Origin of the sequence: Phocaeicola faecicola, assembly GCF_013618865.1 — a bacterium.
In the GTDB taxonomy this organism is placed as follows: domain Bacteria; phylum Bacteroidota; class Bacteroidia; order Bacteroidales; family Bacteroidaceae; genus Phocaeicola; species Phocaeicola faecicola.
In genome coordinates, this window is sequence record NZ_JABSOE010000029.1 from 1 (window position 1) to 55,581 (window position 55,581).

Consider the following 55,581-nt stretch of genomic DNA (forward strand, 5'->3'; position numbering starts at 1 on the left):
GAGCAGAACAGCTAAAGCGGCATGACATGAATTTACAGACAGGAGCAGAAGAGGTCATCAGACTTCTTCCGGAACATCATGTCCAACTGATAGGATTATATGAAAAAACACAGAAAAAGGGCAATAGAAATGGCATATAAAGTGATTATACTCTATCGACTTTATATGCCACCTTACTTTTTAGGGACATTTACTGAATATCCCTATTTAGCATAAATATGGAAAAAACAATATCAAAGCTGATTTCTGTTGGTTATCCAAAGAATAGGACAACAATAACAGCAAAAAAATTATCTCAGATTGATGCTTCATAGAATGATGCACTTGCTGCATGGTTAGAGAATAATATAGAAACAGATATGCCTGTAGGAGGATTCACATTAAGTGAACTAAAAGCAAAGCACAAGATGTTTTATCCTACTGCACTATTGACAATGGATTGGTTAATAAAAGAACCCAAAGTAGCTACAATAGCCATCACACGAGGTATAAAATAAAGTAATGATCTATGCTTACAATAATTATCGCAACAGTATGTGTAGCAGCAGGTGTAGGAACTGGTGTTTTCATTTCAAAGAAACGCTTCGACACCAACTTAGCAGATGCAGAAAACAAATCGACATCAACTGTGGGAGCAGAAGGTTCTCTTTCACACGAGATAGACAGGTATGAGCAACTTAAACTAAACCTTGTCAAAGTAAAAAAGAACATTGACAATCTAGACATCCCAACTCCAGAACCTTTGTCAAGCTGGGATGATGCTGACTCTTCATTGAACAAACTAAGTAAATTCTTTGAAAAGCATTCCAAGTCAACAGCAGGAACTGAAGCCTTTATTCTTAGCATTTTACCAGTATCACAAACAGGAGAAGCATTATGTGCTTTTGCCAGAGTAGCACCAGATCTTTTGCAAGGTGCGTTTTCTGATAGTGTTGCTGCATTGAAAGCAGGTGCAATGATTCCAGGTATCAACAACATTCATGACTGTTTATGCAAGTTCTGTGAAGGTATGGCGCATACAAGCCACCATGGCATTGCTAGTGCCCTTCAACATCATGATTACATGGGAGCGTTGCTTAAGCCTATTAAAAATGGTTTAGTTGAAATGACCGGACTGCACGATGCTGCTGGTAGTTTGACAGAGTCAATTCATAACATGGGTGATGTTCTTGGTACAGCATCTAAGTTAAGTATTGATCCAACGGACATGACTGATCTTGATTTTTCTGGTCACATTCCAGTCATGACTATAGCTATATCTTCATTCCGTGAGTTCAACCTTCTTATGGATGATAAGACAGATGCAATGACATCATTAAAGAATGTTAGCTTGGATGCTGTTGGTGCCGGTGGGGGCGGTTTGGCAGGAGCTAAAGCAGGAGCCTTTGCTGGCAGTCTATTTGGCCCTATAGGCACACTAATTGGTAGTATTGTTGGTGGCATCGGCGGAGCCATGGGTGGGCGAGCAATCACAAATGAAATTAAGAAAAGACCACTTAAAAAAGCAATCGAGGAATATCAGTCAAACGTTTCCAGGATGAAGGATGAAACGAGAGACAAGTCTCGCAACATGCTTCAATCAATCAATTCATTTACCACACATAAAAGATCTGCATTCAAAAACGACAAAATGCTTAAAGAAATTCCAGTTGTAGAAAGTGAAGGTACTGTTATTGGCATTACAATTATTATATATCAGTCAGTTACTGAACATATTACCTCTATGAAGGAAAAGGTTGAGAAGCTTAAGAGTTCATTTTGGTATTCCGAATCAAAGTATGGCGTTATTGTAGATAGCTACAATAAGCGCATTGCTGATTTAGAACGACAACTTCCTCTTGTAACAAGTATTGAAAAGAATCCAAAGCTAGCACTTGAAGCACTTCTTGCATTGCAAATGCCTATACAAAAGAGCGAACCTATATATAAGAAGAAATTCAAGGAATGCTCTAAAGAGTTGCAGGACATGAATGACAGGAATAATTCATCTGTGTTGGTTTGGAGTTATATGGTAAATGGTTTGTACCAGAAGACCATGAATGAAATTGCAGATTTTTCTAATAATCAAATGAATGAGTTCAACCAGTTTGTCGCTCTATGGAAGGAAACACTGTCATCTCTTGAAAGCAAAGTAAATATTGAGAAAGGTAAACTTGGAATTAAATAATAGAATCTATGCTAACATTTATATTAACAGCAGCTCACAATATTGTTCAGCCTCAGTCTAGCCGTCACATTGACCGAGGACAGGCATTTACTGTACATATAAACAAGATGAAAACTACACCTGTTAGCCTTTTAATAAATCTCGTTGACAAGCTACTTTAGTACAGCAGTTTCAGGTTAATATGGAATCAATGTTCCTAAAACTGATTACGGAGTGTATAACCACAATAGTTGGGATACGTTCACTTTCAGCCTCTTAACCTATGGCGATGCACATTTATTGATTTTCATCTGTAGTATTATAGTTTGAACGCCCTTTTTAACATAAATTGTTTTCCATATTATGTAAAGCTTTCCATAAAAAAGGTAAATACATGAGACAACATAAGAAAAAATAATATACATTTAATACAAAAATACAGTACCGTTTGCAATGTCATGACGGTACCGATTCAAGCGATACGATGGTATCGATTCAGTGCCATCGTCACAAAGGCCCCACTTATTCTATTTTTAGATACAACCGAACGAATAACTGAAACACATCCTAAAAGTAGATAAAAACAATAAAATTGTTATTATTTTTTTGAGATATAAAATATAATTGCTATTTTGCAAAAGTTTGAAAATCAACCGTCAATAATGTATGATAAATAACCACAATCATTTTTCCAGGAAAAAAGAAGCCTACAAACGAATTGCATCTATAGAAACACTTTTTAATGAGACTCAAGGTGTTTCTTTTTCAAGTTGCAGATATTCGGAGGTTAAGAAAGTTACTGTGAGGAATTTAGGTGGTGTATATCTTGCCCCGAAAGAAGAAACAGTTATATTACCAGATGAGGCAAAAGCAAATGTTAAGCGATTGGGATTAACTTCTGTTGCTATACTTAATGCTTGTAACAACTTTGAAGAAGAACATGCAAAAGAGCCTGTGATTGCACTGGGAGAGTTAAACATCATGCCACAAGGAAGAACTAGAGCCGCACAAATAAGAACGGCTAAAGTTATGCGACATGTAACAGAAAAGGACAAATAGTGTGAATGTAAGAAGAATCTTTCACTCATCATATAGACCATCTCTCTACCATAAGGGATGGTCTTTTAGTTTGGTTTTAGTCTTGAAATAATTTTAACAACCGGAATCTGCTATGGAAAACTGCTATGGAAATAAGATAAAGGAACTGGTTTCACAGAACCCGCTGAACGAGGGGTTCTACCAATATTTATTAAAACACAATACGAACGACAATTATGGGTATGTGCTACTAAAGAACTTGACACTTCAATATTTGGATGTTATCAATAATTATATCGAGAATTTTGCGAGTATTTCTATCCGTATCAGCTCTACAGAAGATCTGGAAGGCCAGAGGGTAAAGTTTTCGATATATTGCCCCGAAAAAGGAATTGGCTTGAAGCTTAACCCTGCGAAAGAGGATTTGGTTGAATTCCTGTCGGAATTAACTAAAGTTGTTCTGGATAATAGGTTCTATGTTCGTTTTTGTAAAAACGATATGCAGGAGGCATTTAAAAATTATATAGATGCCTTATGGAATTATTATGTAAATTATAGCAAGACGTTATTTGAATATAAGCTAGGAACAAAAGATGCGCAGCTTACAAGCTATATCAATCTGCTTTTGCAGGATACTGATTCGGGGTTACTTCTGATTGAACAAATAAATTTCTTAATCAGCCTGTTTAATAATATCTGCCAGTCTCTTCTCAAAGCAGAATATCTGATTTATGATACGTTTGCTAAAGATTATTTAACTGATGCCAAAGATTATTCTTCCATCGAAAAGGAAAGGATAAGAATTGCGAACTCCAGAAATATTGAGTCTCAGTATCATTTTCTTAATCTGTTGGGACAGGATGAGGACTACGGAATATCTGATGGAGAAGAGATAGGGTCTGTAGTGGTTGACGATATGTACAAAGAAGATGGTCAGAAATCAGGAATCATTGATGAGGATGCTCAAGAATTGATTTTTTTCAGCAACTATCTGTTATCTTTCTTCCGTTCCCAATGTGCTGTCTTCAAAATAGATAAGAAAGATAATAATTACGAGTTCTTAAGTAAAGGGTTATTGAGTTGTTTTATAATGCTGTATAGAGAGTCGAAAATTACTCCTCTCATTCATTATAATAATGTGAGTAACATGCTGGCAGATTATAGTATCTTTATTGAGAAGATTAAAAGGTATACGGAAATAAAACAGCGACAGCATTTCTTTAATGTGGAAGAGCATGAGCAGACAGGATATGAGAATAATGTTACTTTGTGTACCAATCTGCTCCCCTTGGCCAATACAGTGACAGCTCTGGGGAAAATCATGCAATATGTATTTCACCTGATACTGGATATGTGTCTGATTGATCATAATTATGTTTCGACTGATAAGAATTTAACGGTATTATTGCGGTTGCACTGTATTCTGCAGCTGAATTCTCACGAATCACCTAACAAATACAGTTTTTTTACTGTGCTCGATGCGCTGGAGAAGAGGCCTTTGATAAATACAGAGAACATTAAGGAACTGAAGAATACGATTAACCTTTTACGTATCAAAAATGACCTGTTGCTGCTGAAAATGAGGAAAAGGTCGGGGTATTCTCTGAAGGATATAGTGTACCATACCATAATACCGGAGCAGGTAGAGAATATTCATGAAAAGCCTTATTATCTGTTCTTACCGCTTTCTCAGTTTTTGCCTGATATTAAAAGGAATATGGTGTATGAACATTATAAGGCGCTGCTGGATAAGAACAGTGACAGCAACAAAGAGGATTTAAGGGAATATGAACAGATATTTACTGAAATCCTCTGTAAGAATGAACTGGATTATGAAATGAAATATGACCAACTGGCGCGGGCATTGGAAAGGCCTCTGCATGGGATTCTTGGCTCAAACAATGAAAAGATTTATGCTTACAATAATGTGATTTATTTTAATTTCATCAATCATTTTATAAAGTATGGCCGATACATAAAGAAATTAAAGGTTGAGGTAAAAGAGAAGAGAAATGATGACTATCTTAAAGAAATCAGTGATTTTATTGAAGCTAACAATGAGTCTGGAATGATTTCATGTGCTTTTATCCTAAAGCATCTAGAGTGGTTGGATAAGGTCATAAAAAATGACTTCCTTGTTGAGGGCCAAGAGTCGGATAAGTTGAAGAAAGGGTTTGACTACATCCAATTGGCGGAGATTTTACTAAGTGCGCTGAAAATGCTTATCAGGAAACTTGAATCGGATTCATACTGCATGAATTACAGTTCTTTTTTTCAGGATTGCTTCTTTAAAAAGAGGATAATGGAGATCTGGTCAGAATGAGTTTTAATGATCTTACTCAATTTGGGAATGATTTTGGTGGAAAAGAGTCTAAAAATGTATTTTTCCTTTCTTCAATCTGGCAACCTCCGGTAAGTTTAAATATCTTGAAAAGAAAGCATGAGTATTTTGCTGAAAGAACGCAATTGAACGCTACTAAATTCTACCAGCATTATATTACGACTAAGAGTAATCAACAGAATCAGGAGATTCAAAAATACACGGAAAAGACGGCAAAAAGCATGGAGGAGAATAAGAAGTCTATTACAGGAAAAATGCTTGAATTGCTTACGGAAAACAAGAAGGATACAGTTCAGATTTTAGGAATTTTTGCAGCGTTTCTGGCTATTGCAACAGTGGGTTTAGGAGATCTTTCCAGTGACAAGTCTAATCCTGTCAATATTGAGAAGAGAGTGATAAGTATTTGTGCTTGTATGGGGTATTTCGTTTTGCTTTTGCAACTGGTTATGGCCAGAAGAGTGAGAGATAATTTAACGGTATATGTGTTATTGATTCTCGCTATTGTTTATATAACCATTGTCTTCATTATGGGATTGAATTGAATGGTGCAGATAAGGAGTAAGCCTCCGGTAAAGTGCGTATTGCAAAATAGAAAAAATAGTTCCGACTCGGAAGCAAATCTGAATGAATCGTGCCGAGTCGGGACAACTCAGGCAGACTTGCAGATCCTGATAAGGGGAAACAGCCAGGAAACACTTCATCGGGCACTACGATTAAATGCTTTGATTACATATTGCCTCTCTGTCAAGTATATAATACAATAAATACAACAGACTCTTCCTCTCAACTTAATATTAGTTGAAAAGAAGAGCCTGTTACTTTTTGAAATTACAATGTGTACTTTATGGTTTACAAGCTTTACGGAGAGTGCTATAGAAATTACACATTAATCAATTTTCATCAAGCCAGCCTTCAAAATCCTCCAACGGACAAGGCAAATCCTCCGGAGTATGATATCCTACAGCTGGCTCTCCCTTAAACCACCAGCCTATACCTCTGTCTATTGCTTTAGAAACATACCACTGAGAAGTTCCTTCTTTTTGAACATATGCATATCCATATCGACAGTCATAAGAAGTTGGATAAATATCATTTTTCTCAAAGAAATCTTCAAGATTGCCCTTCATCATCGTATTTTTCAAATACAGCTCTGCAAGGTTTTCACATCCGCTTATATTCAGATTAGACAACAAAGAGTTCTGACAATTCAAATATGCCAGCTTTCGAAGTCCACTCAAATTAAGTTCTGACAATGAAGAATTCTGACAGTCCAGATGTATCAGATTTTCAGATCTGCTTACGTTTAAATCGGATAATGAAGAGTTTTGGCAATCCAAATGTGTCAGTCTGAGACAATTGGATGCATTGAGTTTTTGCAGGGGTATCACATTTTGCGGATCTCCAATTATATATGCAGATTCCAGTTCTTGACATGCTGACACATCCAGATAACGCAAGTGAGAGTCCTTACAAGAATAATCATCAATCATCTTCAAACCTGTATTGGATAAGTTCAAATATTCAAGTTGTTTTCCCTTTACCAATATTTTATTAAATGCTTTCACTCCGGAAAGATTGATTTCCTTTAATAATGTTTGTTCTGGAATATGTAGAGTGTACTCATACTCTAGCCCTGTTGAAGGATCAGCCCGACGGGTTTCAATATAGCAGATTCGTTCATAACCTTCTGTTTCCATTATTTCCGGGTCGTCTGTTGAATGTCCTCCAAAACAATCCATCAGGCTGGTACATTCGGACAGATTCAGATATTCCAAATTCTCTCCTCCGATGATTACCCTATGCAAGCTTGGTATATTTGAGATGAATTCAATTCGTGCCAGTCTGCCACATGCTGATGCGTCCAGATATTTCAAGGCATGATTTCCAGACAAATACAAATCTGTCAAGGAAGCACATTGGGTTACAATTAATTTTTCGGTTTCTACCACACTCAAATCAGTAAGATTTCTACATCCGCTGAAATCTACAAGTGCGCATTTCTTTCCAATTAAATTTACACTTCCCAAGCCATTACAGTTACGTGCAAGGATGTGCCGTGCATCAGTATCAAACTCTACTAACATCGGACAATTTGATACGTTTAATGTATCAATATTTCCGTAGATATTGACTGTATGCAGAGACTGGCACCCGCTGAAGTCAACATTGCCGGAAACTCCATTTTTTTCAAGTATGTAAAGTCCCTTGAGGCTGGGTGTGCGCTTACTCCGGCCCATTCTGTCAGAGGACGGCTGGTACACCAGTTCTTGCGTTCGCTCTCCGGCCAAGAAGGTCCGTTTGTTTCCTGATAGAATTTGATAAGGTAATTCCTTAAATCGCCTTCGCTGCGTGACGGAACGTCAATGCTTGCGGAAGCTGTTTCAAGTACATACTCCTTCAGTTCGGGGATGTCTTTCAGAATGGGGGATTTGATAATCGGGACCACGGTATAGTTATCGCCTTCGGGAACGTCCTCGAAGGTTTCTTTGATATTCATGCTCGGAAGGGTCCAGTTGTCGCCATCGGGACGGGCTACGCCCTCATAAGACTTGTCTTCGCTTGTCTGTACGGACTCGCCTTTGCTGTTACGCACGTCGATACTGATTTGCATGTCTTTCGAGAGGGTTTCCCGGGTGGTATTTGTCTGGGCTTCAATGCTGGTACCCTGACTGTCTGTAACTCTTGTTAATTTGAGTTTCTCCAACAATGGAAGTACGTAAAGGTCGGCGGAGCGCAAGCCTATTTCAAGAAAGTCTTTTTCAATTGCAAGGTCGGGAGCAAACACGGAGGCGTCAAATCCTAATTTGCCGGTGATGGAGGTGGTATAGGTCAGTTTGGCTTCTTCTACCTTTACCTTGGCATCCTGTTCCAGATCTTCCAGGTTGATGGACAACTGTCCGGACAGTTTGCCTCCGGCTTCTGCCTTGATATACATTTTGGCATCGTCACGGCCGTAGAACCTACCTGAGAGTTCGATTCCTGTTCCGAGGTATGCTTCTCCGCTGAAATCGATTTTTCCGTCCAAATTCCATGGGGAACCTCCACTGTTTCCGATGTCACGGCTGTTGGTCTTCCATTGGCCGTTTTTAAGTTCTGCCCCGAAGAGGTTGTGCTGCTGGGTATGGAAGGTTGCCTGGTATATCGCTTTGCCTTCTGCGGTAAATACGGCGTATGGATCGAGCGCCGGAATAATGACAATCAGACCGCCTGCCAGGGGGATAGGTGCTCCGGTAATGGGTTTGGGAAACAGTGAAACAGGGTCTTGGTTTTCAGTTTTGCCTTCATAGGAGATGAGGGCTTGTGCCTCTATTTCAAACAGGTTGTCTGCGGTCAGCGCTGCATAATCTTTGCCGGACTCCTTGCTTAATTCGATGTTGACTCTGAGTTTGGAGGTGAATCCCATCTTACCTGTAACCTGATGGGAGTCTGAACCCAATTTAATGCCTACTTCATACGAAAAATCGGTTCCTACGAAGCCGCGTGTCGGCATGCGTGTCTGTCCGTCTTGCGGGGTAATCTCTACGGTTTCATCGACGTAGAGTTCGTCGAATGCTTCGCTCAGAGGGGCAGTCACGGTTTTCACCTGGGCCGAACCGTCCTTTGACTTGGATACTTCGGAGACTTTTCCCAGGAAGCCGTAAGGGAAAGTATCGGATACGGGTGCCCACAGCACATTGCCGACTTTAGGAACGTTGTTGGACAGGTCGGCTGAATAGATCAATGTAGTAGGGTCTTCGGGAGAGGGAGACACATACTTCAACTGGTCGTCTGTAATCATCTGCGTGTTTTTGTTAAGCACATAGCTCTCTCCTGTCTCTCCGTTCAGGATAGGAACTTGCAGCATTTCGGCCCGTCTGATGGTTTGCTGCGACAAGGTACGGGTGAAATAGGGTTCGGTCTTCCCTTCTCCGTAAAGTGAGATTTCAAGCTGGGGGTAATCTCCTGCGGGAATGGGTACGAAGATGGTCTTGAATCCGGTAGCGGCGGCAGTCAGATTGCCTAAGTGATAGGTGATGGTACGTCCGCCGGTAGAGCTGATGGTCAATGCGGGGTTGGAGGAGGTCACATCCTCTACGGTTCCGATACCGGTAAGATACGGTGAGGCTTCTCCGGTAGAGGTGATGGTGAACCGGCTGGCATCTTCCGGAAGGCGGTTGGTAGTGATGCAAAGCAGTCCGCACAGGTGCTTGAAGGTCAGTGTCTGGCTTCCTCCTGTCGCTATCATGGGGACATTCAGGTTTCCGTCGTAAGTATAGGTGTCAGGCAGGTCAATCGTGAGTGAACGGCCGTCGGTAACAACATGGTTGTCGTAAGGGTAATAGGCCCATTTTACCTCTTCGTCGGGCTTGTCTGTCTTTCCCGAAAAGACAGCGGTGATTCCCTGGTCTTCACTGGAGGTGTAGGTAAACGGAGCGTTGACCGTTTGTGTGCCGAATACACCAATCTTGTCGTCTTCCGACCATTTGGTAATACCCGAGCTTTGTGGGGCTGTCCGTGAGATTGACTGTCCTTCGATGGATGCAGTCAGTCTAAGGGAACCGCCGCCGGAGGTAACAGTGTCGGTATCATCCTTACACCCTGAAAAAAGGAGTGTGCCGATGATGACTGAGTATAAGAAAACACGATGTCTTAAAAATGAACCGGATTTAATAAATGTTTTGTGTCTCATAGATAAATAGATTTAATTTGTATCAGTACAGTATTCAGTAATGGTAAAATTCCTTGAATCAGAAGTGAAGTTAGGCATAATCAGGAACAATAAAAAGGGGGCTTGTATGCAGGAAGGACTATATGTCTGGTATCGGATACCAAATGAAGTGAATTGGGGGTTATTCTGACAAAAAAAAGAAATTCATTTGCACGTCTATAAAATATTATATCATTACCTTAAAAACCTTGACGTATCATACCTCAGAATACACATTCCTTAATATTCAAAATATTTTTGTTTACTTTGTATTTCTGATTGTTTATTTTATCTTTGCTATATCTATAGATATTATCCAAAACAGACGATGAAGAAGTTTAGAATACATATCGAAGAACTTGGTCCGATCAAAAACGCTGATATCACATTGGCACCTGTCATGATTTTCACAGGTGCTTCTAACTTAGGGAAAAGTTATACAAACTTTCTGGCTTACTATATTTTCAATTTATTTTCAGGGGACAGATTAAAGGACTTTATCCGGACCAAAGTAACAGAAGATATGGAGGCACAAAAAGAATTTAATTTTTCTTTCACTATAGACGAGTTAAAATTGTGGATGGAGGAAGATGTCAAGAAGTTCTTTGTATATCTTCTGAACTATCCAGGCATCCCTTGCCGCATTCAGTTTTATCCGGAAGAGGACACGGAAAGCAAGTTCACCGTTAAATATTCTGAGAGAATTCCCGATTTTGTGACAGAGGCGCCCAAAGGTCTGGAACTGACAACAGTTAACATAAACAATGAAGCTCATTATATATATGTTCTCCAATCAATAGACAAAATACAAGGTATTTGTGATTCAACATCAAGATATTTATGCAATGAACTGCTGGGCAGGGATATCAGCCACGCTTATTTGCTGCCACCGGGACGAGCCTCGCTCCTGAATGAAAGTTATTCTACCCAGGCACAATCAAGCAAAATAGGCATGTATGATATCTTCCTGAAGGATTTTGACCTGATTAACAACCGAAGAATGAAGGACATCCAAAAGACGAACAGGCAGACAACAAATACCAAAACGGCAAAAATCAGGAAAATGATCAATGGAGAGGTGAACAACAAGAAGGAGGGGCTTACCCTTAAAATAAACGAACAGACGGAATTACCCTTGAGTGCAGCCGCTTCATCCATCAGAGAATTAAGCCCGGTAATCCTTTGGATGCAGACAGACAATCTAAGCAAAGATTCCATGTGTATCGAAGAACCGGAAGCACATGCACACCCGGAAATGCAATATAGTATTGCGGACTTATTGACCAGTTGTATCAACGAAGGAGCATTGATGCAAATCACAACGCACAGTGACTATTTCCTGGCCAGACTGAATCTGCTAATCAAACTGGATAAAGTAAAACGGAATAATCCGGAGGCTTTCGAAGATTTTTGCAAAAAAAACGGATGGGACAATAACCTGACATTGGATGGCTCACTGGTAGAGGCTTATTATTTTCATACCGATAATGTCGGATATGCTGTCAAGGTAGAAAGGATGAATGCAGAAAAAGGAATCCCTTTCTCAACTTTTGAAAAAGCTGTACAAGAACAAATTGAATGGAGTGATTTTTTAGAAGATATAGAAAATGATTTTGTATGACAAACTGACCAAGGTGTTCAATGCCCATTGGTTTCTATTAAAATATAATGGAGGAACTTTCTCTGTCAAGGAGGATGAGGGTGGTGCGTCTGTAAAAGAAATCGTATTTGAATATCACGGCCAGCTCATGAATATTCATAAAGACATATTCAACAAAACAGATTTTTTATACAAAAATGATGATGAGACAGAAAGAGGAATGCCTCAACTAAAACATAGTTGCGATGGAGTATTGGTCATCGAACGAAAAGAAGAGAGGTTTATTATATTCGTAGAACTGAAATCGAAGTACTCGGAAGAAAATATTTCAAAAGCAGAAAAGCAATTGTCTGCAGGTTATTTTCGTATGATGTCTCTACTTTCCATTCTGGACGGAGTAGAGTATAACCGATATAAAAAATGTGGTATCATTGTATCACATCCCATTGAGACTGAAAGACTAACACGTATTCTGAAAAAGAAAAATACAAAAGTGGGAACATTGTCCAGATTTGAAAGGCAATGTCTGCAATTCTCAAAGAAGGAACCGGTTAGTTTTCCCATCAATAGAATATATTCCCAATTACCCAAATTACCGGTTAAAGGGAATCTCTGTTTTAATGAGCTCCCTACATTTCATGTAAAAGTGAACCGTGATGAAGAGCAAGGAAGATTTAATTTAGATTCTATTCTGAAACAGTTGTAATACGGCGGACTTGCGGCTTACTCTTCCATCACATAACAGGATACAAATCCGTTGAAGTCGCTGGGCGGACATTCATAATCCTCGTTGTGCGCACCGTCTTTGATGATTCTGGCAAAGTCTTCTTTCATTTTATTTATTTCTGAAGGACTTACCGGTTTTTTGACAGGATTTCCGTAAGTGTCGTCTTCGTAATCGGCATAAAAAACGGCTTTACTGTCCTCTATTTCCTTGATTTTATGGGTATAAAGTCGGGCAACGAGGTCAGCCGGCAACTGATTGACATAACGGTTTTCATCATTCTGCAGACTTTGTTCCTGATACTGATGGCTGCTTGCAACCCCTAATGAGATACCGAAATATTTATAGTCCTTGTCAATGGGCTTGATATCTATAGTATTTTTCCAGGTGGTACTTCCCATACGGATGCTGGAAGATCCTTCCTCCAGGCCAAACGATGTGCTTGTGGAGTCTCCTTCAACTAAAGCGGATCTGGAGAATTTCACAGAGGATACTCCATTCTTCAGCTTCCCGGATGCGGAAAGCTGCCCATCGGCGGATACGGAGACGCTGCCCTGAACATGAGGAGTAAGATTGGCACTGAGCTTCGCTTTGCTCTTATCGAGCGGGGCTTTCAGCGTCCCTGAAGCGGTCAGTTTACTGCCATTTTGGGAGGAATAAAGTCTGGCATCGTAGTTCAGGGATAAAGACCATTCGCTTTCATTCTCCATCAGATCGTATTTCGTTTCAAGAGAGGCATTCAGGACACTGAGTTTCAACGTCAGGTCTGTGGTATACTGATGATCGAATTGGGTATTCTCACTATAGGAGTTCTGGAGTACGGCACCGCCGTGATGATAGAATTTTATTTCAGGCTTTTCTATCTTGTACTTGCGTACTTCTCCGGAAGATGAGATGTGTTTCTCTGTGGCGCTGCCGTCTTCTTTCAGGGCGTATTTCCGGATACGGGGATGCTGCTGGAAAGCGGCCCGGTAGGCGGTAAGCGGTTCTGCCTGCCCGCGGAAGAATTCCTTGAAACTTTTGCCGGAAACATGGCGCAGATCGGTATCGATAATCTCCATACTCCCCTTCTCTTTCTGTGAAATTCGTGCAAGTTCTCCGCTTACGGGAAGCAGGTAATAATAATAGTCGGCATCTGAGGCCATCGGAGTGGGAAGTTCTCCTCCATTGGAGGTAGAAAGGATATTGAGGGTGGAAATCAACTGATTGTCATTCAGCGTTTCTGCCAGTTTCTGCCACTTCGGGGCGTTTTTCTGCCGGTTCCACTGGTCAAAGGTGGAGCGGAGAAGTTCATTGGCCTTATCGGTACTCCGGTTTATCTCATCGGCAATCTTCCGGCGGGTATCCATATCGCACTGCCCGTTGAAAAAGGCGAGTTTATTTACCTGGTAACGGTCGCAGATTTTTTCGGTGATATAGTTGCAGAAAAGGGAGTTGTCAAGACTGCCGTCAAAAAGATTATCCAAGTAAGTAAGCAGGAAATCACGGACGTCGCGGGTAATGTATGCATCTACTATTTCGGGATTGGAAGTACGGAGTTTCTGCATCAGTCCGGACAGGTTTTTGGGGGAGCCTGAAGAGGGACTTCCGGAGGGCTGTGCCTGTAAAGGGGTCAGTCCGGCACTGCGCCCGGCTACGTAGGAGGTAACATCACGGGTAACACGCTCCTGATCCTGGGCATGGGCATCGATGTAGTTATGGTTCCGGATATTGGCTCCGGCACTTTTATTCATATAGTCGCGATATGCCGCTTCTCCGCGGGCTTCACGGATAGCGCGTTGTTCGGCCTCCCAGCGGGCTCTTTCTTCTGCAGCACGGCGTGCCTGCTCGCGGCGACGCTCTTCGGCAAGGGCACGCTGTTCGGCTTCCCGCTGCGCCTGTTCTCTGGCTTTCTGCTGCTCCAGGCGCTGCTGTTCCTGCTGTTTTTTCTTTTTCTGGGCTTCTCTGACTTTTTCTTCGAGCGCACGCTGTAATTCGGCTTCACGACGCAGGCGTTCGGCTTCCTGCTGGCGTAAATATTCAATGGTTTTTTGCTTGATAACCAGACTGTGTTCCAGAGTCTGGATATAATAGGCCAGCCGTTCGATATCGCCTTCGTTACGGGAGTTATTGCGCATCATCTGCAGATTGGCGTTCTCACGGCTGATAAGCTGGCGCAGTTCGGATATTTCCCTTTCCAGGCGCTGTATTTCTCCGGTAGTCTGAGGAAAAAGGCACAGGGAAAAGCCGGTGAAAAGGATACACATTGCAAGGCGATAAAGAAAATTCATTTTCCTTTTGTTTTTGAGTGAGTGACTGTTTGTTTTTGGGTTTTATTGATCCAATCGTTCATCCAGGTGTCTACACCGTTTACCCAGTTGAAATCATGTACTTCTTCCTGATACCGGACGCCGTTGTATTCAAAGGTCAGCACGCCCGACAGGCAGACCTGATTATCAAAATTACCTTTCAGGATTTTTCCGTCATGATAATACAGGGTTCCTTCACCGCTGGCTACACACTTTATGGCCTCTCCTACATAGCGGTTACCATTACTTAGTAATATTTGAAAATAACCTTGCTGAGAACCATTTACAACTTCTGCAAACAGATGGCTTCCGTCATCGTAATAAACTGACTGATAACAGGTTCCCTGCAACAGATTTTGAGGCAAACCGGTAAAGACAAGTGCCTGATTAACCTGCATGGCATAGAAATCGACCAAACTGCTTTTATAAACTTTTCCGAGACAGAGGCCTCTGGTGGATTCTCCTTCGTCCACATAAACACTTTCCAGTTCGGCAAAGGGGGGAATGTACTTGGCGATGGTGTCGGTATGCATATCGGCAAACAGGGTATAATATTCAAAGACTTTGTACATGATTCCGTTGATGTCTTTTCTCTTATGGAGTTTTTCAATCCGTGATGGTTGGGTAATGCCGAAGCTTTCCTGTACGGAGGGGTTGAAAAAGACCGGTGAGAAGCGGAAGAAACGATCATAGTCTGACCAGGTGGGCATAATACGGCCATTGCAGGTAATCAGGGAGTTGTCTTCATAATCGAAAAAGAAAATTTGATGATGGGGATAGAGTTTATAGAGGTTGAAACGGACCTCATCATTCTGTACCCGTATGTCTTGTCCGGTGTATCCTGTCACTTTTCCACGATTGAAGAGTACCCCCAGGGAGCCGTCACTGTTGCGATGCCAGGTCATCTCATGGAAATACTGGGTGGTCTTGCCCCTGGCCATGGCGCTACCCAGACCGTTGAAAAGGGCGCCGACAAATTCGGTGGCGATGGTACCGGTCACGACATCACTGGTACTGTAGTTTCCTGCTGCCATTTCCTGATACATGGAGGCTTTGAATTCTCTGGACTGGTCAGCCATCGAATGGGCCAGATCAGTCTGTGGCAGCCGTTGCTTGACGTGTCCGTTCCAGACAGCTACCAGTTGGTTGTCTTCGGTATAATTGATGTCGGCAGCACAAAAGATATTTCCTTTCTTCCGGTTGACCGGATCGTTTATAATGCCACATCCATAGCAAAGAGAAACGGTCCAGCGGTCGGAAGTGCGCTCTATCCGTGCCAGCATGGTCGGGACATGACGGTCATCGTGACTGTCGGAGAAATAGAATCCGGGGGTAATGCCCTGGCTCATATCAACCTGCAGGAGGCTGTCATAACGGTGTTTCAGCTGCCGGGTCAGGTCTCCGTAACGATGATGAGGGTCCTGGGTCTGGTGAAGGCAGTTGAAGTAGGCATAGCTTTCATATATTTTCTCCATGTCGGTTCCCATCAGACTGAGTTCGGCCAACACCAGGCGGCTTTGTATGGCGGGTTCATCGAAAAGGCCGGTACTCATGACTATTTTTTCAAGGTTGGCCACAGCAGCATATTCCTCGTTGGCTTCCAAAGCGGCTTCAGCCTTTTTCCAAAGTTCGTCTATGGAGTTCTGAGCAAAGAGGGACGAGTAACCCAAAAGGAAAAGGAAGAAGATACCATAACGTATTAATGCGTTTTTTTTCATAATCGGTAAGTTTTATAAATCTGGTTCTTTTATTGTGCATGAGTGAAAAAGCGAACAGCAGCGGGTGCGGTTCATAGCTGTTTTATAAAGTTAAGGGTTTTCACGGGTTTGTATACATGATTAAGGAAGAGAAAAAGGCGTGTAGGGAATTTTAGTTTTGATTTGTAACAACTGAGCAGGACATTTGGAATGTTTTTGAGGTTAAGTAGTGTTTCAGAAAATAATTGCTTACATTTGTCGGTCAGAAACAACTATATAAGATGGAGATATGAAAAGATATTGTCAGACATTGGATTTATACGATGATAAGGAGCTGATTGAGGCTTATGTGGCTGAGCATGCGCACGTATGGGAAGAAGTGAAAGCAGGTATCCGTGAGGTAGGTATCGTAGATATGCAGATTTATATTTACGGTAACCGGCTGTTCATGATCATGGATACGACGGATGAATTCGATATGGAGCGCGACTATGCCCGGCTGGCTACCCTGCCGAGACAGGCTGAATGGGAGGCGCACATGGCGAAATTCCAGAAAGCGGCTCCGGGGGCTACCTCTCAGGAGAAGTGGAAGCTGATGGAGCGGATTTTTAAACTTTAAACCGGAAAAGAACAGATATGAAGAAATTATTGTCGCTGCCACCGAACCTGGTGGGGTGTTTTCACGATATTACACATACGGATAAGAAAGAGTGGTTTTGTACCTCCGACCCGGTAGGAAGGAAACTGGGTTCGGGAGGAGGTACGGCATGGCTGCTGGAGGCGTGCCGGAAAGAAGAAGCCGGCAACGTGAGCCTGACGGAATGGCTGGCGCAGGAGAAACGTATCCTGCTGCATGCGGGAGGACAGAGCCGGCGCTTGCCGGGGTATGCGCCTTCAGGAAAGATTCTGACGCCGATTCCGGTGTTCCGCTGGGCACGGGGACAGAGGCTGACACAGAACCTGCTGTCGCTGCAGGTGCCGCTGTATGAGGATATCATGGAGAAGGCACCGGAAGGGCTGCATACGCTGATTGCCAGCGGGGATGTGTATATCCGGGCAACGGAGCCGCTGCAGGAGATTCCGGATGTGGATGTGGTGTGTTACGGACTGTGGGTAGATCCGGAACTGGCCAAGAACCACGGGGTGTTTGTGTCATCGAGAAAGCGGCCGGAGGAACTGGATTTCATGCTGCAGAAACCGAGCGTGGAGGAAATGGGGCAGCTGATGCAGGACTATCTGTTCCTGATGGATATCGGTATCTGGCTGCTGAGTGACCGTGCCGTGGAGCTGATGGTGAAACACTCGACGGACAAGGGAGGTAATGTATCGTTCTATGATATGTATTCGGAATTCGGACTGGCACTGGGTAATCATCCGAGAATTGTGGATGAGGAACTGAACCGTCTGAAGGTGGCGATTCTGCCGCTGCCGGGCGGGGAGTTTCATCATTATGGAACGAGCCGGGAAATGATTTCATCGACTCTGGCGGTGCAGAACTGCGTGACCGACCAGCGGGCCATCATGCATCATAAGGTGAAGCCGCATCCGGCGGTGTTTGTGCAGAATGCGCGGATGGAGGCGGCGCTGACGGCTGAGAATGCGGAAATCTGGATAGAGAACAGTCATCTGGGAAGCGGATGGAAACTGCATAGCCGGAACATTGTGACGGGTGTGCCGCAGAATGACTGGAGCATGGATTTGCCGGAAGGGGCTTGTGTGGATGTGGTGCCCATGGGCGAAAAGGGCTATGTGGCCCGGCCGTATGGGTTCAATGATAAATTCAAGGGGAAACTGACGGAGGCGGATACGATGTACCTGGGTATGCCGGTGGGAAAATGGCTGGAATGCCATGGACTGAAGGCGGAAGAAATCCGGGGACAGGAGGATCTGCAGAGTGCGGCAATCTTCCCGGTAGTTGAATCGGTGGAAGAACTGGGACAGGTATTGCGGTGGATGCTGGATGCTGGAAGTGAAGCGAAGGGCAAGGAGATCTGGCAGCAAGCGGAGAAGGTTTCGGCAGATGAGATCTCGGCATTCGGAAATCTGAGACGGCTGCAGGCTCAGCGGGAGGCTTTCCGCAAGGAGGACTGGTCGCTGCTGGCACGGAACCAGGAAAGAAGTGTGTTCTATCAGCTGGATTTGCTGGAGGCGGCAGAGGAGTTTGTCAAGGAAGGTATCGGTCTGCCGGAGGAATTGCCGGAGGGTACTCCCCTGTTGAAACGCATCGGGGATGTGATGTTCCGCTCGAAGGTGATGGACCTGAGAGGGTGTGCGGAAGCGAAGGGCCTGGAGGAACGGGCCTTCGGTCTGATGCGGAAAGGACTGGTGGGCACGATGGATTATCGTCAGCAGCCTCGTCTGTCGGTATATGCGGATCAGATTGTATGGGGACGAAGCCCGGTGCGGATTGACCTGGCGGGAGGATGGACGGATACCCCACCCTACAGTTTGATGGAGGGAGGTAATGTGGTGAACCTGGCCATTGAACTGAACGGTCAGCCGCCGCTGCAGGTGTATGTAAAGCCTTCGAAGGAGTTCCGCATTGTACTGCGTTCCATCGACCTGGGTGCCATGGAGGTGGTGACTACCTACGAGGAGTTGCAGGATTTCTGTAAAATCGGTTCGCCGTTCTCGATTCCGAAGGCGGCATTGACGCTGGCGGGATTTCATCCGGAGTTTTCTACGGAGCGGTTTGCTTCGCTGGAGGAACAGCTGAAGGCGTTCGGTGCGGGCATTGAGGTAACCTTGCTGTCGGCCATTCCGGCGGGTTCGGGACTGGGTACGAGTTCCATTCTGGCGGCTACGGTGCTGGATGCGGTGAATGACTTCTGCGGACTGAACTGGGACAAGCAGGATATCGGCAGCCGGACACTGGTGCTGGAACAGTTGCTTACTACCGGAGGGGGCTGGCAGGATCAGTACGGCGGGGTGCTGCACGGAATCAAGATGCTGCAGACACAGCCGGGATGGAACCAGGAGCCGATGGTGAGATGGTTGCCGGACTTCCTGTTTACGAGTGATGAGTACCGGAAGTGTCACCTGCTGTATTATACGGGCATTACACGGACGGCGAAGGGTATCTTGGGGGAAATCGTGAAGGGAATGTTCCTGAACTCGAACCGCCACCTGCATTTGCTGGAGCAGATGAAGGGGCATGCCATGGATATGTATGACGCGATTCTGAGAAATGATTTTGAGGCTACGGGAAGACTGGTAAGAAAGACCTGGCAGCAGAACCAGCGGCTGGATGCGGGAACGAATCCGCCGGAGGTGCAGGCATTGACGGAACGGATTGATGATTTGTGTCTGGGATATAAGTTGCCGGGAGCCGGAGGAGGTGGCTATCTGTACATGATGGCGAAGGATCCGGAGGCGGCAATGAGAATCCGCCGGATTCTGACGGAGCACCGGATGAATGACCGGGCGCGCTTTGTGGAAATGGATTTGTCGAATAAAGGACTGGAAGTCAGCAGAAGTTAGAAATGGAAAAAATCGGATTGGTAAGGACCAGGGATGGAAGGAATTTCCTGGTCCCCTTTATATTGATTACGTCGCTTTTCTTCTTGTGGGGAGTGGCACACAGTATTCTGGATGTGCTGAACAAGCATTTTCAGGATACGCTGGAGATTACGCGTACACGGTCGGCACTGATTCAGGCGGTGGTGTACGGAGGGTATTTTGTGATGGCACTGCCGGCCGGGAAAATTATCCGGCGGTATGGATACCGGACGGGGGTACTGACGGGACTGGTGCTGTATGGCATCGGGGCGCTGCTCTTTATTCCGGGTGGACGGATTCAGTCGTTTGAGTTTTTCCTGACGGCGCTGTTTGTCATCGGGTGCGGACTGACCTGTCTGGAAACGGCAGCCAACCCGTATGTAACGGTACTGGGTGAGCCGGAAGGTAGCGAAAGGCGCATCAACCTGGCACAGGCATTCAATGGACTGGGATGGATTTGCGGACCGCTGGCAGGGGGATTTTTCCTGTTTGCGGGAGGTGGAGATGTCACTACGCCGTATGCGGTGCTGGGATCGGTGGTGTTGCTGATTGCCCTGTGCTTCTCGAGGGTGAAGCTGCCGGAGGTGGACCGGGAAGAGGAAAGCAAGGCTCCGGAGACGGGCGGCAAGGAAAGGTCGCTCTGGAAAACGGTTTCGTTTACGGCGGGACTGTTTTCGCTGTTCCTGTACGTGGCGGCACAGACGGGCATCAACAGTTTCTTCATCAATTATGCCACGGAGCATGCGGGCATATCGGCCAGAGAGGCATCGGTATGGCTTTCGTTCGGAGGTATGGGTCTGTTCATGGCAGGACGCATGGGTGGCAGCTGGCTGATGCGCTTCGTGCGCAGTGAGAAGGTGCTGGCAGGCTGTGCGGTCGGTGCGGTGGCAAGCATGCTGGGAGTCATCTTTCTGCCGGGAGAAGTGGGCTGGTATTGCTTCATGCTTTGCTTTTTCTGTGAGTCGGTGATGTTCCCGACTATTTTCTCGCTGGCCATCCGTAAGGTGGGCAGTGATACGAAGCGGGCTTCGTCGTTCCTGATCATGTCGATTGTAGGGGGTGCGATTGCTCCGATATTGATGGGAATGATTGCTGACAGCTATTCGATGGCGGTGGCTTTCGTGGTGCCGCTGGTGTGTTTCGTAGAAATTCTGTGGTTTGCGGTAAGGAACAGGAAGTTACAAAATGTTTGTTAAAATCACGATATAAATGCCTGCTTGCCTATCATATCGGAAGAATTTACACATAAAATTTTGAAGTTTCATTATTTTCATGTATGTTTGCAGCCGTATCATCATTTTTATGCGCCGGTTTCTGGTGCATAGAATATGAATTGACACAATAGGTATTAACCCAAAAACAAAACAAGATATAATTATGACTAAAAGATTTTGCACTTTATTTTGTACAGTAGCTATCAGTTTGGCAGCATTTGCACAACAGGACTTTTCAGCAGCTGAAAAAGTTGAAAAGTATTCGGTACAGACAAACCGTTTTAAAGACAACTGGTTTATCGGTGCCAACGTAGGAGGCCAGATGTATCTGGGTGATTACAGAAGCCTGGATTCAAAAGGCAAACTGATTACTCCGGCATTTGAGATAAATGCAGGTAAATGGTTTACTCCGGGAATCGGTTTGAGAGTGGGATTCGGCGGCTATCAGGCTAAAGGATTCTCTAACGAGAACGGAGGATTTGCATACAAGCAGGTGAAAAATGGAGTGTATCAGACAAAATGGGGCATGCTGAATCTGCATGCAGACGTAATGCTGAACCTGACGAATATGTTCTGCGGATATCGTGAAGACCGTGTGTATAACGCGATTCCGTATGCAAGCATCGGTTACTTGAGAAAGTTGAAGAGTGACGATAATGAGTTGGGTGTAGGTGTAGGTCTGGTGAACCGTTTCCGTGTGAGCGAGGCTTGGGACGTGAACCTGGAACTGAAGGCAATGTTGAACAATGATGTGGTAGACGGTATCCGTGCTGCCAAGAACATCGAGGGTTCGGCTGCAATCATGGCAGGTGTAACTTACCGTTTCAAGAACAGAGGCTGGCAGAAGGGATCGGGTATCTCGGTAGCTGAAATGCAGGAAGTGCAGAGAAAGTTGCAGGAGATGAACCAGGAAAATGAACAATTGAACCGTAAGGTGGATGCATTGAACAACAGCTTGCAGCAGAAAAACAACGAACTGCAGGCAGCACAGCAGGCTGCGGTGAAGAGCGGCAGACTGGAAGATGCAATGGAGTACACTGCATTCTTTGACATAAACAAGGCTTACTTGAGCAAGAAGGAAGCGGTTAATTTGGAGGCGATGGCTAACCTGATCAAGAAGTATCCGAACGAAAAGTTCGTGATTACAGGTTACGCGGACAAACAGACAGGAAGTGCTGAATTCAACAACAAGTTGAGCAAGCTTAGAGCGGAAGCGGTATACAATACGCTGGTAGACAAATTCGGCGTAGACGGCAACCAGTTGACCATTGATTATAAGGGAGGCGTGGATACTATGTACCAGAATGACTCTAAGTTGAGTAGAGCGGCCGTGGTTAAATTGGTGAAGTAATATCAGTTCGCCAAGGTTTTTTATAAGTGATTTGAAGTATGAAAGCGCCTCTACGGAGAAGGTATGGTTCCTGATTCGGAAGAGGCGCTTGTTTTTTAACGGGGGTCGGGTATGGATAGTAACAAAGAGGAAGGGAAAATGGTCTGGATTCCTGTACGGACTGTTTACCACAAGGAATTGGAAATAGCAGATTTTCTGAAAGAGGAAGGTCTGGAGGTGTTCATACCGATGAAGTATGAACTGAGGGAGAAAGGAACTGCTGACGGTGAATGTGAGCGGATTCTGGTACCGGCCATACATAATTTGCTGTTTGTCAGACGGGAATACTGTTATGACTGGTGTATAGAGCTGATGAGAAGGATGCCGGTGCCGGTTTTCTTTTTCAAGAAACTGCGGACCGGGAAGGATTTCTGTGTCATCGGCGAGAAGGAAATGAAGAACTTCATGGATGCGACGAATCCGGATATCACCGGAACCCGGTTCATTGATCCGGAAGTGCTGAAGAACAAGAAATATGTACCGGTAAGGGTCATCAAGGAAGGACCGCTCTTCGGACTGGAAGGAAAGTTCATGAGGTATGGCGGAAAGCATTATATCGCAGTGGAACTGGCCAACAGTACGGCGTTGCTCAAGGTGAGCTATACGTGGTGTGAGGTGATCGATACGGTAGAAACTGAATAATGGATTTAAACGAGAAATAACGAGAATATGGAAAAAGTGGCTTTAATTACCGGGGTAACCGGACAGGATGGTTCTTTTCTGGCGGAACTGCTGCTGGAAAAGGGTTATGATGTGCATGGGGTAATCCGACGCTCATCAGTGGACTTCCGTGAGCGGATTGCGCATCTGGAAGGACGTCCGAATTTTCACTTGCACTATGGCGACCTGACGGACTCTATGAGTATCCTGCAGGTGGTAAGCAAGGTAAGACCCACGGAAATATATAATCTGGCTGCACAGAGCCATGTGCAGGTTAGTTTCGACTCGCCGGAGTTTACGGCAAACGTGGATGCGACCGGAGTACTGAGGGTACTGGAAGCGGTGCGTCTGTGCGGACTGACCAAGACTTGCCGTATTTATCAGGCTTCGACATCGGAACTGTACGGCAAGGTGGAAGAGGTGCCGCAGAATGAGAATACGCCGTTCCATCCGTATAGTCCGTATGCGGTGGCCAAGCTGTATGGTTTCTGGATTGTGAAGGAGTACCGGGAGGCGTATAACATGTTCTGCTGCTCGGGTATCCTGTTCAACCATGAGTCGGAACGCAGAGGTGAAACGTTTGTGACACGTAAGATTACGCTGGCTGCGGCACGTATCGCGCAGGGCAAGCAGGAGAAGCTGTATCTGGGAAATCTCTCGTCGCTGAGAGACTGGGGATATGCCAAGGATTACGTGGAATGTATGTGGCTGATCCTGCAGAACGAGCAGCCGGAGGATTTTGTCATCGCTACGGGTGAACAGCATTCGGTGAGAGAGTTCTGCTACCTGGCATTCAAGTATGCGGGTATCGAACTGGAATTCAAGGGAGAGGGCATCGACGAGAAGGGTTACGACAAGGCTACCGGCAAGGTGCTGGTGGAGGTGTCGGAAGACTTCTACCGGCCTACGGATGTGGTGAACTTGTGGGGTGACCCGACCAAGGCGAAGGCGAAGCTGAAATGGAATCCGTCGAAGACTTCGTTTGAGGAACTGGTGAAGATCATGGTGAACCACGACATGGCGAAGGTGGCTGTGGAAAAGGCGGGAGAGAAAATCCGCACGAACCTGGCCGAATATCTGGAAAAAGGTATTGTAAAATAATGGATATGCTGGACAAATCGACGAAGATATATGTGGCAGGCCATCACGGACTGGTGGGATCTGCCATCTGGAACAACCTGAAAGCAAGGGGGTATGAGAATCTGGTGGGACGCTCGCACAAGGAGCTGGACTTGCTGGACCCGGTAGCGGTAAGGGAGTTCTTCGATAAGGAACAGCCGGAAGCGGTGGTGCTGGCGGCTGCGCACGTGGGAGGCATCATGGCGAACCTGAAGTATCGTGCGGATTTTATTTACCAGAACCTGCAGATTCAGCAGAATGTGATTGGTGAGAGTTTCCGGCATGGGGTGAAGAAGCTGCTCTTTCTGGGAAGTACGTGTATTTATCCGAAGGAGGCACCGCAGCCGATGAAGGAAGAGGTGCTGCTGACGTCTCCGCTGGAGTATACGAATGAGCCGTATGCAATTGCAAAGATTGCGGGGCTGAAGATGTGTGAGAGTTTTAACCTGCAGTATGGTACGAATTACATTGCGGTAATGCCGACCAATCTGTATGGTCCGAATGATAATTTCCACCTGGAGAACAGTCACGTGCTGCCGGCGATGATGCGGAAGGTGTATCTGGCGAAATGCCTGAACGAGGGCGACTGGCAGGCGGTGAGAAAGGACATTAACCTGCGCCCGGTGGAGGGTGTGAACGGGGATTGCACGGAAGAGGTAATCCTGGAGAAACTGGCCAAATTCGGTATTACGCCGGAGGCGGTGACGCTATGGGGCACGGGAGCGCCGATGAGGGAGTTTCTGTGGAGCGAGGAAATGGCGGATGCGAGTGTGCACGTGTTGCTGAATGTGGATTTCAGGGATACGTACCGGGAGGGTGACAGGGAAATCAGGAACTGTCATATCAATGTGGGTACGGGAAAAGAAGTGAGTATCCGGCAGGCGGCAGAGATGATTATCCGGGAAATCGGCTTCAAGGGAGAGCTGAAATGGGATGCCTCGAAACCGGACGGTACGCTGAGAAAACTGACGGATGTGACGAAGCTGCATGAGCTGGGATGGCATCACCGGATAGAGATTGAGGAGGGAATTCACAGGCTGTACGAGTGGTACAGACTGGGAATCTGCATCAATCACAGGACTGACTGATTTACAGACCGGCGGGAGAAGCCGGAATTTCATACAAAGGAGTTTTATACAAAGGAGTTTTAAGTTTCAAGAGCTTTAGGAGTTTCAGGAGTTTTAAGTGTTGTATTGTTTATTTCAAAAGGAGTTTTTTTTAATAACAAGAATAATAAGCTAATGAAAATCAAAACCAAATGGAGACGGACATGCCTGACTGTGGCACTGACGGGAGCGACTGCTGCCGGATTTGCACAGAAGGGAATGGAGGTCTTGCCTGCAAACGAGAAGTGGTTTGTGGGCGCAGGGGCCGGAGTACACTTTTACGTAGGTGAAAGTGACGGAAAGGCGCTTTTCGGTGACAGGGTGTCGCCAGGAGGTGAACTGAGTGTGGGTAAATGGATTACACCGGCGCTGGCGGTCAGATTGCAACTGAATGGTGAGCATGTGACAGGGGCGTATGAAAAGGGTGACAGGGAGTCGTGGAACTTCATGCATGTGCATGTGGATGCAATGCTGGATGTCATCTCGTGGTGGAAAGGTGTAGACGAGGAAAGAAAATACCGCGCAATACCGCTGGCGGGTATCGGAGTGGCTTCGGCCCTGCATAGGGGACGGACAGTGCCTACGTTTACACTGGGATTGCTGAACAGTTTCCGCATTCATGAATCGCTGGACTTGAATGTGGAGGCGAAAGGAGCTATTGTAGGTGATAAACTGAATGGTATTTCACAGGGAGGAGGTGAAGGAAGTGCTTCACTGACTGCGGGATTTACCTATTATTTCTAAATCTCATTCAAAGAAGTTTTATTTATTTTATTGTTTCTGAAGGTTACAGGGGGCCGTAATTACGGCTAAAAGACACACAAAAACTTAAAAAACTAAAAATTAATTGAAACTAAGTGACGGGTATCGTCACTTAAACTTGAAGATCAATGAGAAAAATACTATCTGTGCTTGTCTGTCTGCTGGCATATAGTGGCTGGCAGGGTGAATTGTACGGACAGCAGACGCAATCCGCAAATGCGGAGAAAGAGAAAACTTACTCCAGCTTCAGGGAAAGACTGGCGTTTAAAACAAATGTGGTAAACTGGATAGGACTGATGCCTAACATCGGAGTAGAAATGGATGTCTCGAACTCGGTGTACAACAAATGGGTGGTGGGAGTCCAGGCTACATGGAACGGAACAGTAAACGAAGTGCCCAGCCAGCGGATGCAGCTGGAGGTGAATGACTACCGGGCTGAGGTAAAACGGTATGTGAAACCGTCGATGACAATGAAGCCGGGAAAGAAAAAAACACCTAAGTTCTGGAGAACGTATTATTATGGTGTGTATGCCGGATATACGCAGTTTAATCTGATGTGGAACCGCGGTATGGCCGGAAGTATGTGGCAGGCAGGAGCTACCGGAGGATGGCAGGTGCCGATGTACCGCTGTAAGAACGGGGGAGGACTGGACCTGGATCTGGGACTCAGCCTGGGATTCATGATGTTGGAATATAATAAATTCAAATTTGAAAATGATCTGCCGGTCATGACGGAGGAGAAACAGAAGAAGTGGCTCCCCTACCCTGTCCCTACGGAACTGAGGGTCGGACTGGTATATCGCTTTAAATCAATCAAGGATAAATATAACAAGACTAAACCTAAACATTGATTCTAGTATGTGGACTTTTTTCAGAAATCGGAATATAATGAAGCGGGGAGCATTAGTAATAGTGGCGGTGTGTGCGGCAACTGCGGCACAGGCACAGTTACTGGCGGGAAAGACAAACTTGCTGTTGTGGGGAAACCTGACGCCGAATGTGTCACTGGAACTGGTGACCTCGGAACGGACAAGTGTGAACGGAGGGGTGTTCTATTCTATAGACAGCAACCCGATGGACTGCAGTCTCAAGGGGGCGGATGTGCAGCTGAGATATTGGCTGAGCGGACGGCCTATGGCACGGAGCTTCGTGGCACTGGGACTGCAGGGAATGAGGTATCATGCGGTATTCTCGGATAAGGTGCATCATGGGGATGCGGCGGGACCGGGTATCGTGTACGGATATGCGTTGCCGCTGGGAAAACGGTTCAATCTGGAACTGAGCGCGGGGGTGTCTGTAATGTGGTTCAGGGAAGCGAAGTATGCGCAGGGTACTGAGATGCCGAAGGAGTATAATGTGACGGGCAGAAAGGTGATGCCGATGGGACTCGGCATTTCGTGCTCGTATATTTTTAAATGATGTGCGTTATGAAAATAGATAAACTGAAATTAGGTGTGGCGCTGATGGCGGTCGTGACCGGAGGGGGAATGACGGCAGAAGCTCAGAAAATGGTAAAGGTGTCGGGCGTGGTTTATAACGTGAGTGGACACAAGAAGGTGCCGTTTTCGGATATCTCGGTGGAGGTATATGCCATCAAGACGGTAGCGGAAGCAAAGGATATCAAGAAGTTGCTGGACAGTAATGACCCGGAGAAGATGTTGATGCTCGACAGAGAGTCGATAGCAAAGACGGATGGAAACGGATATTATGAGATTCTGGTTCCGGATAATGGAGCGCTGATTTTCAAGGCGGGAATGAATGAGGCAGTACTGGAGAAAGTGAGTCACCGGATGAAAATCGATGTGGGTATCGAAGATGGTGAACGGCTGGACGAGGTATTGGTAGTGGGAGTAAGAACGGAACTGAAGCCAGAGCCGAAGGCGCCGAGGCTGATGGGAAATCTGTTCATGCCGTATAATACGTTTGATATTCCGTCGCATACGGGAAACAGTTATTCGAGACTGATTATTCAGCCGTATGTAATGGACTGTGCGACAGATGATACTGTAGCTTTTGCCAAACCGCTGGTATACGACGGAAAAGAGTATGCGAGAACGCAGGAACGGAAGATGGGATATGATATGGAACGAGATCCGCTGAAGCGGTTTATCGCGGAAAGAAGACTGACAGCTGCTCCGATGCGGATTGAATGGAGCGACACAATAAGAATTCCTGACCCGAACCATAATTATAGTTGTTTTGCCAGTATCAGCATAGAGGATTATCAGGGAAATGAGGTGAAGACTTTTCAGGTGAGCACGTGTGAAGCGAAAAGACCGATGAAGTTCCTGGAGTATGACTTGGCTTTCGAGGAAATGGCTCCGGAGGATTATAAGGAGAGACCGCAGATTGAGAAGAGAAATACATCGGACCGGATTTCACTGAATTTCGTAATCAACTCGGATGAACTGACGGACACGGAGGAGAACCGGAAGAACATTGATATGCTGAGAAGCAAGCTGAAGGGAATCGCGGATTCGCCGGGTACGGTGGTGAAGGAGTTTCACGTGACCGGTACGGCTTCGCCGGATGGTAGCTATTATGCGAATCTGGCGCTGGCGGAAAGGCGTATGAAGCGGGTGGAACGGGAGATTACTTCTATCTTGCCGCCGTACTCGCTGGAAAGAGTGTACCGGAATCCGCAGGCGAATGTGGCGCCATGGGAAGAGGTCATCAAGTTACTGGAACGTGACGGAAAGATGGCTGAGGCGGAGGAAATGAAAAAGATTACAGAAAAGTATAAGGGGATTCAGGAACAGGGAGCACACCTGAGAAACCTGGATTTCTATAAATCGCTGGTGACAAAGTATCTGGAGGAGCTGCGCACGGTGAGCTATAACTGTGTGTATGAGATTTACCGGGAACCGAATGATGAGGAGATTATGGAACTGTACCGGAAGAATGGACTGAAGGGAAGTTATACAAGGTATGAGTACTGGAGACTGTTCAAGCTGGTAAAGGATGAGAAGGAACTGGAGGGTATTTACCGCAAGGCGTACGAGGAATCGCTGGAAGAGAAGCGGCCTTGGGTATTGCCGGGAAATAATCTGGCGGTATTGTACTTGAAACAGGGAAGGATTGACACGGATATCCTGGACCCGCTGATTGACAAGACGATTTATCTGACCGACTATAAGCGCTCGAACATGGATAATACGCGCACGGAGGTGGTGAACCCGGTACAGGTGGTGAGCAACCAGTTGTGTATGCTGATCCGGAAGGGGGATTTCCAGGAAGCAAGTATCATGGCGAAGATTTTGCCGGATGAGGAACGCTTCGACTTGCTGAAGGCGTATGCCTGGGCTATGGGAGGATATTTCCATGGAGGAAGTACTCCGGAAGAGCAGGAACGGTCCAGAAAGACGTTTGAGACAATCAAGAATTCGTCGCCGAGAAATGCAGTGGTAATGTATCTGGCGCTGGAAACACGTGAGGGAGACAGCACTGCAGAGAAACTGGTGGAGGCATTACCGCAAAATGAGGCGCTGACCTGGTACTTCAAGGCGGTACTGGCGGCCCGGCAGGGAGACGCGGGATTTACGAATGCTACCATTTTCCTGTCTGAGTGTTTCAAACGGGATAAGGGGATGATTCCTACGGCACAGAATGACGGTGAATTTAATGCGGAAATCATTAATGTGGCTCAGGAGATGTCGGAGTTTTAATTTTTTGAAAGAAGAACGGTTATGAAATTGACTTATATTATTTCGGCCTTATGTGCCTGTGTGTATGGTGTGGCGGTTCCGGCGCAAGGAATGGCGCAGGAAGCGAACGCGGAACAGGGTGATTCGGTCAAGAGGTTTTTTAATGCACTGGATTATACGCTGCAAAAGAGGTATGTACCGAAAGGACGGGAAATCAGTGCGGAAAATCCAGGAAAGAATGTGTTTGTAAGTGCGGTGGCCGGGGGGCTGCAGCTGAGAGGAGCACAAGATATGCTTTTCCTGGGAGGATTCAGTATCGGAAAGGAGGTTTCACCCTTTAATGCGTACCGGGCTACTTTCCTGGGAGGGAAGAACAAAATGCTCAAAATGGCCGGCGCAGAAGTTGACCATATGTTTAACTTATCGGATTATCTGGGAGGTTACCGCGAAGGGGCGCATATGAACTTGCTGACGGTAGTGGGACTGGGAGTTTATACTTCACAACGCTCGGGAGGCGAGAAAAATGTGTCGGCTTCACTCCATGGAGGACTGCAGCTGAGGTATCACATGGGAAGTCACTGGGACTGGTTTGTAGAACCGAAGATGTATGTGTTTACAGACGAGATAGACGGATTGCAGTGTAACAAACGGTATAACCTGGCGTATGGAGTAACCGGTGGACTGACTTACCGTTTCAAGGGATTGCCGATACAGGATAAGTCGGAAGATGCGGGAGATAATCTGTTCCTGGAAGCTGCCATGGGGGTACAGGGAGACTACTCAAGTCACGTGAGAAACTTACTGGGAAAGATACGGCCACTGGGACCGACTGCTTCACTTTCGCTGGGTAAGTGGTTCATGCCACTGGGAGTGCGGGCCACGGCTTTCGGAGGTTTCCATTTTACGGATAACCCGGAACGGAAAAAGGGTAAGGAAGTATACGCAGGGGGACGCGTGGAGGCGCTGCTGAACCTGAATACACTGCTGAAACCGTCGGTAACGGATCCGAGAATGGAAGTGAACCTGGCGGCAGGATATGAACTGGGAGCTGTAGCGCACCGGAGTCCGCAGTATGCAAAGCAGTTGCGATGGACCAACGGACCGACGGGAGCTGTGCAGCTGGTGTACTTCGTTACGGAACAGATTGGTCTGTTCGGAGAAGGACGGTATAGCATGAGTGATTATACGCAGCCGTATGAGAACGGACAGGTGTATGACAGACGGATGAATAACCTGAGTGCGGTGTTTGGTGTGCAGTATCGGAGAAGGAAGGCACGCTTTGACGAGAGACGTGGGGTATTTGAGCCACATAACTTTGTATATGGATCGCTGGGAGGTAATTTCCCGGTACGCACATCGGGACTTTCAATGAAGAACCTGCGGAATGTGCTGGGACAGCAGGCTTCATTGGGAATAGGAAGACAGTACTCTGCATTCTCGGGAGTGAGAGCCGGTATTGAGGTGGCCCGCTGGGCGGATTCGAAGCGGCCGGCTTATCCGCTGACGCTGTCGGCTGATTATTTGCTGAATGTGACGAACCTGATCGGGAATTATAATCCGGAACGTATCTTCGACCTGAATGCGTTTGTGGGTGTGGCGTATACGCATCATGACCTGGAAAAGAAGCATTACGGTGCGCTGGAAGGGGGACTGCTGCAGGAGTTCAGGGTTTCGGACTCGTGGAGTATTTATGCGGAAGAGTATGCGCGGATGTATAAGGGAAAGATTGCTCCGAGTGTGAGGGTATATACTTCAAATGAGGTATCACTGCTGCTGGGAGGTAACCTGGGACTGAAATACCGGTTCTGACGGTAGGATAGCGTAATAATGACAACGGTGCATCGTCTGTCTCTGAAAGGGAACAGACGGTGCACCGTTTTTTATCAGGAACAGCCGACAGGGCTAACCGGGAATATTCAGATAGCGTTCCCTGAAGAGCTGGAAGGCGTCTTTGTAGAAATCGGGAGCATAAAGGATTAATGATTCTACAAAGTCCTCAAGGGTGATGGAACGGAGCTTGTACTGCTGCTCGTCCTTCAGCCAGGAACGCAGGGAAGCGATTTCGGAAGCAGTGGTGGGATGAGAACGGGGAGCAAGCAGAACGGTGCGGGAGTCGCTCAGGCCATTGACCTCACGGTAGCGCTCTGCCAGCAGAAAGTTGCGGTAGAGACGGGTAATACGAACACTCCCCTCTCCTACGGACCGACTGAAACCGGGAGTGAAAAGATCGCTGCCGATGAGGAGCTTTTTCTGCATCTCGGTGTTGCCGGACTCTTCCAGACTAAGGGGATCGGCGTACTTGAGAGTAACGGCGGTAAGTCGTCTGCCTCCCCGACGGTCGGACCATAGGATATAGGCATTCAGAGCTGTATGAGCTCCGATGTATTTCCCGGCCAGATCAGGAACATACTCTACTCCTATCTCGCTGATGGCATTGATGGAGAAATTACCCAGGGCATTGCAGAGTACTTGAGTAACTGAACGGGGATCTTCATTCAGCATCAGCATGAGGGGGAAAAAGAGGTTGAAAGTCATGGCTGTCTCTGAAAGCAGGTCATTGAACAGCAGGAAGGAATCGATGTGTTCATCCTGTCTTTTGGTGCAGATACGTTCCTTCGCATAATTGAAGGTCTGACGGAGGAGAAAATTGGCTCCGCTACCCTCGCCTCCGGCAAGCAGAGTGGTGAAAGGAAGGGAGGTTCCGTCTTCGGAGATTACCGTATACTGGGGTTCGCCTTTTTTTGTCCGGTAAGCAGCCTGCTGGTGCTCGAGGGTCTGCCTGAAAGCAGACACCGAACGGCAAAGTTCTTCGTACTGATCGTTTGTTTCCATATTTTACTGTGATGCTTATGTAGTGGCGATTTTACGCTACCCGTAAAATGCGACTTGCAAAGATACATAAAGGTAAGCGCAGAGACAAATTGGAAAGAAAGTTTTCAGAATTGACTTTGGGGAAATGGGATTTCCGGAGGGAAAAGACGGGGAATTTCATGGTATCCGGACAGACAGACCGGAAAGGGATGGTAATGAAAACCGGCATTTTGCCTTTTTTATTTGGGAGATTGGAGGGGCTTGAATAACTTTGTGACCGGGCTTCCTCTCGAAAGGGAGAAAAAAGAGTTGAATGTTTTACAATCAGTAAGAATAACAATATGGAACAGCAGCCACATCTTTTAATATATAAGGCTTCGGCAGGGTCAGGAAAGACTTTTACGTTGGCAATTCAGTACATCCGGCAGTTGATAGAGGATCCGCGGGCATACCGGAGGATTCTGGCAGTGACTTTCACGAACAAGGCGACCACAGAGATGAAGGAACGTATCCTGGAGCAGTTGCTGGGTATCGCTCGTAACCTGAAGGGATCGGAAGGGTATCTGCAGGAATTGATAAGACTGACAGGAAGGACAGTGGAGGATATCCGGAAGAGAGCACAGGAGGCGTTGTTCTTTATCCTGCACGACTACAGCCGTTTCCGGATTGAGACGATTGACTCGTTCTTCCAGTCGGTGATGCGGAACCTGGCAAGGGAACTGGAGCTGGGGGCGAACCTGTCGGTTGAACTGAACAATGCGGAGGTGCTGTCGGAGGCGGTGGACGTGATGCTGGAAAAGCTGGACCGGAAATCACCGGTACTGTACTGGCTGCTGGAATATATTGAGGAACGGATTTCGGACGACAAGCGCTGGGATGTATCAGATGAAATCAAGGGGTTCGGAAGAAACATCTTCGACGAGGAATATGTGGAACGGGGCGAGGAGTTGAGAAAAAAACTGGCCGACCCGAAGTTTATCCCGCAGTTCCGAAAGGAGCTGAAAGAACTGAAAGAGATGGTGCTGGAACAGATGAAGGGATTCAGCGAACAGTTTCTGGGGGTACTGGAGATGCATAAATTGTCGCCTGCCGACCTGAAAAACGGCAGCCGGGGCATTGGCAGTTATTTCAATAAGATTGCCCGGGGAGAATTGCTCAACAAGGTGTCGAACGCGACGGTACAGAAGTGTCTGGAAAGTGAGGAGAACTGGACGACCAAGTCGTCTCCGAACCGGCAGAAGATTCTGGCTCTGGCCAGCAGTGACCTGATGGGAATCCTGGAGGAGGCGGAGAAGATGAGGCCGAAGAACAACTGGATTCTGAATTCGTGCGACCTGGCGCTGAAGTACCTGAACAACCTGCGGCTGCTGACGCACATGGATGCGGAGGTGAGGCTGCAGAATCAGTTGCACAACCGTTTCCTGCTGTCGGACACGAATGCGTTGTTGCACGGGCTGATCAGCCGGGGGGATGCTTCGTTCGTGTACGAAAAAATCGGTACGCAGATTGATACGGTGATGATTGATGAGTTCCAGGATACGTCGCGGATGCAGTGGGAGAACTTTCACCTGTTGCTGGAAGAGAGTCTGGCGCAGAAAGAAGGCAGCCTGATTGTGGGAGACATCAAACAGAGTATCTACCGGTGGCGGAACGGGGACTGGAAGATTCTGGCGGGACTGGGGAAAGACCCGGTGCTGAGGGTGAAGGAATGTACACTGGATACAAACTGGAGAAGCGAGAAGCGCATCATCGGATTCAACAATGCGTTTTTCCCAACTGCCTGCCAGTTGCTGAGCGACCGCCAGGAGAGTGAACTGGGCAAGCCGTGCGAGGAGTTGCTGGAGGCTTACAGTGACGTTAGGCAGAAACCGGCCAGGACGGAGGAAAAGGGATATGTGAAGGTGAGCCTGCTGCCGGACTGTGAGGAGAATGCATATCCGGAAGCAATGCTGGAGGCACTGGCGGAGGAAGTGGACCGGCTGATGGAAGCGGGGGTACGCTCGCAGGACATCGCCATCCTGGTCAGAAAGAACAAGATTATTCCGACGGTAGCAGCGTATTTTGACGAGCATACGCCGTACCGGATTGTGTCGGACGAGGCGTTCCGCCTGGATGCGTCGCTGGCGGTGTGTATCCTGATGGACGGGCTGCGGTTTCTGACGGCTCCGGAAAACCGGATTGCCATGGCGAGACTGGCGGTGACGTTCCAGAAGGAGGTGCTGCACAAGAACATCGACCTGAATACGATTCTGCTGAACCGGATAGAGGATTTTCTGCCGACAGGTTTCATACTGCAACTGGCGGAACTGCGACTGATGCCGCTGTATGAGTTGCTGGAAAAACTATACGTGCTGTTCGACCTGAAGGAAATCGGACAGCAGGATGCGTACCTGTGTGCGTTCTACGATGCGGTGACGGAGTACATGCAGAATCATTCTTCGGAACTGACGGCGTTCATCGCTTACTGGGACGAGAAGTTGCATGAGAAGACAATTCCGTCGGGAGAAATAGAAGGTATCCGCATCCTGTCCATTCATAAGTCGAAAGGACTGGAGTATCATACGGTACTGGTGCCGTTCTGCGACTGGAAGATGGAGAATGAGACAAACAATCACCTGATATGGTGTGCACTGGAGGGACAGGGACCGGAGTACGACCAGCCGCCTTTCAATGAACTGAGCATTGCGCCGATCAATTACTCGACAGTCATGGCAGAGTCGGTATATTGCAAGAGTTATCTGGAAGAGCGGCTGCAGCTGTGGGTGGATAACATGAACCTGCTGTATGTGGCCTTTACGCGTGCCTGCAAGAACCTGATTGTCTGGGGTAAGAAGGGACAGACGGGTACGGTATCGGAGTTGCTGGGAAATACGATGGAGGCGATGGAACTGGAGGGAATGAGCTGTTCGGGCCTGGCAGAACCGACGGCAGATGCGAAAGGAAAAGGAAAGACGAAGGACAAAGAGAAGGAAGAGGAGTCGGAACCGGTGGTCTATGAATATGGCTGTCTCTGTCCGTCGGAGGAAGTCCGGAAAAAGGTGACGGGAAATCCGCTGTCGGAAATTCCGGAGGGAGTGCCGGTGTGCATCGAATCGCTGGAAACGGATATCGAGTTCAAGCAGTCGAACCGGTCGGCGGACTTTATCCGGGGCGACGAAGAGGAGGAGAACCGGGAACGGTACATCCGGCAGGGACAGTTGCTGCATCAGGTGTTTGCTTCCATCCGTACGGCGGCCGACCTGGAAAAGGCGGTGGCACGGCTGCGGTTTGAGGGTATCATCGAATCGGAAAAGCAGGAGAAGGAAATCATCCGGCTGGCGGAAAGGGCACTGGAGCATCCGGAGGTGCAGGAGTGGTACGACGGAAGCTGGAGACTGTATAACGAATGTGGAATCATCTATACCGACGACCAGGGAGGGCTGCAGACGAGAAGGCCCGACCGGGTGATGATGCGTGAGGATGAGGTGGTGATTGTCGACTTTAAGTTCGGACGGAAGAAGGCGGAATACCGGGAGCAGGTGAAGGAGTACATGCATCTGCTCACGGAAATGGGATACGGAAAGGTGAAGGGGTATCTCTGGTATGTCTTTGCCAACGAACTGGAGGCAATCGGGTAAATGAGGTATAGGGTTCAATTTAACGAGGAGGATTAAGCATGATGGATACTTTTCTGAAATTAGTAGCACACGATTTATATCAAAAAACGGGAGGTGATTTTACGAAGGTGGCAGTGGTCTTTCCGAACAAGCGTGCCAGCCTGTTCTTCAACGAGTACCTGGCCAGGGAAAGTCAGCGGCCGCTGTGGTCGCCGGCGTATGTGAGCATCAGTGAGCTGTTCAGGCAGTTCTCGCAGTGGGAGACGGGAGATCCGGTGAAACTGGTGTGCGACCTGTACAAGGTGTTTGTGGAGGCGACCGGAAGCAAGGAGACGCTGGATGAGTTTTATTTCTGGGGGGAAATGCTGATAGCGGACTTCGATGATGCCGACAAGAACATGGTGGATACGGATGCGCTGTTCGGCAACCTGAAGGACCTGAACGAGATGATGGACCACTATGAGTTTCTGGAAGAGGGACAGAAGGAGGCGCTGGGACAGTTCTTCCGCAATTTCTCCATGGACCAGGTGACGGAACTGAAGAGGAGGTTCATCGCGCTCTGGGATGTGCTGGGGGATATTTACAAGGAGTACCGGCGGGTGCTGAGTGAGCAGGGAATCGCGTACGAGGGTATGCTCTACCGGGAGGTGACCGAACGGATGCAGGTGGACGAACTGCCTTATGAGAAGTATGTGTTTGTGGGATTCAACGTGCTGAACAAGGTGGAGCATACGCTGTTCAGCAAACTGAGGGATGCGGGAAAGGCCTGGTTTTACTGGGACTACGATGTGTTCTATATGAAGCGCGACCATCCGCACGAGGCGGGTGAGTTTATCCGGAGAAACCTGAAGGATTTTCCTTCGGAACTGCCGGAGCGGTGGTTTGACCAGTTGGGCAAGCCGAAGGAGGTTACCTTCGTCGAATCGCCGACGGAGAACGGACAGGCGCGTTTTCTGCCGCAATGGATCAGGGAGAACCTGACAGAGGAGGAAAAGGAAACGGCGGTGGTGCTCTGTAACGAGGGCCTGCTGCAGCCGGTGCTGCATTCGCTGCCGGAGAACATCCGCCACATCAACATTACGATGGGATTTCCGCTGACACAGACGCCGGCCTACAGTTTTGTGAATGCACTGCTGGAACTGCATACGGCGGGATATAATGCCCAAAGCGGAAGGTTCCGCTTCGATGAGGTGATGAGTGTGCTGAAGCATCCGTATACGCGGGAACTGTCGGAACATGCGGAGGAATTGAAGGAACGGCTGGTGAAGGACAACCGCTTCTACCCTCTCCCGTCGGAACTGACGAAGGATGAGGTGCTGGAGCTGATTTTCACGCCGTGCGTGGGCAACCTGAAGTTGTGTGAGATGCTTTGCGAGAGCATGAAGCGGGTGGCGGAGTTTTACCAGCAGCGGGCAGCGGCACAAAACCGGGCCTTCGACCAGTTGTACAGGGAGGCGCTGTTTAATACGTATACGCTGGTCAACCGCTTCCATACGCTGACCGAAAGCGGGGACCTGCAGTTGCAGACCGACATGTTCAAGCGACTGCTGACTAGGGTGATGAGCAGTGCCAGCATTCCTTTCCATGGGGAACCGGCCATCGGCATGCAGGTGATGGGGGTTCTGGAAACGCGTAACCTGGATTTCCGGAACCTGATTCTGCTGTCGGTCAACGAGGGGCAGTTGCCTAAGGCGGGAGGAGATGCTTCGTTTGTCCCCTACCACCTGAGAAAGGCGTTCGGCATGACGACGATTGACCATAAGATTGCGGTGTATGCGTATTATTTCTACCGGCTGCTGCAGCGGGCGGAAAAGGTGACGCTGGTGTATAACACGGCCACCGACGGTATCAACCGGGGAGAGCTGTCGCGGTTCATGCTGCAGTTCCTGATTGAATGGGGACATCCGGTGAAACGGCAGGTACTGGAAACGGCACAGTCGCCCCAGAGTGCGGAGACGATTTCGATTGAGAAGAATCCGGAAATCATGAAGCGGATGCAGGATATCTTCGACATCCGGGCCAACAAAAAGGCGCTACTGTCGCCGTCGGCACTGAACTGCTACCTGGACTGTCCGCTGAAGTTCTATTATCAGTATGTGGCCCAGCTGACGGCCCCGGATGAGGTGAGCGCGGACATCGACTCGGCGAAGTTCGGAAGTATCTTCCATTATACGGCCGAACATATCTACAAGGAACTGACGGAGCGGAACAAGACGGTGACTCAGACGGATATCGAGGCGCTCCTGAAGGATGAGGTGAAGCTGCAGAATTATGTGGACAACGGTTTCAAGGAACTGTTCTTCAATGTCTCGCTCCAGGAAAAGCCGGAGTACAACGGTATCCAGCTGATTAATTCGGCGGTGATTCTGAAATATGCGAAGCAGTTGCTGGCGTACGACCTGAAGTATGCACCTTTTGCGTTTCTGGGTTCGGAGAAATGGGTATCGGAAGATGTCGAGATAGAAACACCGAAAGGGGTGCTGAAGTCGCGCATCGGAGGTATCATCGACCGGCTGGACTGTAAGGGAGATGTGATCCGCATCGTGGACTACAAGACGGGAGGTGACGCAAGTACGCCGGCAAGTGTAGAGGTGCTGTTCGAGCCCGACAAGAAACGGCCGAGTCACGTGTTCCAGACATTTCTGTATGCGTCCATCGTCTGCCGGAAACTGAGGGAACAGGGAGACGGCCGGAAGGTGGCACCTGCCCTGCTGTATATTCACCGGGCGGCTTCGGAAGATTATTCGGCTATCATCTGCATGAAAGAGCCCCGGAAGGAGAAGGTGGAGGTCAGCGATTTTGCAGAATATGAAGAAAGTTTCCGGGAACGGTTGAATTTATTGCTGAAAGAGATCTTCAATCCGGAAGTCGCTTTTAATCAGACAGATATAGAAGAAAAATGTCAATATTGCGACTTTAAATCGCTCTGCAAAAGAGCAAATTAATGTTAAAACGGGAATTTATTTGCTGTTTTCAAGAACAAAAATGGATTACCGAGCGTTATAATTATGTTTTTCATAGTAATAGATTTATAATTTGAAAGTGGTTGTTTGTGAAAATAGCTGCTTATTGACAAAAGCGTTTGTCCAGGAAAAGAGGCCGTACATTCCCCGACAGCCTCTTTTCTTCGTTTATAGCCACGACATATCACATTATAAAGGTAAATCCGGAGCAGAAAACCGGAGTTTCTACATTTTAAAAATCATAAAATAAATACGACAATGCAAGGTCAACTCATGCAATATTCGTATTTTTGATTAATTTTTCGACATGACTACAGCAATGAGCAAAAGTACTCCTATCAAACATATCGTACGGACCCTTATCATCACCCTGCTGGTGTGCTACTTCGGCATCATCGCTTTTCTGAATTTACCGTATGTTCAGAGGCAGTTGTCGGTGATTGTATCACGGGAGCTGGGGGAACTCATACACACGGAGGTGAGTGTGGGAAACATTGATCTGGGACTGCTGAACCGGATTATCATACAGAATGTGCATGTCAATGACCAGAAGGGAAAGGACTTGCTGAAGATTTCCCGTCTGTCGGCGAAATTTGACATTCCGGAACTGCTGCATGGCAGGATCCGGATTCACAGCGTGCAGTTGTTCGGACTGAATGCACGGCTGACACGGAACTCGCTGCAGGAGCAGACAAACTTCCAGTTTATTCTGGATGCCTTCGCTCCTAAGAAGGAAAAGACTTCGAAGGTGCCGCTGGACCTGCGTATCAACTCGGTACTGATACGACGGGGGGAGATTAATTATGACGTGTGGTCGGAACCGGAGACTCCGCAGAAATTCAATGCGAACCACATCGGTATTCAGGGACTTTCGGCAACCTTGTCGCTGAAGGCGCTGACGAATGACTCGCTGAATGTGCAGGTGAAGCGTATGAGTTTCGGAGAACAGAGCGGATTCAAGGTGAAGCGACTGGCGATGAAGGTGACCGGAAACCGGAAGGCGTTTCATGCAAACCAGGTGGAACTGGGACTGCCGGAGACGACACTGGTGATTGATACGCTGTCGGCACGGTACGATCAGTTTCCGAACCTGATTGCCCTGCAGCCGAAGGTGGAGTACATGACCCGACTGCATGCGCACATTGTGCCGCGTGACTTGAAGGCTTTTGTTCCGGCACTGGAGAATTTCCAGGAGGCCATCAACCTGAAGGTCGAGTTGAGAGGTAAAGGAGATTTCGTGGAATGCAGCCGACTGCATGTAAGCAACGAGGAGCAGTCGATTGTGGTGGAGGCCCGGGGATCGGCAGCACAATGGAACCAAAAGGAGAATGCGGTGCTGCAGGGGGATATCCTGCAGCTGAAGGCTACTCAGCAGGGAAATGCCTGGCTGATGCATAACCTGACGGGAAAAGAGGAGATGCCGGGTATCCTGGAACGGCTGGGCAATGTGTTTTTCAAGGGCAGCCTGTCGGGAGAATTGAGCCGGCTGAATACGCAGGGCACGCTGACTACGGCGGCGGGAACGGTGAATGCGAACATCACCATGCATGCCGACACTCTCCTGAAGCATCGCTCGTATTCGGGTAAGGTCAGCAGCGGAGAACTGGACATGGGTGTCCTGCTGGGACAGGAGCAGACCTGGGGAAAGACGGCATTTGACATCGAGCTGCAGGGATTCAGATACAGTGGCGCGCAAACGATGTCGTACGTAAAAGGAACGATTTATTCGCTGACATACAAGCAGTACGAATACAAGAATATCACACTGAACGGACATTATCAGCCGGGAGGATTCAACGGACAGATTGCGCTGGATGACCCGAACGGAAACATAAATATCAACGGAAGTTTTGCGACTCGTCAAGAGGTCCCAGAATATAATCTGACAGCCAGCATCAGGCATCTGCGGCCGCATGCGCTGGGGTTGTCATCGAGGTTTCAGGATGCTGACTTCTCGGTGGATGTGGCGGCTAATTTCCACGGTCATTCGATTGATGACATCCAGGGGAAAATCGGTATCAGGAACCTGTTGGTTCTCTCGTCGGTGGCAGAGGAGAATTTTTCGATGGACCATTTCGACATTGTGGCGGAAAACTTGTCGGCCGACCAGCAGCAGAAGCAGATTCGCATCCGCTCTCCGTTTATCAACGGACAGATTACGGGTAACTATTCTTACCGGACGGTGCCGACAAGCATGCTGAAGGTGGCACAGAAATATGTTCCGTCACTGGTGGACAAGGGACGGAAGCTGCCGGAGACGAAGAATAATTTCGAATTCGAACTGAAGGTGGAACAGAGCCGGCTGTACGAGGGTATTTTAGGTATTCCCCTGTCGCTGAACATGCCTGCCAGTGTGACGGGTTCTGTCAATGACATGGAGAACAAGATACAGCTCAGGGCGTATCTGCCGGAGTTTGTGTATGGTGGGGATTATTTTGAATCGGGTGTATTGCTTTGTGACAATACGGATGAGAAGGCACTGAAGACGCAGGTGAGAATCAACAAGCGGCTGAAGAAGGGGGCTATGCTGAACCTGGCGGCACAGGCGTATGTAAAGGGAGATACCCTGCACTCTACCGTAAACTGGGGCAATAATACGGATGCGACGTTCAGCGGAAAAGTGCAAACGACGACCATCTTCAAGTCGACGGAGAAAAAGGGAAAACTGGCTGCGGATATCATTATTCATCCGGGGGAAGTCATCCTGAATGACGTGCCCTGGAGGGTACATCCGGCCCGGATTGAGACGCGTCCGCACGGGATAAGAATACGTAATTTCCTGTTCGAGCACGAAGACCAGTACGTAAAGGCGAACGGTGTGATCGGCAAGGAGAAGGAGGATTCGTGCCTGGTGGATCTGAGCAATATCAACCTGCAGTATGTAATGGACCTGATTCAGTTCCATGCGGTGGATTTTGAAGGAATGGCCAGCGGAAAGGCGGTCTTGAAGCATGTAATGGAGGATCCGGAACTGCTGGCAGAACTGGATGTCGAGAATTTCAAGTTGAACGGTGCCTTGCTGGGAAAGGCGGATATCATCGGAAAATGGGATAATAAACTGGGAGGTATCCGGCTGGATGCCGACATTCATGAGAATGAGAATTATTTCACCAGGGTGAACGGATATATTTCTCCGAAGATGAAGGGGCTGGACCTGAATATTCAGGCTGGTGGCACGAACCTGGCTTTTCTGAAGCGTTTTGTCGATAATATCTTCGGGGATATTCAAGGCAGGGCTTTCGGTAATGTCCGGCTGTTCGGTCCTTTTGCAGCCCTCGACCTGGAGGGAAAGGCAAAGGCGGAGGCAAGTATAAAGGTAAGTATCCTGAATACGTATTTTCATGCGCAGACCGACTCGGTATTGATTGAGCCGGGGCACTTTGCCTTTCGTTCGGTCCGCATGTCCGACAATGAGGGACACAGCGGATGGTGTAACGGCAACTTGAATCATACGAAATTAAAGAATCTGAGTTATAACTTCCGTTTCCAGACGAACAATATGCTGGTATATCATACGGAAAAGGAGACGCCGGAGTTTCCTTTTTACGGAAAAATCTATACGACCGGACAGGTGCATCTGAATGGAGGCAACAATGCGTTGAACGTGGACGGAACCATGAGAACCGATCCGCAAACGACATTTACTTATGTGACTTCGACGGCGGCGGAAGCGACCAGCAACCAGTTTATTACTTTCGTCGATAAAACGCCTAGAAGGAAGCAGGAAGAGGTGGATACGGAGGTGTATCATTATATGAACCGCTTTGAGACGGAAGAAGAGGATGAGGGGCCGGAAACGGATATCCATATCAACCTGCAGATTGATGCGACGCCTACGGCGACCATGAGGATTGTCATGGACCCGGCAGCTGGCGACAATATATCGGCAAAAGGAAGTGGAAACCTGAGAATCAATTTCTATAATAAGGGAGATTTCCAGATTTTCGGTAATTATAACATTGAAGAGGGTATCTACAAGATGAGTATGCAGAATGTGATCCGTAAGGATTTCACCTTGCAACCGGGAGGTAGTGTTTCTTTCAATGGGGACCCGAAAAAGGCGAACCTGAATGTGCAGGCGGTGTATACGGTGAACTCGGCTTCGCTGAACGACCTGATACCGGATGCTGCATCCAACAAGAGCAATGTGAAGGTCAACTGCTTGCTGAACCTGAAGGGAAATCTGACGGCACCGGCACTGAGTTTCGACCTGGAGCTGCCGACGGTAAGCGACGAAGACAGGGAACTGGTCAAGAGTCTGACGAATACGGAGGAACAGATGAATACGCAGATTATCTACCTGCTGGGTATCGGAAAGTTCTATACGTACGATTATGCCAATAACGCCAACCAGTCGGATGCTACCAGTTCACTGGCGTTCAGTACCCTGTCGGGACAGTTGAACAACATTCTCTCGCAGGTAATCGACAGCCAGAACTGGAACTTCGGTACGAACCTCAGTACGGGAGACAAGGGATGGACGGACGTAGAAGCGGAAGCTATCCTGTCGGGAAGGTTGCTGAACAACCGGCTGATCATCAACGGTAATTTCGGCTACCGGGATAATCCGATGAGAAACACGAACTTCATCGGAGACTTCGAGGCGATTTGGCTGCTGACCAAGAACGGCGAGTTCCGGCTGAGGGGGTATAACCAGACCAACGACAGGTATTTCACCAAGTCGACCTTGACCACGCAGGGCATCGGTCTGATTTACAAGAAGGATTTTACCAACTGGCGGGAACTGATCGACTGGCTGATGCTGAAGAACCGAAGGAACCGGAAAAGAAGCAGCAAGGAGGAGAAAAGTGCATTGCCTGCTGGAGAAGCCATCCTCAATGAAGAGGGAGAAAAGGAATAAGTATAAACAGACAGTATTCAATTAATCATATCAATTTTCTATATAAATAAAAATGGATAGCAAAAACTATTTTTTACCTGCCGAATGGCATCCGCAGAGTTTTATACAACTGACATGGCCGCATCAGGGTACGGACTGGAGCTATATGCTTGATGAAGTGGAAGAGTGTTTTCTGAATCTGGCACGGGAAATAGCTTCCAGACAGCCGCTGTTGCTGGTGGCTCCGGAGTTTCCGAAGGCACTGGAAAACTTTGAGTTCAAGGAGAATGTGTTCTATGTGGAATGTCCGACCAATGACACCTGGGCCCGGGACCATGGTTTCATTTCATTGCTCAACGAACAGGAGGAGGTCAGACTCGTGGATTTCTGCTTCAACGGATGGGGTATGAAGTTTGCCGCATGCAAGGACAACCTGATCAACTCACAGTTGGTAAAGGGTTCACTGCTCAACGGTACTTATCAGAATTGCAGAAACTTTGTACTGGAAGGTGGTTCGATAGAAAGCGACGGTGAAGGTACGCTGCTGACTACGTCACTGTGTCTGCTCGCTCCCAACCGCAACGATACCCTCGACAAGCAGGAGATAGAAGATTACCTGAAAAAGAGCTTTAATCTGAAGCAGGTCTTGTGGCTGGATCATGGATACCTGGCCGGCGATGATACGGACAGTCATATCGATACGCTGGCACGTTTGTGTCCCGACCATACCATCTGTTACGTACAATGTACGGATACGGAGGATGAACACTATATGGAACTGAAAAAGATGGAAGAGCAGCTCAAGGAGTTCCGCACCCTGGACAACGAACCTTTCCGCTTGCTGGGACTTCCCATGCCGGAAGCCATCTTTGATGAGGATGGAGAAAGACTTCCCGCCACTTATGCCAACTTCCTCATCATGAACGATGCCGTATTATATCCGACGTATGACCAGCCGGAGAATGACCGCAAGGCAGCGTGTGTACTGCAGGAGGCATTCCCGGGAAAAGAAATCGTAGGTGTCGACTGCAGGGCATTGATCAAACAGCATGGCTCATTGCACTGTGTCACCATGCAGTATCCCCGAACCGCAAAGAAATAAAAAACCATATAAACAAAACGAATATGAAAAGAGTTATCCGTGTAGGTATTGTACAGCAATCATGTACAAACGACCTGAAACTTAACCTGGAGAAAATTCACCGCAACATTGCTTCAGTCGTACAGGCCGGAGCCAATCTGGTGGTGTTACAGGAATTGCATAATACGCCTTATTTCTGCCAGACAGAGGATACATCGCTGTTTGATCTGGCCGAACCGATTCCGGGCCCGTCAACCGGTTTCTTCAGTGAAATCGCTGCGGCTTACCACATCGTACTGGTGACTTCTCTGTTCGAACGGCGTGCTCCCGGATTGTATCATAACACGGCTGTAGTATTTGACAGCGACGGAAGCATCGCCGGCAAATACCGTAAGATGCATATTCCGGATGATCCGGCTTATTATGAGAAGTTCTATTTCACACCGGGAGACCTCGGATTCGAACCTATCCAGACTTCAATCGGTAAGCTGGGAGTGCAGGTATGCTGGGACCAGTGGTATCCGGAAGGAGCGCGACTGATGGCGCTCAAGGGGGCAGAACTCCTTATCTACCCTACTGCCATCGGATGGGAAAGTACGGATACACAGGATGAGAAAATGCGCCAGCTTGGAGCGTGGGTGACTGTACAGCGCGGACATGCCGTTGCCAACGGATTGCCTGTCATTGCCGTAAACCGTGTAGGTCACGAGCCCGATCCGTCCAGACAGACAAACGGTATCCAGTTCTGGGGCAACAGTTTTGTAGCAGGACCGCAAGGAGAAATCATCGCACAGGCCAGCAACATGAAAGAAGAAAATCTGGTAGTGGAAATCGATATGAACCGCAGCGAGAACGTCCGCAGATGGTGGCCCTTCCTGCGCGACCGCCGCATTGATGAGTTTGGCAACCTGACCAAAAGATTTATTGATTAAAAGATAGAATTCCGATTGGAAAGACAGTTCAGAATGCCTTTCCCGGAAAAAGTATCCCCGCTGCAACCCTCTCCTGCCGTCACTCCCTGAACTGGGTATCGGAAACGGCACATCATCCGGAGACAGAGTCAATACTCTTTGCAGCGGGGATTACCATATCCCGACTCCGGCTATTCATTCACATCTTTTTTCCTGCAGAGACAAAAAAAGAGGCCATGTCCACAGACACAGCCTCTCCTAAAATATACTTAAACAAGGAATTCTTTATTCCCACTCGATTGTGGCAGGTGGTTTTGAAGAGATGTCATAGCATACTCGGTTAACCCCCTTCACCTTGTTGATGATGTCGTTGGAAACCTTCGCCATAAAGTCATAAGGCAAGTGAGCCCAGTCGGCAGTCATCGCATCGGTACTTGTTACGGCACGCAGTGCAACTGCACGTTCATAAGTACGTTCGTCACCCATTACACCTACGCTCTGTACCGGCAGCAGAATCACACCTGCCTGCCATACCTGGTCATACAATCCCCAGTCGCGCAGACCCTGGATGAAGATATCGTCGGCATCCTGAAGGATACGTACCTTTTCACGTGTGATATCACCCAAAATACGAACAGCCAAGCCCGGACCCGGGAACGGATGACGGGTAATCAGATGTTCCGGCATACCCAGCGCACGTCCTACGTTACGGACTTCATCCTTGAAAAGGAGACGCAAAGGTTCGCACAGTTTCAGGTTCATCTTTTCCGGCAAACCACCCACATTGTGGTGACTCTTGATTACCGTACCTGTGATAGAAAGTGATTCGATGCAGTCAGGATAGATTGTTCCCTGAGCCAGCCATTTCACATCCTGTATCTTGTGAGCTTCTGCATCAAATACATCGATGAAGCCCTTACCGATAATCTTACGCTTGCGTTCCGGTTCTGTAACGCCTTCCAGTTCCTTGAAGAACTTTTCACTGGCATCCACGCCGATTACGTTCAGGCCCAGGCATTCATAGTCATGCAGCACGTTCTTGAACTCATTCTTACGCAGCATACCATGATCTACGAAGATACAAGTCAGATTCTTGCCGATAGCCTTGTTCAGCAGTACAGCCGCAACCGATGAGTCTACACCACCGCTCAATCCGAGTACCACCTTGTCATTGCCCAGCTGTGCTTTCAGTTCGGCAACCGTTGATTCGATAAAACTGTCGGCACTCCAGTCCTGCTTTCCGCCACAGATATCCACTACGAAGTTTTTCAGCAGCAAGGCTCCGTCTTCACTGTGGAACACTTCCGGATGGAACTGCACACCCCACAGCTTTTCATTCTTTGCCTGATAAGCCGCAATACTTACCTTGTCGGTAGAAGCGATGATCTCGAAGTTTTCCGGAATCGCAGTAATGGTATCACCGTGACTCATCCATACCTGAGAGTTTTCACGCACACCCTTCAAGAGAGGATTCTGATGATCAAATTTGGTCAGATGCGCACGGCCATACTCACGTGTATTTGCCGGTTCTACCTTACCTCCATTGATATACGACATGAACTGGGCACCATAACAGATACCTAAAATCGGATATTTACCCCGGATATCAGTCAAGTCTACCTTGAAAGCCTTCTCGTCATACACTGAGAAAGGACTTCCCGATAGGATGACACCAATCACAGAAGGATCATTGTGTGGAAACTTGTTGTAGGGTACAATCTCGCAATACATATTCAATTCACGTACACGGCGACCAATCAGCTGCGTGGTCTGTGAACCGAAGTCGAGAATAATAATTTTTTCCTGCATATTATGTATTCTGTAAAAATATAGATTCTATACTGGTGCAAATATACTGATAATTTTTCAGTATACAAAGAGCGGACCCACGAATACGGCAATATGAAGCACAGATAAAGCCTCCTCCCGGAAAATGTTTCATATAAGTAACACTTTGTTCACTACATTGTAACACTCATTCTCTTACTTTGTGGTGCGATTAAAGAAAGGATTTTATATGGAACTAAGACCACATTACCGGACAATTGTATTGTCAGACATTCATCTGGGTACCACACACTCAAAAGTAGATGAAGTAAGTGATTTTCTCAGTACAGTCAACTGCGACCGTCTGATTCTGAATGGAGACATCATCGACGGATGGCACCTGCGGAAATCCGGTATCAAGAAATGGAAGCCTCAGCATACCCGTTTTTTCAAGATCATCATGAAGATGATGGAAAACTGCGGAACTGAAATCATCTATGTCCGGGGGAACCACGACGACTTTCTCGACAGCCTCGTGTCGCTTCAGTTTGCCAACATACGCATCGTCAAGGATTATGTACTGGAAAGCAACGGAAAGCATTATTTCGTCACTCACGGTGACGTATTCGACAAAGTGACTACCGAGATGAAGTGGCTGGCCCAGCTAGGCGATGTGGGATATACGCTGCTGCTGTGGCTGAACGGCATGTACAACCGGTATTGTGCGAAGCGCGGCAAGCCCTACTACTCATTGTCACAGGCCATCAAGCAGAAAGTAAAGTCTGCCGTATCCTATATCTCCGACTTTGAGAATGTGCTGGTCGATTTTGCCCGCAAGCACGAATGCGACGGAGTCATCTGCGGCCACATCCACCATCCGGAAGACAAGATGATCAACGGCATTCATTACCTCAACTCAGGCGACTGGGTAGAAACCCTTTCGGCCCTGACCGAAGACGAGAACGGCACATGGAAAGTAATGAACTACACCGACATCAGTGAAGTAATCACCTACAATCAAAAAATGACCCTCATATCTGCAGCATCATGAAATTTTTATTTATCGTACAAGGAGAAGGAAGAGGACATCTGACACAGGCCATCACCCTGGAAAAGGCATTGATCCGAAGCGGACACGAAGTAGTAGAGGTGCTCGTCGGAAAGAGTGAGTCACGGCGCCTGCCCGGCTTTTTCATCCGCTGTATCCATGCCCCCATCAAAGAATTCATAAGTCCCAACTTCCTGCCCTCTCCCAGTACCAAACGGGTGAATATTCCAGGAAGTGTCCTTTACAACCTGCACCGGGTTCCGGAATACATGCGCAGCATCAAATACATCAACGAACGCATCCGAAAGACGCAGGCCGACATCGTGGTCAACTTTTACGAACTGCTGACCGGGCTGACCTACTTTTTCTATGCGCCTCCTGTGCCGCAGGCATGCATCGGACACCAGTACCTTTTCTTGCACAAAGACTTCAAACTGCCTCATAAAAAGCAGGCAGACCTCTTCCTGCTCAACCTGTTTACCCGCCTCACCGCCATCGGTGCCTGCAGACACCTGGCCCTCTCCTTCCGCAGCATGAAAGACGACAAGCGGCAGAAGATACGGGTTGTCCCTCCCCTGCTGCGGAGAAGTATTTTCCAGCAGGAACCCAAGGAAGGAGACTACATCCACGGATACATGGTCAACTCCGGATTCTCGGAATATGTACTCAAATGGCACAAAGCCAATCCCGCCACTCCTCTTCGTTTCTTCTGGGACAGATGGGACGAACCGGAAGTAAAGAAAATAGACGAAACCCTGTCGTTCTACCAGCTGGACGACACCGAATTTCTGAAACAGATGGCCGGATGCAAGGCCTATGCCAGTACCGCAGGATTTGAGTCAGTCTGCGAAGCCATGTACCTGGGCAAACCCCTCATGATGGTCCCGGCACACATCGAACAGGAATGCAATGCCTACGATGCCATGCAGAGCGGAGCCGGTATCAGCGACGACAGTTTCAACCTGGACAGACTGCTGCAGTTTGCCGAGACCTACCGTCCGGACCCCGACTTCAGGAACTGGGCCGAATCTGCCGAGAGCATCATCGTAAACGAACTGGAAAGTCTGGTTCCCGATCATTATGTTTCGAACATGTACCTGGTAGAAGAATTTGTGTGAGTCTTTTTTTCTATTATCCAACATTTTGCTTATTTTTGTATATACAATATAAATCATTACTATTCAACTAACATTATCAATTCTTTATATATATAAAGACTATTATGGCTCAGAAGAAAAACGATTACCCTTATCTGGAAAGAGATATCAGCTGGATGTATTTCAACAGACGCATACTGCAGGAGGCAACGCGTCCGCACGTCCCTTTGCTGGAACGTCTTACTTTTTTAGGTATTTATTCGAACAACCTGGATGAGTTTTTCCGTGTCCGCGTAGCCACCCAGAACCGCATCGCAGAATGCATCGACAAGTCGGCAGCCCGCGACAAGGAGAAAGCCCAGAAAATGATCAAAAAAATCGGCCGTCTGAACTCCAAGTACGCACAGGAGTATGAGCAGACTGTCAACAACGTCATTGCGGAACTTGAAAAGGAAAATATCTTCATCGTCAATGACCAGAACGTGACACCTGAGCAACTGGCATTTATCCAGTCGTACTATCGCAAGAAACTGAACGGGTTCATTGTTCCCATCTGGTTTTCGGCCGTAAAGACACTCGATTCTGAGACAGATGAAAACATTTACCTGGCAGTCAAATTGCAGCGTACGGCTCCCCGTGCGGCAACCGACTATGCTTTTCTGGAACTTCCGGTAAGCATCTGCGGCCGTTTCATACAATTGCCCGACAATGACGGAAAGAGCTACCTGATGTACCTCGACGATGTGGTACGATGCTGTCTTCCGCTGGTATTTGAAGGACTCGAATTCACTACATTCGAAGCCTACGCCTTCAAGTTTACCCGCGATGCGGAAATGGAAATCGACAATGACCTCCGGGCAGGTACCCTTCAGAAAATTGCCAAGGGAGTCAAGAGCCGTAAACGGGGAGAGCCTCTCCGCGTCATTTACGACAGTGCCATGCCTAAAGACCTCATGAAAAAAGTGCTGAAAAAGCTGGACCTCGATACCCTCGACACCATATTGGGCGGTGGCCGCTACCAGAACCACAAGGACTTCATGACCTTCCCCGATTGTGGAAGAAAAGACTTGAAATATCCGGAGTGGACTCCGATTCTGAAAAAAGAGCTGGACGGCCCCAAGAGCCTGCTGGGTAAAATCCAGGACAAAGACCGCTTCATCCACGTTCCCTACCATCACTTCGATTCGCTCATCCGCGTCCTGCAGGAGGCTGCCGTAAGCAAGCAGGTAGAAAGCATCAAGATCACGCTTTACCGCCTGGCCAAGGAATCCAAGGTTGTCAAAGCCCTTATCGGAGCAGCCCGCAACGGCAAGAAAGTGACCGTAGTCATCGAACTGCTGGCCCGTTTCGACGAGGCATCCAATATCAACTGGTCAAAGAAGATGCAGGATGCAGGCATCAAGGTGATTTTCGGAGTAGAAGGCCTGAAAGTACATTCCAAGATCATCCACATCGGAATGAAAAACAGTCCGGACATTGCCTGTATCAGTACCGGTAATTTCCACGAAGGAAACGCCCGGATGTATACCGACTGTGTCATGATGACGGCGGCCAAACGCATTGTCAACGATGTGAATGCCGTATTCAGTTTCATTGAACGTCCATACATGCCTGTCCGGTTCAAGGAGCTCCTGGTTTCTCCGAACGAGATGAAAAACAAGTTCGTCTCATTGATCAATACGGAAATCAAGAACCGGAAAGCCGGAAAGCCCGCCTACATCAAGATCAAGATCAATCACATCACCGACCCTGTCATGGTAGAGAAATTGTACGAAGCCTCACAGGCCGGAGTTGAAATCGACCTCCTTGTAAGAGGCAACTGCTCGCTGGTAACCGGCATCCCCGGCGTAAGCATCAACATCCGCATCACCGGAATCATCGACCGCTACCTGGAGCACGCACGCATATTCATATTTGCGGCCGGAGGAGAAGAAAAGATATTCATGGGGTCGGCCGACTGGATGCCGCGTAACCTGGACAACCGCGTAGAGGTAGTCACTCCGGTCTACGACCCGGCCCTCAAGGGTGAGCTGAAAAGGATTGTCGATTTCGGCCTCAAGGATACCTTGCAGGGACGCATCGTAGACGGCTTCGGCGAAAACGGATTTACCGAACTGGGCCCCGAAGAACGTCCTTTCCGTTCTCAGGAAGAATTATACCACAGCTATCTGGCTGAAAACAAATAACATTTAACTTGAGTTTTTTTCAATCTTGCTTGCCGTATTTCCGTGAGGATTTGTACGGCAAGCTTTATTGCATTTATACCGCCAACAGAAAAACACATAAATAACAATTAATTGATCACGCCATGGACAAAGAAATGGAATTCAAGACAAAAGGAGTGAACTATGCCGCCATAGACATCGGTTCCAATGCTGTCCGCCTGCTCATCAAGCACTTGGAAGAGAATCAGAAAGGAGAAGTCAAATTCTCCAAGGTACTGTTACTGCGTGTTCCCCTGCGGCTGGGCTTCGATGTTTTCTCAAAGAACAAGATTTCCAGCAAACGGGCGAAGAACATGCTCCGGCTGATGAAATCCTACAGCTACCTGATGAAAATCTACGATGTAAAGGATTATCGTGCGTGTGCGACTTCCGCCATGCGGGATTCTAAGAACGGACCGGAAATCATCAAGCGCATAGCCAAGGAAACTGGCATCCTGATCGAGATTATCGACGGTCAGGAAGAAGCAAAGATTGTGTACAACAACCACGTAGAGTCGATGGAAGACCGTAAGGGCAATTACATGTATGTCGACGTAGGAGGAGGCAGTACGGAAATCAACCTGCTTTCCAACGGACAGCTCGTCTGCAGCCGCTCGTACAACATCGGAACCGTACGTATCCTGAACAATGCGGTCAAACCCGAGGAATGGGAAAGACTGAAGGGAGATATGAACGAACTGGCACAGTCGTACCCCAACACGAACATCATCGGTTCGGGTGGAAACATCAACAAACTGTACCGGATGTCGGAAAAGAAAGACAAAAAGAACCAACGCTTTACCGTTGCTTCCCTGCAACAGCTCCACAATGACCTGAAACAGTATTCGGTAGCAGAGCGTATGGAAAAATTCAACCTCAAGCCCGACCGTGCCGACGTCATCGTTCCGGCAGGTGACATTTTCCTTACCATTGCAGAAATCATTCATGCCACGTATATCTACGTTCCGGTTATCGGACTTGCCGACGGTGTGATTGACGGAATTTACCTGCGCAACAAATGGAAGGCACTTGCCAACGAAGACTGATACTCGGTGAAAAAATCAGCTGTCGACAGCACAGCACGAGGAAACAATATAGCGGATGAGAGCAGCATTTCAGCCCTCATCCGCTACATATTCTCAGTAACCGGAAGCATGAATCTTCTTTATCAAAAGTAATCCAAGTGTCACATCACCTTCCAGCAACCGGAGGTATCTGACTACCCCCGTTTTTTAGCCCATTGCCGGCTCTGGAGAATCAGACCTCACTGCAGGCCTTGGCCATCTGCTTCACGATGTAAGGACCTTCATAAATGAATGCAGAGTAAATCTGTACCAGATGTGCTCCCGCTTTCAGCATCGCTTGTGCATCCGAAGAAGTGATAACACCACCGGCACCGATTATCAGCATGTCTTCAGGAGCATGCTCAGACAGGTGTTTTACCATTCGCATGGATTTCTGCAGCACCGGTAATCCGCTGATGCCTCCTGCACCAATGGCCGTTATCTCGGCTTGGGCAGAACGGGTAAGCAAGGAACGGTCCTGAGTAGGGCCACATGCAATAAATCCGTCGATATGGTGTTCACCGGCAAAACGGATCACATCGTCTACTTTCTCAAGAGGAAGGTCTGCCGGCAGTTTCAGGAAGACCGGCTTATTGTTTTCCTGCCTATATGCCCACAAAGCCGCAAGTGCCGGTCCCAATATCTCCGGAGCAATGCTTCCCCAGTTAATCGTATAATAATCCGCATAAGCCCCAAACGTACGATACAAATCCAGCAAGTCTGTCATTGCCTGCTCTGCATCATCCGGACGATTGGTATTGATATTGATACCCAGAATATATTTCCCGGACTGTTTTCTTTTCAGGTTGTGCAAGAATACGGCTTTCCCCGGATTATTAAATCCGGTCCTTGAAACAAGAGCCTGATCCTTGGGCAAACGGAAGATGCGCGGGCCCGGATTTCCCTTTACCTCCTTGGGCGTTACGGTACCCACCTCGATAAAGCCAAAACCCAGATCACTGAGTTCATCCAAACAGTTGGCAGCTTTATCAAAACCGGCCGACAGTCCGACACGATTCTTAAAAGTGAGATTTCGCCATTTCCATCCGGCAGTTCCGGCATGACATGACGATCTGACAATCTTTCTTACAGGAGTGAGATGACGATAGCACTGAAGTGACTGAACGATTTTGTTGTGAATGTCCTCCGCATCAATATGGAAGAGTAAAGGACGAAAGATTGATTTATACATAAGCTGTTCAATTGATTTCCGTATGCAAATGTATAATATATTATTGAGAGGATTTCATAAAAAAAAGTTATCACCTATTACACCTAGTCATGAAGAATCTGCCTGATTCAGGAAGGCCACATTCACCATCGGCATCACAACATTCTCCGAGTCTATGATAGTTCCTTTAATCAAATGCTGACTGTAAACGGGCAGCAGCATCAAACTGCCCGCAATACCTGAAAATAGTTTCCTCATGGGTTAAATTCACACAAAAACATTCATTCAAAAAGTGTAATCAGGAGCGTTTTACCTTCCAAAACGAGAAGCATCCACTTCCTTCTTTTCCTTACTGATACTTCCTCCAAACCGATAAACGAATTTCACTGAAACCGTACGACTGTATTGTCCCATATTCAAGTCGACGTACTGCCCCGCATGGCGGTTTCTTACCTTCATGCGCATAGTATCAAACAGATCCGAACAGTTCAAGCTCAGACTAGCCTTATCCTTCAGGAAATTCCACTGTGCCCCTACATTGACCGTAAAGACAGGCCTCGTATCACTGATACCGGAAATCATGCTTGAACGGTACATTGCATCCAGGTCAAAACCTAGAGTTGAACCTACAGAGAAATGATTCTGCATGCCCAGCATACAGGCCCATTTCTTGCGGTCGAAAGGAATATCCCAGAAGTTGTCACAACGGTTACGGTCATTGACCACCGTAGCATTCATCTGTGAAGACAGCCACCCGCCGATACTGAACGGAATGTTGGCGCTCATACCGAAAGATTGGTAATAATTCCAGTTCTGCGTGCGGTATATAAGTGCCAGACGGTCTTTTGCCTGATACATATCCATCGTGAAATAATCGCTGGTGCGCTCATAGAACAGCGACAGCATATACTGCTGCAAAAAAAGATAATTGGCATTGACACTGTATACGTTGGCCGGGCGCAGCCCCTCGATGGTCCGAATCTCTTCGTAAGCATTGTATATTAATTAAACGTTGTACTTTTGTATAAAGTTTCAACATCAAAGTGTGGAATAAGACCGACGTAAGCTTAGTCATTTAGATTGTTTCGAATGTTCAGCCCCCACACTTTTACAT

The 55,581-nt window shown here is 47.6% G+C and carries 36 protein-coding genes; 27 read left to right on the forward strand and 9 right to left on the reverse strand.

The window, feature by feature from the left end; genetic code table 11:
- The first annotated feature begins 508 nt into the window (after window positions 1-508).
- The 4 genes from H3001_RS09415 to H3001_RS09430 all read left to right on the forward strand — a co-directional run bounded on the left by H3001_RS09415 (window position 509) and on the right by H3001_RS09430 (window position 6,067).
- Window positions 509-2,167 carry a hypothetical protein gene (locus H3001_RS09415; protein ID WP_181214767.1) on the forward strand — a complete coding sequence of 553 codons (1,659 nt, stop codon included), beginning with the start codon at window positions 509-511 and terminating at the stop codon, window positions 2,165-2,167.
- A 645-nt stretch (window positions 2,168-2,812) separates the two neighbouring features.
- The gene (locus H3001_RS09420) at window positions 2,813-3,205 is read left to right on the forward strand and encodes a hypothetical protein (protein WP_178244357.1); all 393 of its coding nucleotides are present in this window, start codon (window positions 2,813-2,815) and stop codon (window positions 3,203-3,205) included.
- 112 nt (window positions 3,206-3,317) lie between these two features.
- On the forward strand, window positions 3,318-5,507 hold the full coding sequence (locus tag H3001_RS09425; RefSeq protein ID WP_181214768.1) for a hypothetical protein: 2,190 nt from the start codon (window positions 3,318-3,320) through the stop codon (window positions 5,505-5,507).
- Complete coding sequence (locus H3001_RS09430) at window positions 5,504-6,067, forward strand: hypothetical protein (protein WP_181214769.1); 564 nt, start codon at window positions 5,504-5,506, stop codon at window positions 6,065-6,067. The genes H3001_RS09425 and H3001_RS09430 overlap by 4 nt, the downstream gene beginning before the upstream one ends.
- 348 nt (window positions 6,068-6,415) lie before the next feature.
- Here the strand turns inward: H3001_RS09430 and H3001_RS09435 are convergent, their stop codons facing one another.
- Together H3001_RS09435 and H3001_RS09440 are read right to left on the reverse strand one after the other, a co-directional pair.
- The gene (locus tag H3001_RS09435; RefSeq protein WP_181214770.1) at window positions 6,416-7,609 is read right to left on the reverse strand and encodes a leucine-rich repeat domain-containing protein; all 1,194 of its coding nucleotides are present in this window, start codon (window positions 7,607-7,609) and stop codon (window positions 6,416-6,418) included.
- A gap of 17 nt (window positions 7,610-7,626) precedes the next feature.
- A complete protein-coding gene (locus H3001_RS09440) occupies window positions 7,627-10,194 on the reverse strand; it encodes a fimbrillin family protein (RefSeq protein WP_181214771.1) in 2,568 nt (855 codons plus the stop codon).
- Window positions 10,195-10,540: 346 nt separating this feature from the next.
- On the opposite strand from H3001_RS09440, the gene H3001_RS09445 reads away from it, so the two are divergent.
- Together H3001_RS09445 and H3001_RS09450 are read left to right on the forward strand one after the other, a co-directional pair.
- The gene (locus H3001_RS09445) at window positions 10,541-11,833 is read left to right on the forward strand and encodes an AAA family ATPase (protein WP_181214772.1); all 1,293 of its coding nucleotides are present in this window, start codon (window positions 10,541-10,543) and stop codon (window positions 11,831-11,833) included.
- Window positions 11,820-12,518, forward strand: a complete 699-nt coding sequence (locus tag H3001_RS09450) for a hypothetical protein (RefSeq protein ID WP_181214773.1) — start codon at window positions 11,820-11,822, stop codon at window positions 12,516-12,518. Before H3001_RS09445 ends, H3001_RS09450 begins: the two co-directional genes overlap by 14 nt.
- Before the next feature lie 17 nt (window positions 12,519-12,535).
- On the opposite strand, the gene H3001_RS09455 is transcribed toward H3001_RS09450, so the two are convergent.
- Window positions 12,536-14,806: a hypothetical protein gene (locus H3001_RS09455; protein WP_181214774.1), complete on the reverse strand. Its 2,271-nt coding sequence runs from the start codon at window positions 14,804-14,806 to the stop codon at window positions 12,536-12,538.
- Window positions 14,803-16,542, reverse strand: a complete 1,740-nt coding sequence (locus H3001_RS09460; RefSeq protein WP_181214775.1) for an MORN repeat-containing protein — start codon at window positions 16,540-16,542, stop codon at window positions 14,803-14,805. The genes H3001_RS09455 and H3001_RS09460 overlap by 4 nt, the downstream gene beginning before the upstream one ends.
- A gap of 268 nt (window positions 16,543-16,810) precedes the next feature.
- On the opposite strand from H3001_RS09460, the gene H3001_RS09465 reads away from it, so the two are divergent.
- The 12 genes from H3001_RS09465 (at window position 16,811) to H3001_RS09520 (ending at window position 31,723) form a co-directional block, all read left to right on the forward strand.
- Window positions 16,811-17,140 carry an L-rhamnose mutarotase gene (locus H3001_RS09465; RefSeq protein WP_181214776.1) on the forward strand — a complete coding sequence of 110 codons (330 nt, stop codon included), beginning with the start codon at window positions 16,811-16,813 and terminating at the stop codon, window positions 17,138-17,140.
- Window positions 17,141-17,157: 17 nt separating this feature from the next.
- Window positions 17,158-20,001, forward strand: a complete 2,844-nt coding sequence (locus H3001_RS09470) for a bifunctional fucokinase/fucose-1-phosphate guanylyltransferase (protein WP_181214777.1) — start codon at window positions 17,158-17,160, stop codon at window positions 19,999-20,001.
- 2 nt (window positions 20,002-20,003) lie between these two features.
- Complete coding sequence (locus H3001_RS09475; protein ID WP_181214778.1) at window positions 20,004-21,215, forward strand: sugar MFS transporter; 1,212 nt, start codon at window positions 20,004-20,006, stop codon at window positions 21,213-21,215.
- Window positions 21,216-21,396: 181 nt separating this feature from the next.
- On the forward strand, window positions 21,397-22,584 hold the full coding sequence (locus H3001_RS09480; protein ID WP_181214779.1) for an OmpA family protein: 1,188 nt from the start codon (window positions 21,397-21,399) through the stop codon (window positions 22,582-22,584).
- A gap of 111 nt (window positions 22,585-22,695) precedes the next feature.
- Window positions 22,696-23,265: a UpxY family transcription antiterminator gene (locus tag H3001_RS09485; RefSeq protein ID WP_178244346.1), complete on the forward strand. Its 570-nt coding sequence runs from the start codon at window positions 22,696-22,698 to the stop codon at window positions 23,263-23,265.
- Window positions 23,266-23,292: 27 nt separating this feature from the next.
- Complete coding sequence (gene gmd / locus H3001_RS09490) at window positions 23,293-24,384, forward strand: GDP-mannose 4,6-dehydratase (protein WP_178244345.1); 1,092 nt, start codon at window positions 23,293-23,295, stop codon at window positions 24,382-24,384.
- A gap of 5 nt (window positions 24,385-24,389) precedes the next feature.
- Window positions 24,390-25,490 (forward strand): GDP-L-fucose synthase family protein, encoded by a 1,101-nt coding sequence (locus H3001_RS09495; protein WP_181214780.1) that lies wholly within the window; start codon window positions 24,390-24,392, stop codon window positions 25,488-25,490.
- A gap of 153 nt (window positions 25,491-25,643) precedes the next feature.
- Entirely contained in the window at window positions 25,644-26,252 is a 609-nt protein-coding gene (locus H3001_RS09500) for a hypothetical protein (RefSeq protein ID WP_181214781.1), read from the forward strand.
- Window positions 26,253-26,398: 146 nt separating this feature from the next.
- Window positions 26,399-27,121, forward strand: a complete 723-nt coding sequence (locus tag H3001_RS09505) for a DUF3575 domain-containing protein (protein ID WP_181214782.1) — start codon at window positions 26,399-26,401, stop codon at window positions 27,119-27,121.
- Window positions 27,122-27,158: 37 nt separating this feature from the next.
- On the forward strand, window positions 27,159-27,689 hold the full coding sequence (locus H3001_RS09510; protein ID WP_246368541.1) for a DUF3575 domain-containing protein: 531 nt from the start codon (window positions 27,159-27,161) through the stop codon (window positions 27,687-27,689).
- Between the two features lie 8 nt (window positions 27,690-27,697).
- Window positions 27,698-29,935 (forward strand): hypothetical protein, encoded by a 2,238-nt coding sequence (locus H3001_RS09515; protein WP_181214784.1) that lies wholly within the window; start codon window positions 27,698-27,700, stop codon window positions 29,933-29,935.
- Between the two features lie 21 nt (window positions 29,936-29,956).
- Window positions 29,957-31,723 (forward strand): hypothetical protein, encoded by a 1,767-nt coding sequence (locus H3001_RS09520; RefSeq protein ID WP_181214785.1) that lies wholly within the window; start codon window positions 29,957-29,959, stop codon window positions 31,721-31,723.
- A gap of 93 nt (window positions 31,724-31,816) precedes the next feature.
- On the opposite strand, the gene H3001_RS09525 is transcribed toward H3001_RS09520, so the two are convergent.
- Window positions 31,817-32,746 carry a PGN_0703 family putative restriction endonuclease gene (locus H3001_RS09525; protein WP_181214786.1) on the reverse strand — a complete coding sequence of 310 codons (930 nt, stop codon included), beginning with the start codon at window positions 32,744-32,746 and terminating at the stop codon, window positions 31,817-31,819.
- Between the two features lie 320 nt (window positions 32,747-33,066).
- On the opposite strand from H3001_RS09525, the gene H3001_RS09530 reads away from it, so the two are divergent.
- The 5 genes from H3001_RS09530 (at window position 33,067) to H3001_RS09550 (ending at window position 46,137) form a co-directional block, all read left to right on the forward strand.
- Window positions 33,067-36,342, forward strand: a complete 3,276-nt coding sequence (locus H3001_RS09530) for a UvrD-helicase domain-containing protein (protein WP_181214787.1) — start codon at window positions 33,067-33,069, stop codon at window positions 36,340-36,342.
- A gap of 41 nt (window positions 36,343-36,383) precedes the next feature.
- Entirely contained in the window at window positions 36,384-39,266 is a 2,883-nt protein-coding gene (locus H3001_RS09535; RefSeq protein WP_181214793.1) for a PD-(D/E)XK nuclease family protein, read from the forward strand.
- A gap of 325 nt (window positions 39,267-39,591) precedes the next feature.
- A complete protein-coding gene (locus H3001_RS09540) occupies window positions 39,592-44,145 on the forward strand; it encodes a translocation/assembly module TamB (protein WP_246368542.1) in 4,554 nt (1,517 codons plus the stop codon).
- A 52-nt stretch (window positions 44,146-44,197) separates the two neighbouring features.
- Complete coding sequence (locus H3001_RS09545) at window positions 44,198-45,226, forward strand: agmatine deiminase family protein (protein WP_178244335.1); 1,029 nt, start codon at window positions 44,198-44,200, stop codon at window positions 45,224-45,226.
- Window positions 45,227-45,249: 23 nt separating this feature from the next.
- Window positions 45,250-46,137, forward strand: coding sequence for a carbon-nitrogen hydrolase (locus H3001_RS09550; protein ID WP_178244334.1), 888 nt, complete (start codon window positions 45,250-45,252; stop codon window positions 46,135-46,137).
- Between the two features lie 264 nt (window positions 46,138-46,401).
- Here the strand turns inward: H3001_RS09550 and guaA are convergent, their stop codons facing one another.
- Window positions 46,402-47,925 carry a glutamine-hydrolyzing GMP synthase gene (guaA, locus tag H3001_RS09555; protein WP_181214788.1) on the reverse strand — a complete coding sequence of 508 codons (1,524 nt, stop codon included), beginning with the start codon at window positions 47,923-47,925 and terminating at the stop codon, window positions 46,402-46,404.
- A gap of 208 nt (window positions 47,926-48,133) precedes the next feature.
- Between guaA and H3001_RS09560 the strand changes: the two genes are divergently transcribed.
- The 4 genes from H3001_RS09560 (at window position 48,134) to H3001_RS09575 (ending at window position 53,278) form a co-directional block, all read left to right on the forward strand.
- Complete coding sequence (locus tag H3001_RS09560; RefSeq protein ID WP_181214789.1) at window positions 48,134-48,934, forward strand: UDP-2,3-diacylglucosamine diphosphatase; 801 nt, start codon at window positions 48,134-48,136, stop codon at window positions 48,932-48,934.
- Window positions 48,931-50,049: a glycosyltransferase family protein gene (locus tag H3001_RS09565; RefSeq protein ID WP_181214790.1), complete on the forward strand. Its 1,119-nt coding sequence runs from the start codon at window positions 48,931-48,933 to the stop codon at window positions 50,047-50,049. Before H3001_RS09560 ends, H3001_RS09565 begins: the two co-directional genes overlap by 4 nt.
- 104 nt (window positions 50,050-50,153) lie before the next feature.
- A complete protein-coding gene (locus H3001_RS09570) occupies window positions 50,154-52,214 on the forward strand; it encodes an RNA degradosome polyphosphate kinase (protein WP_219915859.1) in 2,061 nt (686 codons plus the stop codon).
- Window positions 52,215-52,336: 122 nt separating this feature from the next.
- Window positions 52,337-53,278: a Ppx/GppA phosphatase family protein gene (locus H3001_RS09575; protein ID WP_246368543.1), complete on the forward strand. Its 942-nt coding sequence runs from the start codon at window positions 52,337-52,339 to the stop codon at window positions 53,276-53,278.
- A gap of 211 nt (window positions 53,279-53,489) precedes the next feature.
- On the opposite strand, the gene H3001_RS09580 is transcribed toward H3001_RS09575, so the two are convergent.
- The 3 genes from H3001_RS09580 to H3001_RS09590 form a co-directional block, all read right to left on the reverse strand.
- Entirely contained in the window at window positions 53,490-54,488 is a 999-nt protein-coding gene (locus H3001_RS09580) for a quinone-dependent dihydroorotate dehydrogenase (RefSeq protein ID WP_181214791.1), read from the reverse strand.
- Window positions 54,489-54,575: 87 nt separating this feature from the next.
- A complete protein-coding gene (locus tag H3001_RS09585) occupies window positions 54,576-54,725 on the reverse strand; it encodes a hypothetical protein (RefSeq protein WP_181214792.1) in 150 nt (49 codons plus the stop codon).
- Between the two features lie 51 nt (window positions 54,726-54,776).
- On the reverse strand, window positions 54,777-55,469 hold the full coding sequence (locus H3001_RS09590; RefSeq protein ID WP_317170763.1) for an outer membrane beta-barrel protein: 693 nt from the start codon (window positions 55,467-55,469) through the stop codon (window positions 54,777-54,779).
- Between the last annotated feature and the right edge of the window lie 112 nt (window positions 55,470-55,581).

What these genes read in the sequence shown, in the direction of transcription:
- H3001_RS09415 (WP_181214767.1), top strand. Translation starts at nt 509, where the DNA reads ATGCTTACAATAATTATCGCAACAGTATGTGTAGCAGCAGGTGTAGGA.
- H3001_RS09420 (WP_178244357.1), top strand. Translation starts at nt 2,813, where the DNA reads ATGATAAATAACCACAATCATTTTTCCAGGAAAAAAGAAGCCTACAAA.
- H3001_RS09425 (WP_181214768.1), top strand. Translation starts at nt 3,318, where the DNA reads ATGGAAAACTGCTATGGAAATAAGATAAAGGAACTGGTTTCACAGAAC.
- H3001_RS09430 (WP_181214769.1), top strand. Translation starts at nt 5,504, where the DNA reads ATGAGTTTTAATGATCTTACTCAATTTGGGAATGATTTTGGTGGAAAA.
- H3001_RS09435 (WP_181214770.1), bottom strand. Translation starts at nt 7,609, where the DNA reads ATGTTAGTAGAGTTTGATACTGATGCACGGCACATCCTTGCACGTAAC.
- H3001_RS09440 (WP_181214771.1), bottom strand. Translation starts at nt 10,194, where the DNA reads ATGAGACACAAAACATTTATTAAATCCGGTTCATTTTTAAGACATCGT.
- H3001_RS09445 (WP_181214772.1), top strand. Translation starts at nt 10,541, where the DNA reads ATGAAGAAGTTTAGAATACATATCGAAGAACTTGGTCCGATCAAAAAC.
- H3001_RS09450 (WP_181214773.1), top strand. Translation starts at nt 11,820, where the DNA reads ATGATTTTGTATGACAAACTGACCAAGGTGTTCAATGCCCATTGGTTT.
- H3001_RS09455 (WP_181214774.1), bottom strand. Translation starts at nt 14,806, where the DNA reads ATGAATTTTCTTTATCGCCTTGCAATGTGTATCCTTTTCACCGGCTTT.
- H3001_RS09460 (WP_181214775.1), bottom strand. Translation starts at nt 16,542, where the DNA reads ATGAAAAAAAACGCATTAATACGTTATGGTATCTTCTTCCTTTTCCTT.
- H3001_RS09465 (WP_181214776.1), top strand. Translation starts at nt 16,811, where the DNA reads ATGAAAAGATATTGTCAGACATTGGATTTATACGATGATAAGGAGCTG.
- H3001_RS09470 (WP_181214777.1), top strand. Translation starts at nt 17,158, where the DNA reads ATGAAGAAATTATTGTCGCTGCCACCGAACCTGGTGGGGTGTTTTCAC.
- H3001_RS09475 (WP_181214778.1), top strand. Translation starts at nt 20,004, where the DNA reads ATGGAAAAAATCGGATTGGTAAGGACCAGGGATGGAAGGAATTTCCTG.
- H3001_RS09480 (WP_181214779.1), top strand. Translation starts at nt 21,397, where the DNA reads ATGACTAAAAGATTTTGCACTTTATTTTGTACAGTAGCTATCAGTTTG.
- H3001_RS09485 (WP_178244346.1), top strand. Translation starts at nt 22,696, where the DNA reads ATGGATAGTAACAAAGAGGAAGGGAAAATGGTCTGGATTCCTGTACGG.
- gmd (WP_178244345.1), top strand. Translation starts at nt 23,293, where the DNA reads ATGGAAAAAGTGGCTTTAATTACCGGGGTAACCGGACAGGATGGTTCT.
- H3001_RS09495 (WP_181214780.1), top strand. Translation starts at nt 24,390, where the DNA reads ATGCTGGACAAATCGACGAAGATATATGTGGCAGGCCATCACGGACTG.
- H3001_RS09500 (WP_181214781.1), top strand. Translation starts at nt 25,644, where the DNA reads ATGAAAATCAAAACCAAATGGAGACGGACATGCCTGACTGTGGCACTG.
- H3001_RS09505 (WP_181214782.1), top strand. Translation starts at nt 26,399, where the DNA reads ATGAGAAAAATACTATCTGTGCTTGTCTGTCTGCTGGCATATAGTGGC.
- H3001_RS09510 (WP_246368541.1), top strand. Translation starts at nt 27,159, where the DNA reads ATGAAGCGGGGAGCATTAGTAATAGTGGCGGTGTGTGCGGCAACTGCG.
- H3001_RS09515 (WP_181214784.1), top strand. Translation starts at nt 27,698, where the DNA reads ATGAAAATAGATAAACTGAAATTAGGTGTGGCGCTGATGGCGGTCGTG.
- H3001_RS09520 (WP_181214785.1), top strand. Translation starts at nt 29,957, where the DNA reads ATGAAATTGACTTATATTATTTCGGCCTTATGTGCCTGTGTGTATGGT.
- H3001_RS09525 (WP_181214786.1), bottom strand. Translation starts at nt 32,746, where the DNA reads ATGGAAACAAACGATCAGTACGAAGAACTTTGCCGTTCGGTGTCTGCT.
- H3001_RS09530 (WP_181214787.1), top strand. Translation starts at nt 33,067, where the DNA reads ATGGAACAGCAGCCACATCTTTTAATATATAAGGCTTCGGCAGGGTCA.
- H3001_RS09535 (WP_181214793.1), top strand. Translation starts at nt 36,384, where the DNA reads ATGGATACTTTTCTGAAATTAGTAGCACACGATTTATATCAAAAAACG.
- H3001_RS09540 (WP_246368542.1), top strand. Translation starts at nt 39,592, where the DNA reads ATGACTACAGCAATGAGCAAAAGTACTCCTATCAAACATATCGTACGG.
- H3001_RS09545 (WP_178244335.1), top strand. Translation starts at nt 44,198, where the DNA reads ATGGATAGCAAAAACTATTTTTTACCTGCCGAATGGCATCCGCAGAGT.
- H3001_RS09550 (WP_178244334.1), top strand. Translation starts at nt 45,250, where the DNA reads ATGAAAAGAGTTATCCGTGTAGGTATTGTACAGCAATCATGTACAAAC.
- guaA (WP_181214788.1), bottom strand. Translation starts at nt 47,925, where the DNA reads ATGCAGGAAAAAATTATTATTCTCGACTTCGGTTCACAGACCACGCAG.
- H3001_RS09560 (WP_181214789.1), top strand. Translation starts at nt 48,134, where the DNA reads ATGGAACTAAGACCACATTACCGGACAATTGTATTGTCAGACATTCAT.
- H3001_RS09565 (WP_181214790.1), top strand. Translation starts at nt 48,931, where the DNA reads ATGAAATTTTTATTTATCGTACAAGGAGAAGGAAGAGGACATCTGACA.
- H3001_RS09570 (WP_219915859.1), top strand. Translation starts at nt 50,154, where the DNA reads ATGGCTCAGAAGAAAAACGATTACCCTTATCTGGAAAGAGATATCAGC.
- H3001_RS09575 (WP_246368543.1), top strand. Translation starts at nt 52,337, where the DNA reads ATGGACAAAGAAATGGAATTCAAGACAAAAGGAGTGAACTATGCCGCC.
- H3001_RS09580 (WP_181214791.1), bottom strand. Translation starts at nt 54,488, where the DNA reads ATGTATAAATCAATCTTTCGTCCTTTACTCTTCCATATTGATGCGGAG.
- H3001_RS09585 (WP_181214792.1), bottom strand. Translation starts at nt 54,725, where the DNA reads ATGAGGAAACTATTTTCAGGTATTGCGGGCAGTTTGATGCTGCTGCCC.